Genomic DNA, 57,509 nt, shown 5'->3' with positions numbered 1-57,509 from the left:
GAGCCCTCAAAACGCTCCCGTACCCTCAAGGCAAACAAGGCCATCAATCTGGAAGACTCCTTCTCGGACTCTGACAAACCTGACTACGAGCAGCTGCTGGCACGCCTGAAAGACGTGAATTCAGGTGTCAGCCGCAAGTTTGTCTGGCTGATTGTCTGTGCTTCGTTTGTTGCCTGCATGGCAGTGGGCGCCTTCGTGGTGCGTTCAGCCACCCTCGACAGCATCGAAACCGAGATGGTCAACAACATGCGCGCCGAAACAACGGCACAGAGTGACAGCAGCATGGGGTCGCCGTTTGACCTGCCGGAAGAGTCTCAAGCCATCAACAACGAGGCGGAAGAGGCCACCATCGAAGACAAGATGCAGGCCATCCGTGAGGCCAGCCTGACCACCTACGTCATGCTGTCGCTCATCTACATCGCCATCCAGGGGATCAGCATCTGGCTTGCCAGCAAATACCACTTTGCGGGCACCCATTCCAAAACAGCCTGGCGTCTGACACACGAATACGCGACCGCCGAAGAGATGCTGGACGCGATGGACCAGCAACGCACCGCCATTGCCAGCCATGCCGATGACAAGCTCCGCCGCTTGCAGACCCTGTTGTCGAGCCGTGACCATACCAACTCGGGTGTGCTGGGGGCGCTGGAAGGGGAGAAATCCGCCCATCGCAATTTCCTGGCCTTTATCGAGTACAAGGCAGGCACCGTGCCGCCCAAGCCGGCCCCTCAGGCGGCCCCCCAGGTCGCACCGACAGTGCAAGCCGAGCCGGCACCCGCCGTACAACCGGCTGTTGCGCAGGCAAAGGCGGCTCTCCCGCCCACCACTGACGCCCCCGGCCAGACCGACGCTGCCGTCAAGGCCGCCGATTTCCATGATGTCACTGGCCTGCCCGAAGAGAGTCTGGCAGCAGCCAGCCGCGCACTGGGGGTGGACGAAGCGCAGTTGCGTGATATCCGTGAACAGCAGATGGCCCTCAAGACCCTGGGCCTCTTTCCCACCAAGCAGAGTGCCTAATCGTGAAGATCACCCAGGTATTGCTACTGGCGTTGGCACTGCCTTGTGCAGCGTTGGCGGCCGAGCGTAACGACATACAGAGCTGCTATGAGCGCAATGGCCTGACCGACATCAAGCCTGCGGGCACCGGCCGCGAACTGGTGGTCATCATCGACCAGACCATTCCGATGCCTGACGATCTGCAGCGCAGCAGTTGGGGGCAGATCGAGCGGTTCGTGCAGGCTGGTGATCGCGTCAAGCTCTATACCTTCTCCGCCTTCTTGCCTGGCGAATACCTTCGCCTGGCCTACGCGGGGCAACTGGATATGCCGCTGGAAGGGGAGATCCGGGACGATGTCAGCATGCGCAAATTGCGCGGCCTGGACACCTGCCTGACGACGCAGACCAAGGTCTTTCGTAACGGCTTTGGCAAACAGTTCGTGAAAGCACTTCGTGATGCCCGCCAGGACATCCCCAAGAGCGAGATCATGAACTCGCTGCGCAAGGTGGGTGAAGATATGAAGGCCGAGCAAGGCGTCAATGACCGCGTCGTGTTCCTCATTTCGGACATGCTGGAGCACTCCGATTACACCAGCTTCTATGCCACCAACAAGATCAAGCAGCTCAATGTCGGTGACGAGCTCAAGCAGGCCAATAGCAAGGGGCTGTTTGCCGATCTGCAAGGCGCTCGCGTCTACGTCACGGGCGCCGGGCTGGTAACCGACGCGGTGAAACACGCCTATCGTTCCGGCAAGACCATGGATGCACTCGGTGACTTCTGGTCACAGTACTTCGAGCACTCCCATGCCACCCTGGTGAACTTCGGCGCCCCCAGCCTGAGCACGGATTTGCAATAACCGTCACCTTCACAGGCAGAGCACGCGCTTCTGCCCATCACACAAGGGCGACCAACTGGTCGCCCTTGTTATTTTGCCAACGCTGCCCCCCTTCGAGATATCGGCAAACCCGCCCCTTGGCATCAGGTTTGATCAGGCGAGCAAGAGGTGGGTCCCCATCTTTGCCGACTCTCGTAAAAGATCCCCAAGGGACGTCGTCATCTCCCCCCTTCTCCATGGGCCGAGCACGATAAGCTCCGTCGTTTGGGACCGTCATTTGGTTTTTATTTGGGACAGCCATCTTTGTGTACGGATTGTTCCATTGGAGGAACCATATCACCCACTCTGTTTCACTGATGCAAAAATCACCTGCTCAAGCAACACCCACGGTGTCGCAGCGTTGTGAAAAAACGGCCTGATAACAAAGGGCCGATAGCCCCTATTCCCCAACCCGCCTTATCAGGACAGCCACCTTTTGGAGAAAGCCTTCATCCAGCGCCCAGCACAACTCGTCATCCAGCATTTGCGATGGCATTTGTGAAACTCGGGGGATTAAAGAGAATGTCTTGGCATTGATGACGCCAATTCAGATGCGATCACACAGGCGGGGTGCTGGCGCGATACCGGACGTTGCTATGACACAAGTATTCATCACTCAAAGGGATGGTTGATGACACCGTCGCTGGTCACAGTGCCAGGCAAACTGCTGACAATGCTCTTTGTCACCCACCACTCTGATGCCCTGGCGCCGAAACAGCGTCACTTGCTTGAGCCAGCGTACCTCGTCCACCCCCAGCCGCGTCAGGATGGGGGCAAGAGAAGCCGGGATATGGCCCCGTTTGTCCACTCGGATGGCGCGACCTGTCCAGTCCACCAGCATCAGGTAATCCGCAAAGGTATATGGCAGGCTATCGGGTCGCGCTTCGTGCGCGAATGGCAACAGCAACGGCGGCAATGGGGCGGCGGACTGCTCGCCATCGAGACGCTGCTTGAGGCTGGTGTAATCGCTCTGTTCAGGCCGATCGGACAATCCCGCTCGTATAGGGTTCAGGTCAAAGTAAGTCATGCAGGCCAGCAGGGCTGATTCGGTGAGCAGGGCCTGGCTCTTGAAGCGCCCTTCCCAAAAATGGCCCTTGCAACCATCTTCCCGATTGGCCTGCCGAGCCAGGTTTTCGTTGAGCAACCGCACAAACCAGCTGATGGAATGTAACCGCTCCCGCCACTGCCCTATCAGTTGTTGCACCACAGCGAGTTCGGGCTCAATCAGAGATTCCCCCTGATACCAGCGTCGTACCAGCAGCGGCCACTGGAACAGCGCCGCCCAACGCTCGGCCACCTCTCGCTCACTCCAATTGGCAGCGGTATCCGGCTCGACCTTGAGCACCAGATGATAGTGATTGCTCATCACCGCATAGGCACACACACCGATGGCAAACAGTCGCGACAATTGGCCCAACTTGTCCACTACCCACTGACGCCGATGCTCGTAACTTTGGCCGGAGTGGGCATCTTCCCCGCACAGAAACGCCCGCCGCACAGAAACGCCCGCCGCACACAGCGACTGACCACATGATAGTAAGGCGTATCCTGCAAACTGATTTGACGTGAACGGGCAATGGTCATGGCTCACCCCTGGGCAGTGACACCTCAAGCCAAGTACAGGGCTACGCCGCTGTCAAAAAGGTGGGTGTCCCAGATTTCCCGTGTCCCAGATTTCCCGCCATCTCCTCACCCGGGAAGTGCCTCTCTCCCAGGTCGTGACCCTGGGGGATGCCTTCCTGGCAGGCCAGGTGCGCGGCCGGATCCTGGTCAATGTCCAGGGGTGATGACTGACGCGATATGAGCCGGCTCGCCTGACCAGGTCAGGCGAGCCTCTTTGTGTCCCCCTATTCAGGTCATGGAACTGAGCCGAGATGCAAACCCCATCAGCAGAACGCCTGCCCCTGGGCAGACGTTCGTGAAGGTCAAAACATCAGAAGGCCGCTTCATCAGTGCATAAGGCGCTCAGCTAACCGATCACCGAACAGCATGATGACGAGCCCGGTCAGCATAACCAACATTCCACCCAGCTTTATCAAAGATACCGGACGCTGGATGGTGCCAAGCAGACCAAAATGGTCGATGACCTGGGATGAGAGCAACTGTCCGACGATGGCCAACCCAAGCAGGGCTGACAACCCGATTTTCGGTGCGAGCACGATGTAGCTGAACAGCGCGCAAGCACCGATCAGGCCGCCGGCCAGACTCCACAGAGGCTGTGATGGAATGGCCGCAAGCGAGGTGAATAATCCGCCACGCAGCAGCGAGAAGACCCCGAGGCTGAATGCACCGGCCGCAAAGGAGAACAATGCGGCGGTGACCGAATCGCCCCCGAGTCCTCGTGCCAGCTGGCTATTCAGAGTTGTCTGCAGCGTGATCCCGAGACCTGCGGCAAAAGCGATGACGTAATACAGCGTGCTCATGGGTTGTATACCTGTCAGTGTGCCTGTGCCAGCGGCAGGAAGGCGTCAGCAAAAATGTCAGGCTCATACCCGGCGGCGGCAAACAGATGCTCACGGGACTCATCAATGGCGGCGCGAAGGCGCGTGCTGTCTACGCCCAGCACCTTGCCATGCTGCTTGACGATGCGCCCGCCAATAATGACGGTATCAATGTTGCTGCGCTCTGTCGCATGCACCACGGTGCCAAAGGCATTGCCGGACGGGTAGAGGTTGATATCGCCAACATTGATCAGAATGAGATCCGCCTGTTTTCCTGGCGTCAGGCTCCCTACCTTGTCCAGCAGCCCTGCACAGGCAGCACCATCGACAGTCGCCGATTTGAGAAGTTGGGCAGCCGGCAGCGTGGTCAGCGAGTGGTCGGAGCCGCAGCAGTGCTGCTGATGTATGCCCATCACCCGTTGCAGGTAAAATGCCACGCGCATTTCCATAAACATATCAGTGCTGTAAGAGGTTTCATTGTCGACACTGAGGCCAGGGTTGATGCCATGACGCTGCGCCGCCTGGATGGCAAACATACCGTCCTCGATGCCATAGTGCGCATCGGAGCGCGGGCAGACATTCACCCGGACACCGGCTTCTCGAAGGATCTTCCATCCCTCATCTGGCAGTGACGTACAGTGATTGAAAATATTGTCCGGGCCGAGCAGACCGCGCCGATGCAGTGACTCCAGCTCAGACGCCATAAAAGAACCAAAGAATTCCGTGACGATCGGCAGTCCCAGCCTGCGAGCCTCGGCCCACAATGCAGGCTCCAGCTGGGCCATGACAGCAAGGGAAACCAGGCTCTCTGGGTTGTCCTTGAAATATTTCTCTTGCAGGCGTTGCCAGTTACCCGGCCAATGAGCCTTGTCCCATTCCCCCGATACCGGTGCGCCGGAGGCGTGTATGGCACGGATCCCTGCATCCAGCAGGGCCTCGACGGCGGCGTCCGAATGGGCTGCGGTGCGGCTGTTATGAGAATTGTCAATGACGGTGGTGATGCCTGCATCAATGCAGCCCAGTGCCGTCAGCAGGTTGCCGATATACATATCGGCAGGGCGATAGTACTTGGCGAAAGAGAAGTGCGTGGCGTTGCTGTAGTCTTCCAGACAAGTGGCATTCGGATTGATGCGGCGCAGTTGTCCCTCCCAGGAGTGGCGATGAGAATCCACCATCCCCGGCATGGCGATCATGTTCGTAGCATTGATGATACGGGCACCATTCGCCTCCAGATTCTCGCCTATGGCCGTAATGGTTGATCCACTGATCAGAATGTCTCCACGTTCAATGTTACCCACGCTCTCATCCATGCTGAGGATCGTGGCCCCCTTGATCAAGATTGAATCTGGTATTACATCTTGATTATTAACAATATTTCTAACGTATCCGGTCATTTCAAGAGCCTCTTTTCTAGCCAATGGCAAAAAGATACGGCACTCTATTACCCTAAAAAAGATGACCAAACTGTTTTCATAATTCATGATTTTCGAATAATCATGGGAACTATCGGTAGAGTTATCGTCTCAAGGGAGAAGGGCTGTGGATCGTATTCAGGCTATGCAGATCTTTATGCGGGTTGCTGAGACCGGAAGCTTCGTGCAGGCAGCAGAGACCCTCTCACTGCCTTCCTCGACAGTCAGCAGTACGATTAAAAACCTCGAAAAATACCTGCAGGTGCGCCTGCTGAACAGAACAACGAGGCGGGTGAACCTCACCCCTGAAGGCCTGCAGTATCTTGGCCAATGCAGGGAAATACTCTCATTGATTGAACATGCCGAGTCCAGCCTGACGGAGGCTATCAAGCGGCCACAGGGGCGTTTGCGGGTTGATATGCCGAGCGGGATAGCACATTCCATCGTCATGCCGAATCTCAGAGACTTTCACCAACGTTATCCAGATATCTACCTGATGATAGGTGTGAGTGACCGGCAGGTTGATCTTGTTCAGGAAGGTGTGGACTGCGTGATCAGAACAGGAGAGCTGAATAACTCCACCCTTGTTGCTCGTCCCCTTGGCCGGTTTCGGTGGGTAACCTGCGCCTCGCCTGAATACCTTCACGAAAACGGTGTTCCCCAGTCCCCTGAAGAACTGTCTGTGCACCAGGCAGTCCACTACTTTTCGGGCCTCGCCAGGCATGCAAACGAAATGCGCTTTGTCCGCGGTAAAGAGACTCTATCGGTTACTGTGAGCGGCACCGCAGCCGTCAATGACACGGGGCTTTATATCAAGATGTGCCTCGATGGCTTTGGCCTCATCCAGCTTGCCGAGAATGTTGTACTGGAGCACCTGCAGGCAGGAAGGCTCATCGAGGTGCTAGCAGATTGGCAACCGCCATCGGTGCCAGTCACATTGCTTTATCCCCATCAGCGTTTTCTGTCTCCTGCCGTGCGTGCATTTGCTGACTGGATTGCCGAACTTGTCCACAAGACCAGCCCGGGAAGATGAATACCATCTCCATACATACGATTACCTTAAATAAAAAGGCGACCATCTGGTCGCCTTTTTTATTTCTATCGCTTTACAGTCAGGGAACTCACCGTGCCGGTCGCTTGGATCCATTTCCTTTGGCCGCAAGCTTGCCGCCCTGAGTGGCAGGTTTGGCACCCGGCTTGGCAGAGCCGGCGCGAGTGGGCGCCTTGCCTTTGTCAGCGGGTTTCCCCTGCCCTGCCGATTTACCCTGACTTGCCCCCTGCGCGACGGACTTGCCGTTGCCCGCCCCTTTCTGGAGCTGGGAGCCCACCGGCTTGCCATTGCCAGCCTTGCCGCCATTTCTGCTGGTTGCCGGGGCATTCCCTGCACCGGCCTCGCTACGGGCGGCCTTGTTGCCAGCCCCGTTGCTGCGCTGATGGGTGATGGCACTGTGGCGGGTCAGGGCAGGTTTGAGGCCTTTGCTGCGGCTGCGCTCGGCCTTGGCTTCGCCACGGCCTTCCGGCGGCACCAGGCAGTCGGGGCCGTTGCCGATCAGGTGACCCTTGCCCATCTCCAGCAGGGCTTCGCGGATCATCGGCCAACCGGCCGGATCGTGATAGCGCAGCAGCGCCTTGTGCAGGCGACGGCGACGCTCCCCTTTCACCACGAACACGTCCCCGCCCTGGCGGCTCACCTTGTTGAGCGGGTTTTTCTCGGTGTAATACATGGTGGTGGCGTTGGCGAGCGGCGACGGGTAGAAGTTCTGCACCTGATCGAGCTTGAAGCGGTTTGCTTTAATCCAGAGCGCCATGTTCACCATGTCTTCATCCGTGGTGCCCGGGTGGGCGGAGATGAAATAGGGGATCAGGTACTGCTGCTTGCCCGCCTCTTTGGAGTACTTGTCGAACAGCTCCTTGAAGCTGTAGTAGCTGCCCATGCCCGGCTTCATCATCTTGGAGAGCGGGCCCTCTTCGGTGTGTTCCGGCGCGATCTTGAGGTAGCCGCCGACGTGGTACTTGGCCAGCTCCTTGATGTAGCGCGGATCTTCCACCGCGATGTCGTAACGCACCCCGGAGGCGATCAGGATCTTCTTGATGCCCTTGAGGTCGCGCGCCTTGCGATAGAGGTTGATGGTCGGGCTGTGGTCGGTGTCCATGTGCGGGCAGATGGTCGGCCACACGCAGGAGGCGCGCCGACAGGTCTGCTCGGCCTTGGGGCTCTTGCAGCGTAAGCGGTACATGTTGGCGGTAGGGCCGCCCAGATCCGAGATGACGCCGGTAAAGCCCGGCACCTTGTCGCGGATCTCTTCGATTTCTTTCAGAATCGACTCTTCCGAGCGGCTCTGGATGATGCGCCCCTCGTGCTCGGTGATGGAGCAGAAGGAGCAGCCGCCGAAGCAGCCGCGCATGATGTTAACCGAAGTCTTGATCATGTCGTAGGCCGGGATCTTCTCGTTGCCATAGGCCGGGTGCGGCACCCGCTGGTAAGGCAGGCCGAACACCCCATCCATCTCGTCGGTTTCGAGCGGGAAGGCGGGCGGGTTGACCCAGATGATGCGATCGCCGTGGGCCTGCGACAGCGCGCGGGCGCAGCCCGGGTTGGTCTCGTGGTGCAGGATGCGGGACGCATGGGCGTAGAGCACCTTGTCCTCCTTCACCCGCTCGAACGCCGGCAGCTTGACGTAGGTCTTCTCCCATGGCTTTTGCTTAGGGGGCTGCACCAGGATGGGCTTGGCCTCCTGCTCCACCGGCGCGATACCCTCGTCATCAGAGCAAGGCGCCCCTTCCATATAGGGGTTGGGGATGGGATCGATGCGGCCAATCTGGTCGAGCTTGCTCGAATCCACCCCGCGCCAGCCCGGCAGCGGCTCCTTGCGGATGACGGCGGTGCCGCGAATGTCCTGCATGGTGTCGATGGTCTCGCCGCCTGCGATGCGGTGAGCCACCTCCACCAGCGGCCGCTCGGCGTTGCCGTAGATGAGGATGTCGGCCTTGGCGTCGATCAGGATGGAGCGGCGGATGGTCTCGGACCAGTAGTCGTAATGGGCAATGCGGCGCAGGGATGCCTCGATGCCGCCGATGACCACCGGCACCTCTTTATAGGCCTCTTTGCAGCGCTGGGTATAGACCAGGGTGGCGCGATCCGGCCGCTTGCCGCCCACATCCCCCGGGGTGTAGGCGTCGTCGTGGCGCAGTTTCTTGTCGGCGGTGTAGCGGTTGATCATGGAGTCCATGTTGCCCGCCGTCACCCCGTAGAAGAGGTTGGGCTTGCCCAGGCGCATGAAGTCATCCTTCGATGACCAGTCCGGCTGGGCGATGATGCCGACCCGAAAACCCTGGGATTCGAGCATGCGGCCGATGACCGCCATGCCGAAGCTCGGGTGATCCACGTAGGCATCCCCGGTCACCAGCACGATGTCGCAGCTGTCCCAGCCGAGCTTGTCCATCTCCGCGCGGGACATGGGCAGGAAGGGCGCCGTGCCGTAGCACTCGGCCCAGTAACGGGGATAGGAGAAGAGGTTGGTAACCGGCTGCATTTTGACCACCTGGAACAATTCGGGTCGCGCATTATACCGGCAGAGCAAGGCGGGGGCGACGGCTTTTTGCCCCTACAGAACGCGAGGGGAAGGGGCGCCTTCGAGCAGGCGCGACAGGTCGGCGTGACAGACTCCGATCTCATCAACAAGCAGGGCGCCCATTGGCGCCCTGCTTGCTGTCATCCGGGTCGGCACGCTAGGCCGCCGGTTTGTCACGCCCCTCGGGGGCCCCCGGCACCGTGGAGGGACTGGCCGGGATTGCCGTGGCCAGTACCTCGTCCACCAGTCGGTCCCGCGCCCCCGTCATCCCCGCGCGTCTGGCGATCAGGTGATAGATGGCGGGCACCACCAGCAGGGTCACCAGGGTCGCCAAGGACAAGCCGAAGAAGACCACGGTCCCCACGGCCATCCGGCTCTCGTACCCCGCCCCCATGGAGAGCATCAGGGGCACGGCGCCGATGATGGCGGTGAGCGAGGTCATCAAGATGGGGCGCAAGCGGCGCACCGACCCCTTGATGATCGCCTCCTCGAACCCTTCACCCCGCTGGCGCAGCTGGTTGATGAACTCGACGATGAGGATGCCGTTCTTGGTCACCATGCCGATGAGCATGATCATGCCTATCTGGCTGTAGATGCTGAGCTCCTGCCCCGTGAGCCAGAGGCCGAGCAGGCCGCCGAAGATGCCGAGCGGCACCGTCATCATCACCACCGCCGGGGTCAGCAGGCTCTCGAACTGGGCTACCAGCACCAGATAGACCACCAGCAGGGCCAGGCCGAACACCAGTGCCATCTCCCCCTGGTTGTCGCGATAGTCCTTGGACTCGCCGGCGTAATCCACCGACATGCCGGTGGGCAGGTGATCCGCGGCCCAGCCATCCAGGAAGTCGAGCGCTTCCCCCAGGGTGTGGCCGGGGGCCACGTCCGCGGTGAGGGTGACCGCCTTCTGGCGCTGGTAGTGGTTGAGGCGCTGGGGACTCGCCACCTGGGTGACGGTCGCCAGGGTGGAGAGGCTCACCATCTCGCCGCTCGCGGCCTTCAAATAGATGCGGCTGATGTCGGAGATGCCGTTGAACTGGGTCTGGTTGGCGCGCAGGTAGACATCATACTCTTCGCCCCTGTCCACATAGGTGGTCTGGCTGACGCCGCCGAGCAGGGCCTGCAGGGAGCTTGCGATGGTGGAGACCGGAATGCCGAGCTGGGTGGCTCGCTCCCGCTCTATGGTCACCTGCAGCTCCGGGGTCTTCTCGGCATAGTCGAGATCCGGGCTCTGCATCAGCCCGCTTTGGGCCGCCGCCTCCTTGAGCGCCAGCCCCTGCTGGTTGAGCTCGCCGTAATCGGAGCCTTGCAGCACGAACTGCACCGCCGCGGTGGAGCCACCTCTGAACCCCGGCTGGAAGGTGCGGATCATCACGTCGGGGATGCCGGCGAGGCGACCGCTCAGGGAGCGGCCAAACTCGGTGGCCGTTTCGTCCCGCACCGCCCAGTCACTGAGCTGGATGATGGCCATGCCGGTCTGATCGCCGCCGCGCCCGAAGGCCGGGGTGCTGAAGCTCATGGCCTGCACCACCCCCTTGCCGAGCAGCGGCAGGATGGCGGCCTCCACCTGCTGCATGTTGCGCTTCATCCGCTCGATGCTGGTGCCCTCCGCCCCTTTCACGAACACATAGAGCACGCCCCTGTCCTCGGTCGGGGTGAGGCTCGCGGGCAGCTTGCCAAAGAGGGCGCCAATGCCGCCAAGGCAGAGCAGCAACACCAGGGGCATCCAGACGGCGCGGCGCAGCACGGCCCCCAGCACGCGGCGATAACGCTCCTCCACCCAGCCAAGTCCCTTGTCCAGGGTGGCGGTCAGGGCGTTGGGCTTGTCCACGGCACGCATCAGCCAGGAGCCCATGGCCGGGGTCAGGGTGAGCGCCACCAGGGAGGAGAAGAGCACGGCCAAGGAGAGCAGGATGGCGAACTCGGTGAAGAGGCGCCCCACCATGCCATCCATGAAGGCGATGGGGACGAACACCATCACCAGCACGGCGGTGGTGGCGATGACGGCAAAGCCCACCTCCCGGGTGCCGTGCCAGGCCGCCATCAAGGGGGACTCGCCCCGTTGCAGGTGGTGGTGGATGTTCTCTACCACCACGATGGCATCATCCACCACCAGGCCGATGGCGAGGATGAGGGCCAGCAAGGTAATGAGGTTGATGGAAAAGCCCAGATACCAGGCACCGATGAAGGCCGAGATGAGGGAGACGGGCACCGTGATGGCGGGGATGAGCGTGGTGCGCCCCTGCCCGAGGAAGAGATAGAGCACGGCCACCACCAGCAGGGCGCAGATGGCGAGTGTCTCGTATACCTCGTCGATGGCCTGCTTGATGAAGATGGTGGAGTCGTAGTCGACCTCAAGGGTGGCCCCCTCCGGCAGGAAGCGCTGCATCTCCACGAGCTTCTTCTCGATGCCCTGGGCCACCGCCAGGGGGTTGGCGGTGGACTGAGCGACGATGCCAATCCCCAGGCTCTCGCGGCCGTTGCGCTGATAGGCGCTGTCTTCGTTCTTGGCCCCCACCTCCACATCCGCAATGTCCGCCAGATAGATGCTCTGACCATTGGTGGCGGTTTTCACCGGCAGGGTGCGAAAATCTTCCGCACTGTGATAGAGCCGTGCAATCTGCACCGCCATGGTCATGGTGTTGTTGCGGATCTCGCCGCCCGGCAGCTCGATGTTCTCCCGCTTGAGGGCATCCTGCACGTCGGCCACCGTGATGCCGCGGGCCGCCATGTCGGCGGGGCGCAGCCGCACGTACATCACCTGGCTCAGGTCCCCGGAGAGGGAGACCTCGCTCACCCCGTCCACCAGGCTCAAGGGGTCCACCAGCATGCGATTGGCGTAATCCGTCATGGCGGTACGATCCATCTGGGTGCTGCTGAAGTTGAGCCAGATGGCCACATCCCCGTTGCCGTTGTCCTTGGTCACCATGGGCTCGTCCGCCCCGTCTGGCAGCTTGGGTCTGGCCCGGGAGATGGCGTCACGCACGTCGGAGGTGCCCTCCAGCATGTTCCAGCCGAGCTTGAACTCCACCGTGATGGAGGAGCGCCCCTTGCGGGTCACCGAGTTGATGTTCTTGATGCCGCTGATGCCGGAGAGCTGATCCTCGATGGGCTTGGTAACCTGGCTCTCCATCACCTCGGGGGCCGCCCCCTCATAGGTGGTGGTGATGGAGACGGACGGGGTCTGCACATCCGGCATCTCCCGCACGGTGAGTTTGCTGAAGGCCACCAGACCGAACACGGTGAGCAGGGCGCTGATGACCACCGCCACCAGGGGACGGCGTACTGAGATATCGGAGAGCCACATCAGCCTTTCACCTCGCCCAGATCACGTACCTGGGCGCCGTCGCGCAGATTGACCAGCCCCTCCACCGCGATGCGATCGCCTACGTTCAACCCCTTGAGCACCCAGACGGCCTCGCCATGGGTGTCGCCAAGCTCCACCGGCACCCGCTTCACCCGTCCGTCCGCCTCCAGGCGATAGACGAAGCGCTGCTCGCCGGCGTACTCCACCGACTGGGCGGGGATCAGGGTCATCTTCTGGGGTGGCAGAGAGAGATCCACGTTCATCAGCATGCCGGGACGCAGCTGGCCGCCGGTGTTGGGCAGGATGACGCGGGCCTTGATGTTCTGGGTGTCGCTGGAGATCCGGCTGTCGATGGTCTCCAGCACGCCGGAAAAGGATTGGTCCGGCCAGGCCGAGCTGGTTGCCGTCACCGCCATGCCGGGGCGCAGCAGGGAGAGGTAGCGCTCGGGCACTGCCAGATCGAGCCGCAGTTTTGCCAGCTCGTCCAGATGCAAGAGCACGTCGCCGCTGTTGACCAGGGCTCCTTCGCTGAGATCGATGAGGCTGACGGTGCCGTCGAAGGGGGCGGCCAGGGTGCGCAGGGAGAGCTCGTAACGGGCCGCATCGACCCGGGCCTGGGCCTGGGCAACAGTCGCCTCCTGCCCCTCCAGCTCCGAGGTGGTGACGGCGCCTCGCGCCACCAGCTTGCGCATGTCCCGCAGCTTGCGAGCCTCGTCGCGCACGCTGGCGCTCTGCTCGGCCAGCTCCGCCTGCTGCTTGCCCGCATCCAGGGCGATCAGGGTCTGCCCCTGTTTGACCTGCTGGCCGGAGCTCACCGCGATGGTGGCAATGCGGCCGGTCACCTCGGGACTGATGGCCACGGAGCGATTGGCCGCAAGCTTGCTCACCAGCTTGATGGAGGGCTCGGCCAGGCTCTGCCTGACGGTTTCGGCCCTGATATTGATCTCTCTTGGTGCAGGCTTGCTGGCAGGTTCAGCCTGCCGCAGATGCCAGGCGCCCGCCGCCAGCAATAGAAGAAGAGGGAAAAGCCACAGCCACACGCGCGTTTTCATCACAAGATCCATGCAGTCAAAGAGAGAGGAAGAAGAGATAGCTTCATCAAGGATGGCACCATGTTACCCCCTGACTATGCCGTGACTATGTATAAATGTGACAAAACGTAACAGTCCGGTGAGAAGATCATCAAAAACGCATCTTGTCGGCACGCGCGTCAGGGTTCTGCCTTACACTGATGCCGACTCTCGCCATCTTCCGGTACGCCCATGTCCATTCCCTCCCCCGCCTTTGCCAGATACCGATTGCAGTGGCTGCTGCTGGGCCTCGGCCTGCTGCTGTTGCTGCTCGCCCTGCAACATGCGTTTCGCCAGGTTACCGAGATAAACAAGCGTGACACCATCAACGCCGCGACTCAGCTCAGCAGCCAGCACCAGCGGATGGAGACCTTCCTTGAGGCCATGCGCGGCCAGGCGGAGGAGCGCCTGCGCAGCAATCCCCAGTCCGTGCTCTCTCGCCAGCTCTATCAGGCGCTGCAATCCGACGGGGAGCACGGCATCAACCTGGATCGCATCCCCGTCGATCTGCCCCCCGCCCTCATCGGCAACCTGACCGGGCAGGGCCCGCTGCCCCATGACGGCAGCGAGCGGCAAGCCAGAATACATCTCGCCCTCAGCCTCTCCCCCCTGCTCGCCACGGCCAGCAAGCTGCTGGACAGGGACGTGGCCTGGATCTACTTCACCGGTACGGACAATTTCATCTACCTCTATCCCTGGGTGCCATCCAGCCAGTTTCGCTTCGATCCCGTGATTTACAGCAAGGCCTACTGGCAGGAGGCGATGGCTAGGTATCCCCACCTGGAGCACGCCATGCTCTCGCGCCCCTACCAGGATTTTGCCGGACGGGGGCAGATGATCACCCTCTCCCAGCCCATTACCCAGGGAGGCCAGATCATTGGCCTGCTCAGCATCGACATCCAGACCGTCACGCTGGCGCAAACCCTGCACCGCCTCGCCCCCCGGATTGGTACCCTGTTCCTGCTCAACGCCCATCAGCAGATCCTCGCCAGCAGCCAGTCCGGTACCGCGCCGCCCCCGGTCAGGACGACGCAGTCAGCGGAATATGAGTGGCAACAGGGCGCCCTGCAGCTCGTCTACCCCATCCCGGAGACACCGCTCTCCCTCATCCATCGCATCCCGCTGCTGCCTCTGCTGCAGACGCTGTTGTGGCAATCGGCGACGGCGCTCATCACCATTCTCTGTCTGGTGGTGGCGACCGTCTCCAGCCTGCGTGCCCAGCGCCTCAACCGGCGCCTCAACTACCTGTCGCGCCACGATGCCCTGACCGGGGCCTTCAACCGCCACTACTTCGATGCCTTCGAACACCGCCAGGCCCTGGCAGGCCGCCAACGCATCGGCGCCATCATGTTTGACTGCGATCACTTCAAACAGGTCAACGACCGTTTCGGCCACGGGGTGGGCGATCAGGTCCTCATCCGTCTGGTGCAGCTCTGCCAGTCCCTGCTGACACGGGAGTGCCACCTGATCCGCTGGGGCGGCGAGGAGTTCCTGCTGCTCGTCGCCGATGAAGCGATCCCTCTGGCCCCCTTGGCCGAGCGGCTTCGCCTGTGCATAGCAGAGCATCCCTGGAGCGCGATTGCGGCCGAGCTGAAGGTGACCGTCAGTCTGGGCCACTGTCGCCAGTCACCGGCCATCTCCTTGCAGGAGGTGATCCGCCGCGCCGATATCGCCCTCTATCAGGCCAAGGCCAACGGCCGCAATCGCAGCGAAGCGTGGCGGGATGACGGGCAGGAGAAGCCGGAGTAAGCTGGACTCCCACTTCATGTCAGGAGACGCAACTGTGTCACGAAAACCCCGTCTGGGATTGGCCCTGGGCAGCGGCGCGGCCCGAGGATGGGCCCACATCGGCATCATCCGTGCCCTGGAGCGACTCGGCGTCAAGCCGGATCTGGTGGCTGGCTGCTCCATCGGCAGCTTTGTCGGCGCCGCCTATGCCGCTGGTGAACTGGACAAGCTGGAGAGCTGGGTGCGCGGCTTCAGCCGCCTGCAGGTCATGGGGCTGCTCGATCCTGCCCTCTCCGGCGGCCTGTTTCGCGGTGACAAGGTATTTGGCATCGCCGCCGGCCATCTGGGGGATCCCGCCATCGAAAGCCTGCCGCTGCCCTTTGCCTGCGTCGCCACCGAACTCGATACCGGTCGCGAGATCTGGTTGCAGGAAGGACCGCTTCGCCAGTGTGTGCGCGCCTCCTGCGGTATGCCCGGCCTGCTCACCCCGACCCGGGTGGAGGATCGCTGGCTGGTGGACGGGGCCGTGGTCAACCCGGTCCCCATCTCCCTGGCCCGCGCCATGGGAGCCGAGGTGGTGATCGCCGTCAACCTCAACACCGACATGCACCAGCCCTGGACCGACGAACCGGACGAGCCCGTGCAGGGGGGGCTTCTCAGCCAGTGGTTGAACCGGGGCGAGCGCGAACCCAGTACCCCCGGCATGTGGGGGGTGATGACGGGCTCCATCAACATCATGCAGGAGCGCATCACCCGTGCCCGGATGGCCGGGGATCCCCCCGAGATCCAGCTCTGCCCGCGCCTTGGCAACCTCTCCATCATGGATTTCCACCGCGCGAGCGACGCCATCAACGAGGGGGAAGCCTGTGTCGAGCGCAACCTGGAGCAGCTCAAGGAGGAGCTGTCACGACTCTGCCTGATATGAAGGCATATCGGGGTAAAAGACAAAAAGAGCGCCAATAGGCGCTTTTTTGTTTCGGGCGACGCGGCTCAGAACAGCCCCAGCCCCTTGAGCATCACCACCAGGATCAGCAGCGGCGACACATAGCGGATGATGAAAAACAGGGGGCTGAGAATGGGCAGCGCCAGCTTGCCTCCATTGGTCAGCGCCGTCGTCATCCGCTCGAATCCCCATACCCAGCCCACAAAGAGGCAGAGGAAGATGCCGCCAAGGGGCATCAGCACGTTGGAAGAGACGAAGTCGAACAGATCGAAGAAGGTTTTCCCGACAACCTGCACATCCGCCAGCGTGCTGCTCGAGAGCGCACAGGTCGAGCCGACCGCCCCCAGCACCAGCAGGTTGATCAGGGTCGCCCTTGTGCGGCTCATGTGAAAGCGCTCGGAGAGCACCGAGACCGGCACCTCCAGGATGGAGAGCATGGCCCCGGTGGCTGCGATGGCGGAGAGCACGAAGAAGAGCACCATGAAGAGGTGTCCAAACGGGATGCTGGCAAACACCGCGGGTATGGTGATGAACAGCAGGGAGGGGCCTGCGCTCGGCTCGAAGCCAAAGGCAAACACCGCCGGGAAGATGGCGATCCCCGCCAGCATGGAGACGAAGAGATCCGCGCACATCACCCGTACCGTGGTGAGAGGGATGTGCTGATCGTCCCGAAAGTAGCTGCCATAGGTCATCATGCAGCCCATCCCGATGGAGAGCTTGAAGAACGCCAGCCCCATGGCCGTCAGCACGACGCCTGCGGTCACCTTGGAGAAATCCGGCGAGAACAGGAAATGCAGTCCTTCGCTTGCTCCGGGCAGAGTCAGGCTGCGCACGCCTATCACCAGCAGCAGGATGAAGAGCAGTGGCATCAACCGCTTGGTGACCGCTTCGATCCCCCTGGAGACCCCCATCAGCAAGATCCCCCCCATCAGGGCCAGCACCAGCCACTGCCAGAGCAGACTCTGCAAGGGATCCGTGATGAGCGAATTGAAGGCAGCCCCCGTGACGGCGGGATCGGTGGAGAGGATCTCGCCGCTGGCCGCCTTGAAGATGTAGGCAAACACCCAGGCCGCCACCTCGGAGTAGAACGACATGATGAGGAAGGCCGCGCTCACCCCCATGGCGGCGATCAGCCACCAGGGTTGCCCCTTCGGAGCCAGCTTGATGAGCCCGCTGACCGTATCCGTCCTGGCCTCGCGCCCCAGCATGATCTCGGAGATCATCACCGGCAATCCCACCAGCAGGGTGGCGATGACATAGACCAGCAGAAAACCGGCGCCACCGTTCTCACCGGTCAGATAGGGAAACTTCCAGATATTCCCGAGCCCGACGGCAGACCCCAGGGTCGCGGCCAGCACGCCAAAGGTGCTGGTAAACCCATCTCTGGCTTTGGTAATGGATTGGCTCATCGTTGTCTCGCTGTGTGGATCACCGCCTGAATTAAAAGGGTCGGAGTGTTCCGTGGATTAATCCAGCCCGACAAGATGATTTAGTGAAAATCGCCGTTGACCGCACACAACGCATTATTTAATTAAATAATCATCCATTTTGATAAATAAAAAATGCCGCCTCGAGGGCGGCATTTTTATCAAGGTTGAACCGAATCAAGCCTTGGCAATATCGTCCGGACCGATCTGGCCGATTTCGGCGACTTTCTTGTCAGCCAGCAGCCAGAGGGTGAACTTGTGCAGATCGGGGTGGTGGGCCAGGGCAACCAGGAAGGCGCCTCCGACTTCACGGTAACCCAGTTCATAGTTCTTCAGGGTGGTTGGGGGGACGCCCAGCAGATCGGCAAACTTGGGACGGCTCAGGCCTACCGCTTCGCGGATCTGACGGATCTTCTTGCCAACAGTTACGATATTTGAATTCATGTGTTCCATACTCCGTTCGGCGGATTGACTCCACCTTTATTTTTCGCGACGACTCGTAGTCAAGTGTATCAGTTTTGAACGGACTCGTTATGGTCGAGCCTCTATCTATAATCAGCGTCTTTCGACGACAACCCTTCACAAACCTCGGGGATGGTAATCGCTGCGTCGCCTCAGGTAAACAGTCTCGAAAAGAAACCTTTCTTGTTGCCCGGCCATCCCTCGTATAATTCGCCGGTTATTTCCAAGAGAGTCATCAACATGGCATTTCCCGGCATCATTTCCCGTCTTCATTCCGACCCGGACTCCCTCCCCCGTCAGCTCGCCCAGGGTCTGCAGACCCGGGCCGAAGCGTTCTGGTTGCCCATGGCCATGCAGGGGGACGCCACCACTGTGCTGGCGGCCCTCCCGGACAGCTGCAGCCTCTATCTTGAAGGCCAGGCGACGCTTCCCCTGCGCAGCCACGACGGCGTCGTGGCAGAAAACGGCACCCTGGCACTGGGCAATGGTCACACGATGACGCTGGCCAGGGAGAAAGGCGATGGCGGCATCGTGCCGGAAGAAAGCCTCGCCGAGATGGCCCAATGGCTGGAAGCAGGTCATCGGCACTTCATCTGCTCCACCGCCGTCCAGCCCGTGGCGCGGGCCATCCTCAACATCTGGCCTCTCGATCCCTACCTCGCCCGTCACTTCTTGCTCAGTTTCACACCCTTGCTGTGCGAAGCAACTGAGGCAGACTATCTTGCTGTCCTCTCGGTCAGGGCGGGTGACGCCACCCCGCGGCACGCTTGGGCTGAGGCTTATATGAAGCTTGAGAAGAAACTGCATCGCGCCTACTTGGATCACTAATAAATCCCAAGAAACAGCCAGTTATCCCTACGACACAATTTGCCCCATCCCTTATCTGTGAGCTTGATCATGTTTTGAAATGGGCATAAAGTGCGCCACGTCATCGGAATGACGTCGGCTGTTCGTGGCGGAGTATGCATTGTCGACAGTGCAACCCGCGCACTTGTGCACCCAGATACGTGCCTCCTGGATGGATCTAGGATCCCTGTTCGCACCAACGTCGTTGGTCGACAGAGCCAGCAGCTTACATAAATTACAAAGTGCGAAGCACGTGAACAACGTGCCATCTCAACGAGGATTATTTTATGATGAAAATGGCTCCTTCCCTGATCGCCATCGCTATGGCCACCATGGGTGCAACTGCAGCTCACGCCGCTGACGACATCTACTTCGGCGCCGGTGTTGGTGCAACTCACTTCAACGGTCTGAACAAGATCGAAGGCGTGAACGTTGGCGAAGAAGATGCGGCTGCTGCCAATGCCTTCGTTGGTTACAACTTCAACGAATACTTCGGTTCCGAGCTGGGCTACCAGTACACCGGCCGTGGCAACACCGACGGCAACCGTTACGAGAGCCAGGGTGCCACCCTGTCCGGTATCGCTCGTCTGCCGCTGGGCAACGATTTCTCCCTGTTCGGTGAAGCTGGCGCCTACTGGGGCCACACCGACGGTCTGGGCACCAGCGATACCAAAGTATCCCCGCTGGCCGGTGCCGGTGTGACCTACAAGGTCAACGACGCGCTGGATCTGCAAGCTCGCTACCGCTACATGTGGGACGTGGCTGACCTGCACGCCGACAACGTACGCTACAAGTCCAACCAGAGCGTTGCGACCCTGGAAGCCGTTTACCACCCGTTCCGTACTTCCTACGTAGCGCCTGCTCCGGCCCCGGTTGTTGAAGAAGCACCGGCCCCGGCTCCGCAAATCGTTGAGAAGAACTTCGCCCTGAACTCCGACGTGCTGTTCGCCTTTGGCAAAGACAGCCTGAAGGCCGAAGGCGTGCAAGCCCTGAACGCTCTGTACCAGCAAATCGTTGAGTTCCAGCCGAAAGACGGCAACGCCGTTGTTGTTGGTTACACCGACCGTATCGGTTCCGACGCTTACAACCAGAAGCTGTCTGAAGCTCGTGCCCGCACCGTTGCCAACTTCCTGGTCAGCAAGGGTATGGCTGCCAGCAAGGTTGCCATCGAAGGTCGCGGCGAAGCCAACCCGGTCACCGGCACCAAGTGTGACGGCGTCAAGGCCAAGGCTCAGCTGATCTCCTGCCTGGCTCCGGACCGTCGCGTAGAAGTTCGCGTATCCGGCGTACAAGAAGTTCAAAAGTAATCTGACTTCGCTCAGGTAACGTAAAAAAGGGGATGCCACGGCATCCCCTTTTGCTGTCTCTCTCCTCCCCCCAGCGACACTCTCTGTCTCACCTTTTCTCCCCTTTGCCCCCGTATTGCGGCCCCGCGACACCGGTGTCGGCGCTGCATATCTGTGCAGAAACTTGATCACGCTGATTCAAAAGAATACAGTAGCAACGCTTGTAAGACATTGGATGAACTATTAAAAGTGCTCAGTGCCCGGTTAGTTGTCCATGGAGAAACAGCTTCATGAGAATCCAGGTTTCCATCCATTTTTTATTCAAGCCGTCCGTGATCCGCTCACGGTGTCGCACATGAAGTGTCATCTGCGACCGGTATAACAAAGAGTGCGCAGTACGCCCATAGCACGGCAACTCAACGAGGATAAAACGATGAAAATGAAAATGGCACCAACCCTGATTGCTCTGGCCATTGCAGCCATGGGAACCACCACCGCTCAGGCGGCCGACGACTGGTACACGGGTATGGGTGCAGGTTGGGCCTATGGCCACGACCTGGATACCTTCGGCCAGGATGCTGACAAGGACGCCACCGCGCTCTCCCTGTTCGGCGGTTACAACTTCACCGAGAACTTTGCCGCCGAGCTCGGCTATCTCTATGCCGGCAAGGCCGGCGTCGATGGCGTCGACTTCAAGACCCAGGGTGCCACCCTGTCCGGTATCGCACGCCTGCCCATGAATGACATCTTCTCCGTCTTCGCCGAAGGGGGTGCCTACTTCAACCACGTCAACGGCAATGGCCAGAGCGACAACGGCACCTCGCCGCTGGCGGGTCTGGGTCTGACTGCCAAGCTCTCCGACCTTATCGACCTGCAGGCCCGCTACCGCTACATGTGGGATCTGGGTGACGATCAGAAAACCTGGAAAACCGACATGAGCGTCGCCACCCTGGAACTGGTGATGCACCCGAACCGCACCACCTATGTGGCACCGGCCCCGGCACCGGCTCCCGAGCCGGTTCCCGAGCCCGTCATGGTCGACAAGAACTTCTCCCTGAGCTCGGACGTGCTGTTTGCCTTCGGCAAATCCACCCTGAAGCCGGAAGGGGCTGCTGCGCTCAACACCCTGTATCAGCAGATCGTCGACGTCCAGCCGAAAGATGGCAGCGCCGTGGTGGTCGGTTACACCGACCGCATCGGCTCCGATGCCTACAACCTGAAGCTGTCTGAAGCCCGTGCCCGCACCGTGGCCGACTTCCTGGTTGGCAAGGGTCTGCCGGCTGGCAAGGTATCCATCGAAGGTCGTGGTGAAGCCAACCCGGTCACCGGTACCCAGTGTGACGGCATCAAGGCCAAGGCTCAGCTGATCGCCTGCCTGGCACCGGATCGCCGCGTCGAAGTCCGCGTCACCGGCGTACAGGAAGTGCAGCAATAAGAGGTTGACCACCTGTTGCAAAAAGGGGCCATTCCGGCCCCTTTTTTAATGCCCGGACGGCACCGCCAGCGCGGGCAGCCCACCTGCCTGCACCACCGATTCTCCATACAGATGCGTCACTTAAATGGTTAAAGCGCTCACATCGCCTATACATAATGTTGGCTATACATAGCAAAGGGCTGGGAGCCCTATAACACCCAACATCGACGAGGATACGCGATGAACATAAGACTGAAACCTGTGTGGATTGCATTGGCATTGGCGACGAGTGCCGCCCAGGCGGCACCTGTTCACGACTGGTATGTGGGGGCTGGGGGTGGCTGGGCCTTTGCCCATGACATCGATGATTTCAGCAAGGACGTCGGCAAGGACGCAACCGCCATCAACGCCTTTATCGGCTACAACTACAACGAGAATCTGGGGGCAGAGCTCGGCTACCTCTCCACCGGTGACTGGGATATCGCCGGCCAGGACTTCAACAGCAAGGGGGCCACCCTGTCGGTCATTGGCCGTTTGCCCCTGGGGGACATCTTCTCTGTCTTTGCCGAAGGGGGCGGTTATCTCTATCACGTCGACTCCGTCAACGGGGGAGATGACAATCTTGCTCCCCTGGCGGGTCTGGGCCTGACCGCCAGACTGAGCGACTGGGTAGACATCCAGACCCGCTACCGCTACATGGTGCGAGTCGGGGACGATCCTGACAACGACAAGGTGGGCAGCGGTACCAAACGCTGGGTCAGCGACATCAGTACCGCCACCATCGAGCTGGTGCTTCACCCCAATCGCACCGTCGCCGCAGTGCCGGTGGCCGCGCCTCTGGTCGTGGCACCGCCGCCCCCGGCTCCCGAGCCGGTGGATCAGACCTTCAACCTGAGTTCGGATGTGCTGTTTGCCTTTGGCAAGGCGGAGCTCAAACCGGAGGGGATGCAGGCACTCGACGCCCTCTACCAGCAGATCGTCGACGTCAAACCCAAGGATGGCAACGCCATGGTGATGGGCTACACCGACCGCATCGGCTCGGATGCCAACAACCAGGCACTGTCGGAGGCCCGTGCAAGCACGGTCGCCAACTTCCTGATTGGCAAGGGGCTGCCCGCAGACAAGGTGAGCATCCAGGGCAATGGCGAGAGCAACCCGGTCACCGGCACCCAGTGTGATGCCATCAAGGCCAGGGCTGCCCTCATCGACTGCCTGGCCCCGGATCGCCGGGTCGAAATCCGGGTCACCGGTGTCAGCAATCCCGCCGAGCCCGCCCCCGCCGAGCAACCGGCACAATAACCTCCTCTTCCTTCACAGCCGTGCACAAAAAAGGGATGCCGAGGCATCCCTTCTGCATGTCTGTCCCCTTGGGATCAGAAGGAAGTACGACGATAGCGGCGGTACTCGGGGCGCCAGAAGTTCGCCTCGATGGCCTGATCGATCACATCATCGGGGGTCTGCACCGCCTTGCCCTGCAACATGGCGGTCTTGGCCACCATCTTGGCGATGTAGCGGGAGACCTGATGGATGTCCGCCAGATCCGGCAGCAAGGAGCCCTCTTCCCCCTTCACCAGGGGTGAACAATCCGCCAGGGCGCGGCTGGCCGACATCAGCATGGCATCGGTCACCCGGTTGGCACCGGAGGCGATCACCCCAAGGCCGATCCCCGGGAAGATGAAGGAGTTGTTGCACTGGGCGATGACGTAGCGCTTGCCCTTGTACTCCACCGGTGCGAACGGGCTGCCGGTGGCGACCAGCACCTGGCCGTCGGTCCAGCGAATGAGATCCGCCGGGGTGGCTTCCACCCGGGAAGTGGGGTTGGAGAGCGGGAAGATGATGGGACGGGCACAGTGCTTGTGCATGGTCTTGACCACCTCTTCGGTAAACAGACCCGGCTGGCCGGAGACCCCGATCAGGATGTCCGGGCGACCGTGTTCCATCACCTCCAGCAGGGAGATGTTGTCCCCCACCGGCCACTCCTTGATCCGTTCGACCGGCTGGGAGAGCTTGCGCTGGAAGTCGAGCTGGTTGGGGATCTTGTCGGTGATGAGACCGAATCGGTCCACCATGAAGACCCGGCCCCGCGCCTCGGCGTCGGTCAGCCCTTCGGCCTTCATCTGCGCCACGATCTGCTCGGCGATGCCGCACCCGGCACTGCCCGCCCCGAGGAAGGCGACCCGCTTCTCGGAGAGCTTGGCACCGGAGGCCTTGCAGGCGGCGATGAGGCTGCCCAGGGTCACCGCGGCGGTCCCCTGAATGTCATCGTTGAAGCAGCACAGCTCATCCTTGTAGCGGTTGAGCAGCGGGGTGGCATTGCCCTGGGCGAAATCCTCGAACTGCAGCAGGATGTCCGGCCAGCGGCGCTTGACCGCCTGAATGAAGGCATCGACGAACTCGTCGTACTCTTCGCCGGAGATGCGCGGATGGCGCCACCCCATGTAGAAGGGGTCGTTCAGCAACTGCTGGTTGTTGGTGCCCACATCCAGCACCACCGGCAGGCAGTAGGCCGGGGAGATGCCGCCACAGGCGGTGTAGAGGGAGAGCTTGCCGATGGGAATGCCCATGCCGCCGATGCCCTGATCCCCGAGGCCCAGGATGCGTTCGCCATCGGTGACCACGATCACCTTGACGTTCTGCTTGGTGGCGTTTTGCAGCATGTCATCGATCCTGTCCTTGTCCGGATAGGAGATGAAGAGGCCGCGAGCACGACGATAGATGTTGGAGAACTCCTCGCACGCCTTGCCGACCGTCGGGGTGTAGATGACCGGCAGCATTTCGGTGAGGTGGTTGTTCAGCAGGCGGTAGAAGAGCGTTTCGTTGGTATCCTGGATGTTGCGCAAATAGATGTGCTTGTCCATGTCGTTGCCAAACGCCATGAACTGGCGATAGGCACGCTCTGCCTGCTCTTCGATGGTTTCGATGTTCTGGGGCAGCAGACCTTCCAGGTTGAAGCTGCTGCGTTCTTCGCTGGTGAAGGCGCTGCCCTTGTTGAGCAGCGGCGTCTCCAGCAGGGCTGGACCTGCGTAGGGAATGTAGAGGGGACGTTTCTGATTATTATCTTCAAACATGGATCGGTACCTTGACTGTGTGGCCCGTCGATCCTATGGGCTTGAGCCAACAATTTCAAAGGGTTTGCACCTCCCTTGCGAAAGGTTTGCGACCCAGTCGACGAAAGGCCCCCGGAGTCTGACCCGTCAGGCGGCGAAAACGGTTGGCAAAGTTGGCGCCGTCGCTGTATCCGACCCGGGCCGCCAGCTCGGCCAGCGGCCAGTTGGTGTAGAGCAGCAACTGGCGCGCCTTGTTCATGCGAAGCCCGGTGAGCCAGGCCATGGGGCCCATGCCGAACACCTGCTGGCAGAGCCGGTGCAGATGGGGCACCGAGCAGGCCATCTGGTCGGCCAGCAGGGCCACGCTCCAGGGCTCGTCCAGACGTGCCTCCACCCGCCGAAACAGCGCCTGCAGCCGCAGCTCCGGCGTGCCGCGCACCTCCCCCTGCAGGGTTCGCTCCAAGAGCGCCAGCAGCAGGCTCAGCAGCTGGGGCTGGAGTGGCGAACGAATTCCCTCCCCCTGCATCAGGCTGAGCAGATGGTAGAGCTGCTCCCCCTCCTCCCCCTGCCAGATGCGATGGCCAAGCCGGTGCAGATGCTGCCAGCGCGGCACGTCGTCCAGCAGGATCCAACTGGTATGCCAGTCTTCCCCCACCAGCCTGAGGCCCCCCGGCACGGCGGCCGGGAGAAAGACCAGGGCTCCCGCCGGGATGGGCTGCTCCCCGCCATCGGTGAGCAGGGCGCCCCCCTCGTCATGGCTCACCATCAGGATGTGAAACTCCGGTCGGTTGCGGCGGATAAGGTAGTGCTCCCGTATCGTCGAGAGGCCGGTCAGGAAGACGCCCGCCTCCCCAAGCAGGGGCAGCCCTTCGCGTCCCAGCATCCGCTCTTCGCAGGCCGGGGCGATTTCCAGACACTCGCTGATAAATGGCATAGCACCTCAACAGGATAGTTTTGCACAAGAAAGCCGAGAGAGGCTCACAGTGAAGCCTCCCGATATCACCCCTATCATACCCACGACAAACCCTGATTTTTACCAACCCGGTTAACATAAATGAATTATTGGCAAGCGATTTTAAAACAAACCACCGATCGCGAGTTCATGACGCGACTGTGGCGACTGGCCCTGCCGGTTTCGCTGCAATCCATGATGTTCTCCCTGCTCGGCCTCATCGACATCATGATGGTGAGCCAGCTCGGCACCACGGCTGTGGCGGCGGTCGGCTTGGGCAACCGGGTCTTCTTCTTCAATCTGCTGGTGATAGCGGGGCTCTCGGGCGGGGTCTCGGTGTTGGCGGCACAATATTTCGGCCGTGGCGAGATGGCCGGGGTGCGCCGCTCCCTGGCCCTGGCCCTGGTGGGCGCCCTGGCGGTGAGCCTGCCCTTTGCCCTCGTCTATGTGCTCTCACCGGGCAGCGTGCTCGGCTTTGCCAGCCAGGAGCCCGCGCTGCGCGAGCTGGCCGACGAGTTCCTGATGATCACCGGCGCCACCATCCTCTGCACCGCCGTGGTGGTGCCCCTGGAGTCGGCCCTGCGCTCGGTGGGCAATGCCGCGGCACCGACCCGCATCGGTATCATCGCCATCATCGCCAACGTCATCCTCAACTATGCCCTCATCTTCGGCCATTTCGGCGCCGAGGCCATGGGAGTAGCCGGCTCCGCCTGGGGCACCACCCTTTCGCGCCTGCTGCAGACCGCGCTGCTGCTTGCCTATGTGTGGCGTGCCGAGCCCCGTCTCATCCCGCGCAAGCAAGACTGGCTCGCCGCCTTCAGGCGCAAGGAGGTGGTGCGCTTCACCCTGATCGCCCTGCCGCTGTTGCTGCACGACGGGCTCTGGGCCTTCGGCATGCTGCTCTACGGCTTCCTCTACGCGCACCTTGGCACCGACGCCCTGGCCATCATGACCACCCTCGGCACGCTGGAGAGCATCCTCATCTCCCTCTTCTTCGGGCTGGCGGTGGCCTGCTCCACCCTGCTCGGTCACCGGCTCGGGGCAGAAGAGTATGACGAGGCCTGGCAGCACTCCCAGCTCTTCCTGCTGCTTGCCCCCGTCGGCGCCCTGCTGGTGGGGACCGCCGTCTGGCTGATGCAGGGCAGCCTGCTGCAATGGGTCGGCAACCTGCCGGGCGAGCTGATGACTGAGGCCGGCCAGGTGCTCGCCATCATGTGTCTGGGCATGCTGCTCAAGGTGTTCAACATGGTGGGGATCGTCGGGGTGCTGCGCTCGGGGGGGGACGTCAACTACAGCATCTTCATCGACATCGTCGGCATGTGGTGCATCGGCCTGCCGCTGGCCTGGGTGGCGGTCAGCCTGCTGGGCTGGCCCCTCTCCTGGGTGGTGGCGGTGGTCCTGCTGGAGGAGCTCTCCAAGGTGCTGCTGGTGCAGCGCCGCATTCGCCAGCGCCGCTGGCTGCGCAATCTGGTGCTGGGATAAGGGAAGAGCGCAAAGCGGGAAAATGCGGGGTCATATCAATGACAGAAAATCCCGCTTTGCAGTATGCTGGCCCCCTCTTCAATCAGAGGCGGGGTACGCCGGCCATGCCGACCCTTGTGCCCCTGCCCAGTAGTCGTTTAAGGAGACGAGCATGCAACCACAAAAAGAGCGGATCACCGAGACTGCCCTGCTGGAGATGGCCAACAAGATCATTCGTGAACACGAGGACTTCATCCACGGCATGCGCGCCGACTCGGTGGAGCAGAAGGGGGACATTCTGGTGTTCAAGGGGGAGTTCTTCCTGGCAGAGGACGGCACCCCGACCGGCAAGACCATGGCGGTGTTCAACATGTTCAAGCTGCTGGCCCAGCAGCTCTCCGGCAAATACACCCTGGCCTGACGCCAGCCCCGTCATCACCGGATGCCGCCCTCAGGCGGCATCCGTTTTTGTGCGCCCAGCATCGCCCGCGGGTTTGCCGGCCTCGGCCACCACGCAGTTGCGACCCGCCATCTTGGCCATGTAGAGGCACTCGTCCGCCCGGTTGAGCAGATCCTCCACCCCCTCGCCACGCTGGGCCAGGGTCAGACCGATGCTCACCGTCACCTCCAGCAGCTCGTCGGAGGTGGGGCTTTTCACCAACCTCGCCTCCACCGCGACCCGCAGCCGCTCCGCCACCCGCTTGGCTTGTGCCAGATCCGTGCAACCGGGCAACAGGATGGCAAACTCCTCCCCGCCGTAACGCCCGAGCACCATGCCGGGCTCCAGTTGTTCCGACAGGGTGGCCGCCACCTCCTTGAGCACCGCATCCCCCGCCAGATGGCCGAAGGTGTCGTTGATGCGCTTGAAGCGGTCCAGATCCAGCAGCAGCACCGCGAAGGGAGCCTGTTTGCGGATCATGGCGGCCCTCGCCTTCTCGAGCTGCTTCATCAGCAGGCGGCGGTTCATCATGCCGGTCAGCTCGTCCGTGGTGGATTCCCGATAGAGTTGCAGCAGCATGTTGAGCTGGCCGCACTGCACCCAGGCGCTGGCGATGGCAAAGAGCCCCAGCAGCCAGACCTGATTGAGGGTCTGCACGCTCCAAAGAGGCTGGCCCACCAGCAACCAGTTGCCCGCCAGCATGGTGGCCAGAATGCCCCCCGCCAGTTGCAGGCTGAGGGAGAGGGGAATGGGGAAGATGGCGAACAGGCTGATGAGCAGATAGGGGAAGGCCATGTAGCCCGCCTGCATCTCCTGATCCGCGCCGAAGCTGTGCAGGCAGATGAGGGAGAAGAGCATCATCACCGCCATCAGGTAGCCCAGCGCCAGCTTCATGCGCTCGCGCTTGAAGTGGATGAGATAGGAGAGGGGGATGAGGGGCGAGAGGGCCAGCAGGCAGAAGATCCTGACCTGGAACAGCGCCTCGAACTGGATGGCTGGCAGGGTCAGCCAGTCCACCAGGGCCCAGCTCGGGAGCCCCGCCATCAGCAGACAAGTGAGCAGCCGCAGCCGCACCGTCATGAAGCCCATCCGGGTCAGGGTAAAATCTTCGGAGTGGGCGCGGGCACTCCAGAACTCCGACAGCTTCAGCATCCAGAGTCTCCATCTTCGAACCGAGGGCTCATTCTACACCGTCCCCATCCTGATGCATCAGCCTCCCTCCCCTTTGTGAGGGATCGGTCTCACACAAACCGGCGGATCTTAATCGCCACAGGAAAACGTTTCAACCCATCAGGAAATAAACGAGTTTGCGCTCAATTAGCGCTGGAAAGCGCGATGCCAATCACTAAAATAGCGCCCAATTTTCTCCCATCCCCCCACACATTCGAGGTATTTATGGAACAGGCTGCCGCCCCAAGCGCCATCCGAGAGGCCCATCCCCCCAGGCGAGCCCACAGCGAACTGGTCTACGGCATCGAGGATGTCCCCCCCCTGCCCCAGACCCTGTTCGCCGCCCTGCAGCATATGCTCGCCATGTTTGTCGCCATCATCACACCGCCCCTCATCATCGCCAATGCCCTCGGCCTCCCCGCCGACGACACCCGCTACATCGTCTCCATGTCCCTGGTCATGTCCGGCATCGCCTCCTTCATCCAGACCCGCCGTTTCGGCCCCCTCGGTTCCGGCCTGCTCTCGGTGCAGGGCACCAGCTTCAACTTCCTCGGTCCCATCATCGCCTCCGGCCTCGCCCTCAAGCAGGCGGCCATGCCCACCGACGATCTGCTGGGCACCCTGTTCGGCACCATGCTGGCAGCGGCCCTCACCATCGTCGTCATGAGCCGCTTCCTGCACCTGGTCAAACGGATCATCACCCCGCTGGTGACCGGCATCGTGGTATTGCTCATCGGCCTGACCCTCATCAAGGTAGGGCTCATCAGCATGGGGGGCGGCTACGGCGCCCTGGCGGACGGCAGCTTCGCCAGTCACACCAACCTCTTTCTCTCCCTGCTGGTGCTCGGCCTCATCGTGCTGATGCAGCGCAGTCGCAACCCCTGGCTGCGCCTCTCCGCCATCATGATCGCCATGCTGGCGGGCTATGCGGTGGCACTGCTGCTGGGCAAGGTGGCTGCTCCCACCTTCGACAGCCCGCTGCTGATGGTGCCTGTTCCGCTGCACTACGGGCTCGGCTTTGACTGGCAGCTGTTCGTGCCGCTCGCCATCATCTTCGTGGTGACGGCGCTGGAAGCCATCGGCGACATGACCGCCACCTCCGACATCTCCGGCGAGCCGCTGGAAGGGCCGGTCTACATGGCGCGGATCAAGGGGGGCGTGCTGGCCGACGGCGCCAACTCCATGCTGGCGGCGGTCTTCTCCACCTTCCCCATGTCCACCTTCGCCCAGAACAACGGCGTCATCCAGCTGACCGGGGTGGCCAGCCGCCATGTCGGCCTCTTCATCGCCGCCATGCTGGCCCTGCTCGGCCTGTTCCCGGCGGTGGCGAGCCTGGTGCAACAAATACCTGAACCCGTGCTCGGCGGCGCCACCATCGTCATGTTCGGCACCATCGCCGCCGCCGGGGTGCGCATCATCTCCCGGGAGGAGCTGGACCGCCGCGCCCTGATGATCCTGGCGGTGTCGCTCGCCATGGGTCTCGGAGTGGCCCAGGTGCCCGAGGTGCTGCAACACCTGCCGGAGCTGGCCAGGAGCGTGCTCTCCTACGGCGTCGCCACCGGCGGCCTCACCGCCATCGTGCTAAATCTGCTGCTGCCCAGGCGCGCCGCCGCACAGGCCTGACACTCCGCCATCCTTGCACCAAAGCCCCGCCATGCGGGGCTTTACCTTGTTTGCCCCCGCGCGTACTGTGCTTGGCAGCCTCTGCCAAAGGATGCCTCTCATGCCTTATACCCTGCTGCCCCCGCCGCCCGCCCACCAGACACCCGACCAGATCCTGGCCGAGGAGCAACGCTGGCTGCGGGAGTGCGCCGGTGACGGCGAGCCCAGGGCCCTCCTCTGGCAGGGCCCCCAATGCCTCATCGTCACCCGCAAGGATACCCGTTTGCCCCGCTACCAGGCCGCCTGCGAGCAGCTTGCCGCCGAGGGCTGGCCGGTGTTCGTGCGCGACAGCGGCGGCACCGCCGTGCCCCACGGCGCCGGCATCCTCAACCTCTCCCTCATGCTGCCCCGCACCACCACGGATCTGGCCCACTACTACCGGCTGCTGGGGGCGCCCCTGCTCGCCCTGCTGGAGGAACACGGTCTTGCGGGCAGCTACGACTTCGTGCCCGGCTCGTTTTGCGACGGCCAGTACAACCTGGTGATCGGGGGGCGCAAGGTGACCGGCACCGCCCAGCGCTGGCTGGCGCCGGGCCGGGATCACGACGGCGCCGTGCTGGCCCAGGCCATGCTGCTGGTGGCGGGGGATGTGGACGAGGGCACCCGGATGGCGAGCCGCTTCTACGAACTGGCCGGGGGCGAGCTGCGCTTTGCTCCGGGCACCTCCACCACCCTGGCCCACGCCATTGGCTGGCAGGGGGATGAGGCGGCCCTGGTGAGCCGGGTGAGCAGGGCGCTGGCGCAGCGGCTCACCGGAGATATTCCCTCCCCCTGACCCCCTGGGGGCAACAAGCGCCGCCAGTCATTGCGTAAAATGCAAAAAAGCCACGATGAGCGTCGTGGCTTTTGCGTATTTCGCACAGATATTGTCAGAGGAGCCGGGATCAAGCCCCGGGTTTTGCCATCCCAGCCCGGATCCCGGTTGACACCATGGACAGGAGCCCGGTGACAGGACTTCCCGCAGGCCCGCTTCTCATCAGGCCGTCTGCGGCTCGGGCTCGGACTCCGTATCCCGGTCCCGGCTGAAGTAGGCGCGGGTCTCGGCAATCACCACGTGGCGCAGGCCGATGAGGCCGATGAGGTTGGGCACCGCCATCAGGCCGTTGACGATGTCCGCCAAGAGCCAGATCAGGTCCAGATGGAGGAAGGCACCGCTCGCCACCAGCACCAGATAGATGAGGCGGTAGGGTTTGATCGCCTTCACCCCGAACAGGTACTCGGTGCAGCGCTCGCCGTAGTAGTTCCAGCCAAGGATGGTGGTAAAGGCGAAGAACAGGAGGCCGATGCTCACCAGATACTGGCCCACATGGGCATCCAGCCCCTGGGCAAAGGCCAGACTGGTCATGGCCGCACCGCTTGCATCGCCGCTCCACACCCCGGTCACCACCAGCGTCAGACCGGTCATGGTGCAGATGATGATGGTGTCGATGAAGGTACCGGTCATGGAGACCAGCCCCTGCTCCACGCAGGAATCGGTCTTGGCCGCCGCCGCCGCGATGGGGGCCGAACCCAGCCCCGACTCGTTGGAGAAGACCCCGCGCGCCACCCCGGACTGGATCGCCAGCATAATGCCGGCGCCGACGAAACCGCCGGTGGCCGCATGGCCGGTGAAGGCGCTCCCGATCACCAGCATGACCGCATCGGGCAGGGCGCCTGCATTGTTCACCAGCACCCCGGCACAGGCGACGATGTAGAAGATGGCCATGAAGGGCACCACCTTGCTCGACACACTGGAGATGGACTGGATACCCCCCAGGGTCACCAGCGCCACGATCAGGGTCAGCACCACGGCGGTCACTTCACGGGGTACCGAGAAGGAGAGGCTCATGGCATCACTGATGGCGTTGACCTGGGGGAAGGTACCGATGCCGAAGAAGGCGACGCCGATGCCGAACAGGGCAAACAGCTTGGCGAGCGGCCTGGAGCCGAGCCCCTTCTCCAGATAGTACATGGGGCCACCTGCCATCTGGCCGTTGGCGTCCTGCTGGCGATATTTCACCGCCAGCAGGCACTCGGCGTACTTGGTGGCCATGCCGAACAGGGCGGCCATCCACATCCAGAACAGGGCGCCCGGGCCGCCGAGCTTGATGGCGGTGGCGACCCCGACGATGTTGCCGGTGCCGATGGTGGCGGAGAGGGCGGTGCACAGGGCACCAAAGCTGGAGACATCCCCTTGCTTGCCCTGCCCCTGATCGCGGCCAAAGACCAGCTTGAGGGCCAGCGGCAAACGCACGATCTGAAGCAGACCCAATCGCCAGGTGAGATAGATACCGGTCCCGACCAGCAGGATCAGCAGGGGGGGACCCCAGATAAAGCTATCGATGGCGGCGAGCGCCGATTGAATTGATGACATGCATCCTCCTTAAAAAACAACGATTAAGGAGGAGAAGGATGATCTTCCCATAGGTGTCGCGATCGGCCAGAGGCGATCGGATGCGGGCCAAGCCCAGGTACAACCATCCCATCCCCTCTGTCCTTTTGCCTGAGAGTTTCCGGCGCCAGATTGCGATGCAATCACGGTGCCTTGCTCCTTCGGCGCCCGATTCAACGGGTCTCTCCAGAGTATCGTCCAGTAGCAGTCCACACCGGTTGCCCGGTACCTGAAAGATTCACTTCTTCGGTGGATGGTTGTCCATCGCTCTCCTGCTACCTTCATCCGAACTAGTTTGGATCAGGAAGCGGGCATGGTAATCCAAAAAATGTGAGCTGTCTCGCACTCCCTGGCCCCGGCGCCCCCTTTTTACCTGGCCGCAACCCCCGGGTCTGATGTTATTAGTTCGTTAACTATCAACAGCTTATCAAGCTCCCTTCGGAGGTGCTCCCCATCACGGCCCTGATCGCTCCCCGTATCAAGAGCCTGTTTCGTCTCGACCAGAAAAACTTGCCGACATATCCAATCAAAATGCTTGCACACAAACTCAATAAGCCGATAATCCCGCGCATAACTAAGCACTTTGCAAGGGAGTTATGCAATGTGCCTGGTGGGTCCCTCCGGACCGCTCGCCTGAGCCGGCCGTCGCCGGTTCAATCGCATATGGCTTGGGCATATCACGCCCCCTAAGGACTATCAAAAGAGAATGAACGAGACCCTGGTCGCACAAGATTACCGTCAGTTGGTTGAACAATTCGGCTCCCCCCTGCTGCTGCTCGACAAGGCAGCCGTCCGCAAACAGTATCGGGCCCTGGCGGCCGCCCTGCCCGATGTGCGCTTGCATTATGCACTCAAACCCCTGCCCCACGAGGCGGTGGTCTCTGTCTTGAAGGAAGAGGGGGCCTGTTTCGATCTGGCCACCAATGGCGAAGTGGATCTGGTGCGCAGCCAAGGGGTTCGCCCGGGACGCTGCATCCATACCCATCCCATCAAGCGTGACAGCGACATCCGTTATGCCCTGGAATTCGGCTGCACCGTGTTTGTCTATGACAACCCGCTGGAGCTGGAAAAGTTCCTGCCCTATAAGGATGAAGTGAAACTGCTGCTGCGGGTCAGCTTCCCCAACCCCGAGACCAAGGTCGATCTTTCCAAGAAGTTCGGCTGTACCCCGGAGCAGGCACTGCCGTTGCTGCAACTGGCCCAGGCCAAGGGGATCAAGGTGATGGGGCTGTCGTTCCACGTCGGCTCCCAGGTGCCCCACGCCCGTCGCCACGTGCAGGCCATCGACGCCTGCCGCGAGATCATGGAGCAGGCCTGGGAGCTAGGGCTCAAGCCCTGGGTGCTGGATATCGGCGGCGGCTTCCCGGTGGACTATGACGGCGGCGAGTTCGACATCGACGGTTTCTGCGCCCCGATCCGCGAGGCCCTGGCCAAGCTGCCCGCCACGGTGCAGAAGATTGCCGAGCCGGGCCGCTTCATCAGCGCGCCGGCCATGACCTCGGTCTCCAGCGTGATGGGCAAGGCCCACCGCGGCGACAAGATCTGGTACTACCTGGATGACGGTCTCTACGGCAGCTACAACGGCCAGCTCTACGACCACGTCACCTACCCGGTGAGCACGCCCTATGCCCACGGCGAACTGCACAATGCGGTGCTCTCCGGCCCCACCTGCGACAGCGTGGACGTCATCCGCGACAGCATCATGCTGCCGGATCTCGAGATCGGCGAGCTGGTGGTGGGTCGGGTGATGGGGGCCTACACCTGGGCCTCCGCGTCCACCTTCAACTTCTTCCCCAAGGCGAGCATCCTGATCCTGGACAGCGCCCAGAAGCAGAAGCTGGTTGCCGTGGCCTGAGACTAGGACCCGCGCACAAAAAAGAGGGGACGCCGCGGCGTCCCCTCTTTCATTTCATCATCAGACTAGATGAACTGGCTCGTCAGCAGCCAGCCGGTGTAGGCGACGAAGCAGGCGAGCAGCACGCCCCCCTCCAGCCGGTTGATGCGCCCCTGCCCCTTGCGGCCCAGACACATCATCAGCAGCAACAGGGTCAGCCCCATCATGATGCTCCAGTCGCGGGAAAGCACTTCGGGCGCCACCTCGAGCGGGTGGATGCCGGCGGCGATGCCCACCACGGCCAGGGTGTTGAACAGGTTGGAACCCAGCACGTTGCCAAGGGCCAGATCGTGCTCGTTCTTGCGGATGGCGATGAGGGACGATGCCAGCTCCGGCAGGGAGGTCCCCACCGCGACTATGGTCAGGCCAATCACCAGATCGCTGATGCCAAAGCCCTGGGCGATGGTCACCGCCCCCCACACCAGCAGACGGGAAGCCCCGATCAGCAGCACCAGGCCGACGATGAGCCAGAGGATGGCGCTCTTGAGAGACATGCCCTCGGAGACGATGTCCTCCTCGGTATCCGTATCCAGCGCATCCCCCTTGCCGTTCATGCCGGCCCAGATGGACCAGCCCATCAGCACTGCGAACACAGCCCCCAGAATGGCGGCATCCATCCGGCCCAGATTGCCGTCGATGAGCAGGGCGCCGGAGAGCAGGGTGATGCCGAGCAGGATGGGGATCTCCTTGCGCACCACCTGGGAGGCGACGGCGATGGGGCTGATCAGGGCGGTCAGACCCAGGATCAGGGCAATATTGGTGATGTTGGAGCCATAGGCATTGCCGAGCGCGAGCCCGGGATTGCCCTGGGAGGCCGCCAGCGCGGAGACCACCATCTCGGGGGCCGAGGTACCAAAACCGATGATCACCATGCCGATCAGCAGCGGCGGCATACCGGCGTAACGGGCGGTGGCGGCGGCGCCGTCCACGAACTTGTCGGCACTCCAGACCAGCAACGCCAGTCCGGCAATCAGGGCAACAAAAGCCAGGGTCATATTGTTCTATCTCATCCACGGCAAACACGAGAGCCAGGCAAGTTGCCTGGCTCCATCCAAACGCGGCCTCAGTGTAACGGGGCCGCTTGCTATTTCAAGGTGTAATCAAACGCCGATTAATCTTTCACAGCGCCGCCAGCAGGCTCTGGGCATCCGACACCTCGAACTTGCCCGGCGCCTCCACGAAGAGCCGCTCCACCACACCATCGTTGGCGATGAGGGCAAAACGCTGGGCCCGCACGCCGCCGAAGGCCCCGGTCTCCTTGGCAAGACCCAGTGCCCGGGTCCAGCTGCCGTCACCGTCCGCCAGCATGGTGATGGCAGAGGCGTTCTGGGCCTCTTGCCACGCCTTCATCACGAAGGCGTCGTTGACCGACAGACAGCACAGTTCCACCCCCTTGGCCCTGAACTGATCGGCCAGCACCACGTAGCCCGGCAGGTGGGCGTTGGAGCAGGTGGGGGTGAAGGCGCCGGGCACCGCAAAGAGCACCACCCGCTTGTCGGCAAACAGGGCCCGGGTATCCTTCACCTGCTTGCCCTCGGCGGTGATAAAGGTAAATTCCCCTGCGGGCAGGGATTGACCGACCGTGATCATGATGACGCATCCTTCTGTGGTTCAAAGAGGCCCAGTCTACCCCATTCCACCAGAAGGCGAAGGGGTCCATCGAGCAGCAACAAAGCGATCGGGGAGCGAACGCCTGTCGCCCCTATTTCTGGCCTGATGGCAGGCGCCTTGCCTGCCAGATGGCTATGGCGAGCAGGGAGTCGGGCGTGAACTCGCCCGCCCGATCGGCTATCTCGCCCAGGCTCATCCAGTGCACCTCGCTCACCTCTTCGGCCTGCAGTTGCAGCGGCCCCTGATAGTGACAGCTGAACAGGCCGCCCCAGACCCGGTAGAGGCTGCCGCTCGCCTCCCCTTCGGCATAGAAGGTGCCGTAATCCTGCAGGGGCACGTCGCGGATCCCCAGCTCCTCGGCCAGCTCACGCCGGGCGGAAAGGGCCATGGCCTCCCCCGTGGTCACCACGCCACCGGCGCAGGCATCCAGCATGCCGGGGCAAAAATCCTTGCTCGGGGTGCGCCGCTGCACCAGGATGCGCTCAGCCTCATCCAGCACCAGGATGTAGCTGGCACGATGGCGCAGGTTTTCCTGACGCACCCTGGCGCGCTCGGCCACCCCGATCACCCTGTCCTGCTCGTCTACTATGTCCACCCACTCCACGTGCGGCACCTTTGTCATGTCTGCAATGGCCGCAGTATATCGGGCCCCGGACCCGGACTCTCACTACTTTTTCAACGCAGGGGCTGCACGCCAGTCGATCACAAGACAGATTCATACAAATCTTTATCAAGTGTCACATCAGTGTCACGGTCCGTCGGCATAGTGTGCCCTGTCCAAACAACAGGGTCTCTTGCCATGAAGGTGTTCAAGCAGTGGTCTCCCCGTCGAATTGCTCGCTATATCAAGAGCTTCCATCATGGAAGTTTCATGGTTGAAGCACTGGGGCGGTTTGAGTTTCAAGGGGGGATCATCGATGTGAAGCCGTTGAGCTGTCATCAGGCGCTGAGCCTGGCCCGGCAGATCAACCTGGCCGTGCGCGATCTGCGCACCACCACCCTGTTGCCGGGCTGACATACTCCTTTCTGTCTGTCGTCGACTTCCATGTACACATTTGCCCGCCGCTCATTCGAGCGTGCGGGCTGTTTTTCTGAAGGTTGTGCCCTGCCTCAGTGCTGCAGGATCTGGGAGAGGAAGAGCTTGGTCCGATCGGACCGGGGGTTGTCAAAGAACTGATCCGGCACGTTCTCTTCGATGATTTGCCCCCGGTCCATGAAGATCACCCTGTCCGCCACCTGCTTGGCAAACCCCATCTCGTGGGTGACGCAGAGCATGGTCATCCCCTCGTGGGCCAGCTCCACCATCACATCCAGCACCTCCCGCACCATCTCGGGATCCAGCGCAGACGTCGGCTCGTCAAACAGCATGACCTGGGGATTCATGCAGAGACTGCGGGCGATGGCGACCCGCTGCTGCTGGCCACCGGAGAGCTGCCCCGGATACTTGAGCGCCTGTTCGGGGATCCGCACCCGGCGCAGGAAGTTCATGGCGATCTCCTCGGCCTCCTTGCGCGGCAACTGCTTTACCCAGATGGGCGCCAGGCAACAGTTCTCCAGCACGGTCAGATGGGGGAAGAGGTTGAAGTGCTGGAACACCATGCCCACCTCCCGGCGCACCGTCTCGATGTTCTTGAGATCCGAGGTCAGGGCCGTGCCCTTGACCAGGATGTCTCCGCTCTGGTGCTCTTCCAGCCGGTTGATGCAGCGGATCATGGTGGACTTGCCCGACCCCGATGGTCCGCAGATGACGATCTTCTCCCCTCTGCCCACCTGCAGGTTGATGTTGCGCAGCACGTGAAACTCACCGTACCACTTGTTGACCTCTTTCAGTTCGACAACTGCGTCCGTTTTCATATCAGAACGACTCCTAATGCTTGTGGCCCGTGTTGAGTTTGCGCTCCAGATAGATGGAGTAGCGGGACATGCCAAAACAGAACATCCAGAAGATCATGGCGATAAAGACATAAGCTTCGGTGGAATACCCCAGCCAGGCCGGATCCGCCAGCGCCACCTTGGAGATGGCCAGCAGATCGAACAGCCCGATGATCAGCACCAGGCTGGTGTCCTTGAACAGGGAAATAAAGGTGTTCACCAGGGAAGGAATGGTGATCTTGAGGGCCTGGGGCATGATGATGAGGCCCATCACCTTCCAGTAGGAGAGCCCGAGGGCATCCCCCGCCTCATATTGCCCCTTGGGGATCGCCTGCAGCCCCCCTCTCACCACCTCGGCCACATAGGCCGCCTGGAACAGGATGATGCCGATGAGCGCCCGCAGCAGCTTGTCGAGCTCCACCTCGGTACTCATGAACAGTGGCAGCATGACGGACGCCATGAAGAGCACAGTAATGAGCGGCACCGCCCGCCAGAACTCGATGTAGACGGTACAGAGGCTGGAGATGACCGGCATGTGGGAGCGACGCCCCAGTGCCAGCAGGATGCCGAACGGCAGTGCTACCACTATGCCCACCACCGCCAGCACCAGGGTGAGCATCAGCCCGCCCCAGCGGTTCGTTTCCACCACCTCCAGCCCCGCTCCCCCATGGATGAGGAAGAAGGCGATGACAGGGAACACCAGCAGGGTGAAGAGCGCCAGCCCCCCCTTGCGCGGGGTCTTTGGCCAGATGAGCAGGGCCAGCAGCGCCGCCAGACCGGCGAAGGTCAGGTTGATGCGCCAGTACTGATCAGCCGGGTAGAAGCCATAGAGATACTGTCCCAGCCGGCTCTCGATGAAGATCCAGCAGGCACCGCCCTGGACGCAGGCCTCGCGGCTGCTCCCCTGCCAGGTGGCCGAGAACAGCGCCCAGTCCAGTGCAGACCAGATGAGTGGCAGCAACAGATAGGCCAGCACCAGGGTCAGCAGGCCGTTCCACCAGTTGGGGAAAAGGTTCTGCCTGATCCAGGCGAGCGGCCCCCGACGGTGGTTGGGAGGCGGCAGCGCCTCCTGCAATTCATTCACGAACATGACAGCTCCCTAGCGCTCAACCAGCGTCATTCTGCGGTTGTAGATGTTCATCAGCACCGAGGTGGTGATACTGATGACGAGATAGACCCCCATGGTCATGGCGATGACCTCGATGGCCTGCCCTGTCTGGTTGAGAGTCGTCCCCATGAACACCGAGACCAGATCCGGGTAGCCGATGGCGGTCGCCAGGGAGGAGTTCTTGGTGAGGTTCAGATACTGGCTGGTCAAGGGAGGAATGATGACCCGCATGGCCTGGGGAATGATCACCAGCCGCAGCGTCTTGGTGGGCGAGAGCCCGAGGGCGGAAGCCGCCTCCGTCTGCCCCTTGCTGATGGCCAGGATGCCGGATCGCACTATCTCGGCGATGAAGGCCGCCGTATAGATGGTGAGCGCCAGCAAGAGGGCCGCGAGCTCCGGCAGCACCGTCAGCCCGCCCCGGAAGTTGAACCCCTGCAGCGCAGGCACGCTCCAGCTGAGCGGGCTGCCCGCCAGCAGGAAGGTGATGCCCGGGAGCAGCATGACCAGGGCGGCCACACAGCGCCAGAACGGGAAGATCCTGCCGGTCAGGGCCTGACGGCGGCGAGCCCAGCGGCCCAGCCCCCAGCTCAGCAGCACCGCGAGCACCAGTGCCCAGAGCACGTAGCCGAATCCCTCTTCGAACAGGGGCTTGGGCAGATAGAAACCCCGCACGTTGAGGAAGGCGAGCCCGCCTATATCCACGCTCTGACGCGGGGAAGGCAGGGTACGCAGCACCGAGAAGTACCAGAAGAAGATCTGCAGCAGCAGCGGGATGTTGCGAAACGTCTCTATGTAGACGGCCGCTATCTTGGCCACCAGCCAGTTGCGCGACAGGCGCGCGACCCCGAGTGCGAACCCGAGCAGGGTGGCAAACAGGATGCCGAGCACGGAGACCAGCAGGGTGTTGAGCAGGCCCACCACGAAGGTGCGACCGAAGGTATAGGTCTCGTCGTAGGGGATGAGGCTCTGCAAGATGCCGAAACCGGCCGTATTGCCCAGAAAATCAAAGCCTGTGGTGATACCACGGGTGGCCAGATTGGTCAGGGCATTGTTGACGATGTAGAACAGAAACCCGATAACCGCCGCGATGGCCAGGCACTGGAAGAGCAGCGCCCGCACCTTGGCGTCATACCACCAGCGGCCCTGTTCTTTCCTATGGTTTGATGCATGTAACGCCATGAGGATGACTCCGACAAAGCCAGGGAAAACATGGGGGGCCAGGCCCCCCGGTGACTGTCGACTCAGCGGATGGGTGGCGCGTACATCAGACCGCCCTTGTTCCAGAGGGCATTGATGCCGCGATCAATCTTGAGGGGGGAGCCGGCACCGACGTTGCGATCGAAGGATTCACCGTAGTTGCCGACCTGTTTGACGATGTTGTAGGCCCACTTGTCATCCAGCCCCAGCACAGTCCCTTTGGGCTCTTCCAGCCCCAGCAGGCGACGGATGTCAGGATTGGTGGACTTGAGCATCTCGTCCACGTTGGCACTGGTGACCCCGGCCTCCTCGGCATTGAGCATGGCGTTGAGGCTCCAGCGCACCACCTTGAACCACTGATCGTCACCCTGACGCACGGCTGGGCCCAGCGGCTCCTTGGAGATGACCTCCGGCAGCACCACGGCTTCCTCTGGCTTGGTGAGCTTGATCTTGAGGGCATAGAGCTGGGACTGATCCGAAGTCAGCACGTCACAGCGGCCGGCTTCGAAGCCCTTGACGGTCTGATCCGAGGTATCGAACACCACTGGGGTGTACTTCATGCCGCCATTGGCTCGGAAATAGTCGGCCAGGTTGAGCTCGGTGGTGGTACCGGACTGGATGCAGACGGCGGCACCGTCAAGCTCCTTGGCGCTCTTGACCCCGAGGGACTGCTTGACCAGGAACCCCTGCCCGTCGTAGTAGTTCACCCCGGCGAACGTGAGGCCCAGCGACCCATCCCGGGTCAGGGTCCAGGTGGTGTTGCGCGAGAGCAGATCCACTTCCCCGGACTGCAGGGCGGTAAAGCGCTCCTTGGCGGTGAGGGAGACATACTTGACCTTGCTGGCGTCCCCCAGTACCGCGGCGGCCACGGCGCGGCACACGTCCACGTCGAGCCCGGTCCAGGTTCCCTTGGCATCCGGGTTGGAGAACCCGGGCAGGCCGTCACCGACCCCGCACTGAACGAATCCCTTCTTCTTGACGGCATCCAGCGTACCGTCCGCCCACGCATTGGCTGCCATCAGCGACAGCGCCATCACCATACCTGCCTTGTGTATCTGCTTCATGTCACTCTTCCCTGTGGTTTGATTCGAACAGGCATCAAAATCTAGCGAGATGCCATCGTTTCCCTGCTTTTTGGCAGCTTATCCAGCCGCAGAAAAACCTGTCAATCGGTGCAATCCGGCCCAACCATGGTGCAACAGAACAAAATATCTAAACGGGGGAATATGCACTCTCAGAATCAAAAGTAGACCCTTATTTGCCAAATAGCCTGCTGCTTAAAACCCTTCTTGGCATGAGGATTATTTTTCGAAAATAAATTGGCTGCACCGCATTGGGGCAGCCATTTCTGCTGACAACTGACTCATCAGGTTCGATTTTATGCCAAAAGCACCAGAGTGAGGCAGCATGCCCCCATATGGATAAATGGCGAAAACAGGCAGGGAAAAGCAAATAAACAGGAGCTAAAAGGCGGGGAAATGGCGACCTCATCTCCCGCAGGCTGGGCTTCAGAAAACCAGGAGGTCATCCTCCCCGTGGACCATCCGCAATGTCGGTGATGACGCCGTTTTCGACGGTGACAAACTGCATGAATTCCCGCTTGCCGAAGTTGTAGGTCCAGCGTTCGGCATACTTGACCGTCACTCTCGCCCCGAAGCCGTTCTCCTCGAAGCGGGTGAGATCTTCCTTGAGCATCGGCTGGCCGCAGCGAACCAGCAGCTCTGCCGTGGTGTCTCCCTCGGTCAGCAAGGCGTTCTTGCAACGCAGGGTACCTGCCTGCACAGGCAAGGCCGCCACCAGCAACAACCACAGAACAGGTTTCATTTTGCACTCCATTTGAACAGCATGGCGCCCAGCGAGATGCACACCAGGGCGAAAACCATGACCTGACCCAGAGGGCCTGCCACCTCCTGCCATCCCGCCCCTTCCAGCATCACGGCGCGGGCTGCTTCGATGATCTGGCTGAGGGGCAGCCTGGCCGCAAGCTGCTGCAGCCAGGCGGGCGCGCCTTCCAGCGAGAACCAGACACCGGATAAAAACATCATGGGCAAGCTGATGAGATTGAGCAAACCGCTCGCCAGCTCCTCGTTCTGCAGGCGGGCGGCGATGAGCAGGCCAAGGGAGGCCATGGCCGTTCCTCCCGCCAGGGCGATCACCAGCAGCAGCCACCCCGACCCGATGAGGGGCACATCCAGCAGCCAGTAGGCCGCGCAGAAGACCAGCAGGCTCACCACCAGGGTGATCAGTACCCGTGCAGCAACTGGGCGAAGAGAAACTCCAGCGCGCCGAGCGGCGTGGCTCGCAGCCGTTTCAGCACCCCGTTCTTGCGATAACGCACGATGACAAACCCGACCCCGAACAGGCCGGAGAACATCAGGTTCATGCCGATCACCCCGGGCAGCAGCCAGTCGCCGTAGCGGATGGCGCGCCCGCTCAGGGTCTCTCTTTGCAAGGGCACCTGCACCGCCTGGCGCAGCAGATACTCGGCCATGGCCCCCTGAGGAGCGTCCGGGTTTATCCAGTAACGCCCCCCGGCGGGTGAAAGCAGCAGGTCCAGCTGATGGTGACGGACCTTGAGCTGGCCTCTCGACGCCTCGTCATAGGGGATGATCTTGAGCAGCGGCACGGCGCGCAGCGGGGCATAGGTTGCGGGCAGTTCCCCCACCACCCCAATCTGCACCAGCGGTTTGGGCGGGCCGGAGAAGATGAGGGAGAAGCCGATGACCAGCAGGAGCGGGAAAAGCAGGTTCCACACCAGGGCCGCGCGATCGCGTACGAACTCGAGGGTGCGGGCATAGAAGAGCGCCCCGATGCGCTTGAGGGATCCCTTCATCGTCCACTCCCGTGATTGCATGTCGGCAAGGCGTACCGCAGCACGGAGGCCACGGTCAGACAGAACTCGGTCATCCCTCTCATGCGCCGCTCCGCAGGCTGTGACCGGTCAGGTTCAGGAAGAGATCTTCCAGATTGGGGGAGCGCACCTGCATGCCGGTGAGCGGCACACCAAGATCCAGCAAGGCTGGCAACAGGGTCGCCACGTCGGGGCAACAGAGCTCCACCTGATCGCCGACCGGACGCAGGGGATAGCCGAGCCCAGCCAGGGCCGGGTGCCCCCCAAGACGCACCAGTACGCCGTCGAAGTGTTGCGCCAGCAAGGCAGCCGGCGTATCCAGACTGAGCAGGTGGCCGTGATCGACGATGGCAATCAGATCGCACAGCTGCTGCGCTTCGTCCATGTAGTGGGTGGTGAGCACCACCGTCTTGCCCTGGGCCTTGATCGCCTCTATTCGCTGCCAGAAGTGGTGGCGCGCCTGGGGATCCAGTCCTGTGGTGGGCTCATCCAGAAACAGCAGTTCGGGATCCCCGAGCAGGGCCAGAGCCAGCAGCAGGCGCTGACGCTGGCCCCCCGAGAGCTTGCGACTGTCCCTGTCGATGAACTCGCCCAAGGCGCACAGATCGATGAGCAGCTCCCGTGGCAAGGGATTGGGGTAGAGGCTGGCGAACAGGCGCAGGGTATCGCGCACCGTCAGGAAATCCTGTAGCGCCGTGTGCTGGAACTGGATGCCGATGCGGGAGCGATAATCCGGGCCGCGCGGGGCGCCGTGAAACAGGATCCGGCCGCTGTCCGGGGTGAGGATCCCCTCCAGCAACTCAATGGTCGTGGTCTTGCCCGCCCCGTTCGGGCCGAGCAGGCCGAAACAGCTGCCGGCGGGAATGGCAAAGCTGAGCCCGTCCACCGCCTTGACGCCGGGGAAGTGCTTGACGAGATCGACGACCTCGATGATGGCTGCCATGGCGTGTCTCCCTCACATGGCCGGAATGGACGACGCTCTGACTATATCCAAATCCCCGCCGAAGGCACATGGCCCGTTTGGGCGGCCCAAAAACAAACGGCGACCTCAGGGTCGCCGTTTGCATCACGCCAGCCGGATCACAGGATGTCCAGCAGCTCCACTTCGAATACCAGAGCGGAGTACGGCGGGATGGAGCCGGCACCACGGGCACCGTAGGCCAGATCCTGCGGAATGTAGAGCTTCCACTTGGAGCCAACCGGCATCATCTGCAGCGCTTCCACCCAACCGGCGATCACGCCGGTCACCGGGAACTCGGCCGGTTGGCCGCGAGCAACGGAGCTGTCGAACACGCCACCGTGGGTGAAGGTACCGTGGTAGTGCACGCGCACGGACTGACCGGCAACCGGCACGGCGCCATTGCCTTCGACCATGACTTCATATTGCAGACCGGAGTCGGTGGTCTTCACTTCGGCGCGCTTGGCGTTGTCGGCCAGGAAGGCTTCGCCTTCGGCGGCAGCGGCTTTGGCGGCTGCTTCCTGCTCTTCCTGCATGCGGGCGGTGATGACCTGGAAGGCATCGTTGATATCGTCACGGCTGACCGCGAACTCCAGGCCGTTCAGGGCATCTGCCAGACCTTGTTGCAGGGCCGGGATATCCAGACCGGCGAAGGCTTGCTGAGCCAGTTGGTCGCCCATGTTGCGGCCGATGCCGTAGCTGGCCTTCTGTTCGATAGAGTCGTATTGGGACATTGAGAGGTTGCTCCGGGTCCTGATGGTAAAAGAGACGGGATGATAACAGACTTTTTTGCACCGTGCTGCCAAGACGCCCCTCAATTGCCCGCCGGTGGGAGACGCCTCACATCGGCCCCCTCATCCCCGCCCCTTCTCCCGCAAGGGGAGAAGGGAGCAAAACAGAGCACCATACCGCCGCACGGCCTGTATCAGGCCCTGTCCAGCAGAGCCCGCACCGCCGCGACCTTGGCGCCGTCGGTGATGTTGACCCGGCCATCGTCCGAGGTGCCCATGTTGACGTCACAGAGAGCGGCACCATGGCGCCGCACGGCCTGTATCAGGCCCTGTCCAGCAGTGCCCTCACCGCTGCGACCTTGGCGCCGTCGGTGATGTTGACCCGGCCATCGTCCGAGGTGCCCATGTTGACGTCACAGAGAGAGGCACCATGGCGCCGCACGGTCTGCATCAGGCCCTGTCCAGCAGAGCCCGCACCGCCGCGACCTTGGCGCCGTCGGTGATGTTGACCCGGCCGTCGTCCGAGGTGCCCATGTTGACACCATGGGGTACCATGCCGCCGCGCCAGCCCATGCCGGACATGTGCACTTCATTGACGCCGGTGAATTCGATGATGGTGCGCACGTTGTCGGCGTTGACCCCGGCCCCCGGCATCAGGCTGGCCCGTCCCGCCAGCGCCTGGTGCATGGCCTGCAGGGTTTCGAGCCCCGCCAGCGCGGTCGGCGCATGGCCGGAGCTCAGAATGCGCTCGCAACCCGCTGCGACGATCGTCTCGAGATCCAGCCGCCAGTCGGAGGAGAGATCGATGGCCCGGTGGAAGGTGACGCCGAGCGGCCCCGCCGCCTCGATCAGTTGCCGGAGCTTGCCTTCGGGTACCCGTCCATCTTCATCCAGCAGACCGACCACCACCCCTTGCAGGCCGGCGGCACGGGCGGCGGCGATATCCTGCAGCATGATGTCGAACTCCCCCTCGCCAAAACAGAAATCCCCGGCACGGGGCCGGATCATGGCGTAGACGGGGATGGTGGCGTGGCGCGCCACCTGCTGCATGAAGCCATAGGAGGGAGTGAGACCGCCCAGCCCCAGCGCAGAGCAGAGCTCGATGCGATCGGCGCCGGCCGCCTGGGCGGTGAACAGGGATTCGAGGTTGTCGATACAGATTTCAAGACGGGTCATGATGACTCCTTGTTCGGGGAGATCAGACCCTCTGTCCGATCTCACAGATTGAGCAGGGCTGCACCGCGCACACCGCCGGCACCACCGAAGCGGGCCTCGCGGATCGCCGGCAGGGCGACACCGGGCAGCAGGTGGCCGGGCAGACGTTTGGGCAACTCCTCATAGAGGGCTGGCAGGGCGCTCAGGCCGCCCCCCAGCACCACCACATCGGGATCAATCACCGAGATGGCGGTGGCGAGGCCGGCGGCGATGATCTCGAGCCAGCAGTCGATGGTCGAGAGGGCCGCCGCCTCACGGGCATCGGCACGGGCGACGATCTGGTGGCCGCTCACCCGTTCCCCATGAACATGGTGGTATAGCCGCTCCAGGCCCGTGCCCGACGCATAGGTTTCGAAACAGACCAGGCGCCCGCAGCCACAGCGGGGACGGGGCAAATCCGGGTATTTCATCAGGATGGTGGCGGGCAGCGGGTAGTGACCTATCTCCCCCGCCAGCCAGTTGCGCCCCTGGATGAGCTTGCCCGCCAGGTAGACGGCGCCGCCGATGCCGGTGCCTATGGTGACGCCGAGGGCGCTGCCAGCACCGTCTGCGGCCCCCTGATGCACTTCCGACCAGAGGAAACAGTTGGCGTCATTGTCGACCTTGACCGGTCGGCCCAGCAGCTCGGCCAGATCCGCCCCCAGATGGCGGCCATGGATGGCGGGCAGGTTGGCCGCCACTATGCTCCCGTCGAGGCGATTGAGGATCCCCGGAAACCCGATGCCGACGGCCCCTTTCACCCCGAAGCGCGCATCCGCCGCCTCGACCCGCTCGCGGATCAGCTGCTGCAACCCTTCGTAATCATTGCCGGGAGTGCTCATGCGCTCCTCGTGACAGAGATTCAAGGCGCCGTCATACACAGCGAACGCTATCTTGGTGCCGCCAATGTCAAATCCGTAGTACATGCCACACTCCCTTGCGGTGGACCCGGCCACCTCAGTCTGTCCAGATGGGGCACATTGTATTAATTCGCAAAAAAAATAAAGTGACCGAGGGCGAAAAACGGGAGCCAGCTCAAAGCAAACGGAACATTTGTCGTTGTTGGCAAGGTTGTCCGAGGCTCATCAGGGTGCGCTCCTGACCGTCGAACATGAAGCCGCGGCGCAGGTAGAATCCCTCGCCGATGTGATTGCCATCCAGCAGCCAGAGCCTGACGCACTCGCAACCGGCCCGGCGCATCTGCACCGCCACCGCCTGCCACAGCCGTTTGCCATGACCCTGACGCCAGTGATCGGGATGAAGGTAGAGCGCCCGGATCCGCGCCGTCATCAAGCCTTCCTCCAGGGAGGGCTGCCAGTAGAGCAGGCCGATGACCACGTCGTCCTGGCAGACCAGCATGGGAACGGGGCCGGGCTCGGCGAGCCGATGTCGCCAGATCTGCAGGTGGTCGGTCACCGCCAGCTGGGCCAGCATGTCGGCCCCCAGCACCTCCCCGTAGGCCGCCAGCCAGCTCGCCCGCTGCATCACCGTCATAGCGGCGGCATCGGCGGGACGCGCCAGGCGCAGGCTTACGCCTTGCACTGGGGAACCAGTCCTGATGCTTTCGCCTGCTGGTACAGGGGCTGCACTTCGGCCTGCTGGGCCTGCAGGTTGGCGATCCGGCTCTGGTCGCTGGGGTGGGTGGAGAGCAACTGGGGCGGTGCCTTGCCACCGGAGGCGGCGCTCATGTTCTGCCACAGGGTGACGGCTTCGGCCGGGTTGAACCCGGCGCGGGCCATCAGCTCGAGACCGAGCCGGTCCGCCTCGCTCTCCTGGGTTCTGCCATAAGGCAGGGCTATCCCCACCTGGACCCCGAGGCCCAGGGCGGCCATGGTGGCAGCGCCCCCGAGGCTGTCGCTGCTGCCGATGGCGGCGTCCGCCACCGCCAGCCCGATACCGGTCAGCTGATCCCGGGAGAGGCGCTCGTTGGAGTGCTGGGCCAGCACGTGGGTCAGTTCGTGACCGATGACGGTGGCGAGCTGGTCCTGATTCTTGGCGACTTTCAGCAGGCCGCTGTAAACGCCTATCTTGCCGCCGGGCAGGGCGAAGGCGTTGATCTCCTTGGAGTCGAACACCACCACCTCCCAGCTGGTGATGCCATAGCTGGCAGGCACCTGGGCGGTCACCGCCTTGGCCACGCAGCCCACATAGGCATTCATCCTGGCATCCGTGCTCACCTTCTCCTGCTGCTTCATCTGGGTGAAGGAGTCGGCGCCCAGCTGGTTCATCTGCTGGGGGGAGAAGAGCAGCATCTGGTTGCGACCGGTCGGTGACTGGGCGCAGCCGGCCAGCAGGGCGCTGCACAAGGCCGTCAGGGCCAGTCTGGAGAGGGAAGATGCGCGCATGAGAGGGTCCTTTGCCGTGAAGTTGCCCTATTCTCGGAAATGCCGCCGCCCGGCGCAAGCCGGGCGCTGCGCCCTGCGACCAAAAAGATCCTGGGGCGCACCAATGAAAACGAGCCCGCATGGGGCTCGTTTTTCTGCAAGGGCATGTTCTGTTACATGATGCCCAGCTTCTTCAGGTCGGCCTGAACCACCTTGGCCGGGACCGGCACATAGCCGTCCTTGGCAACGATGGTCTGGCCCGCCTTGGAGAGCATCATCTTCACAAACTCCTGCTCCATCGGGGAGAGCGGCTTGTTCGGATGCTTGTTCACATAGACGTACAGGAAGCGCGACAGCGGGTACTTGCCGGTGATGGCGTTGTCGGAGTTCGCCTCGATGAAGGTCTTGCCATCCTTGGAGAGCGGAACGGCACGTACGCCGGAGGTGACGTAGCCGATACCGGAGTAGCCGATGCCGTTCAGGGAGGAGGAGACGGACTGTACCACGGAGGCGGAGCCCGGCTGCTCGTTCACGCCGCTCTTGAAGTCACCGTTGCACAGGGCGTGTTCCTTGAAGTAACCGTAGGTACCGGACACGGAGTTGCGACCGAACAGTTGCAGATCCTTGCCGGACCAGCTGCCGTCCAGACCCAGATCAGACCACTTGGTGGCCGCCTTGGCTTCGCCGCACTTGAGGGTGCTGGAGAAGATGGCGTCGATCTGCGACATGGTCAGCCCCTTGATGGGGTTGTCCTTGTTGACGAACACGGCCAGGGCATCGACGGCGACGCGGATGGCGGTCGGCTTGTAGCCGTAGCGCTTCTCGAATGCCTCCTCTTCACCGGCCTTCATGGCGCGGCTCATGGGGCCAAACTGGGCGACGCCCTCGGTCAGGGCAGTCGGTGCGGTGGAAGAACCGGCGGCCTGGATCTGCACGTTGACGTTGGGATACATGCGCTTAAATTCTTCGGCCCACAGGGTCATCATGTTGGCCAGGGTGTCCGAGCCGACAGAGGACAGGTTGCCCGAGATGCCGCTGGTCGGTGTGTATTCCGGCAGGTCTTTATCCACACCGGCAGCCAGAGCGCTGACAGAAAACAGGGTTGCTGCGGTGAATCCGATGACACCAGCCAGTTTGTTGAGTTTCATCCAATCTCTCCAAGTCCAAGGTTGCAGAAGGCAATCGTCAGGTTGACGTCTAAACGTGGTTGACACCCGATCGCAATGATCCGTGGGCCAGCACCACTCCTTCTCCAGTGTTACAGAAGGTCCGTTCTTTAAGACGGCGCCAGTATCTGGCCTGGCAGTGACAAATTTATGGAATTTATATGACACTTTGATGACATGGGCCGAGAGTGGCCCGGATGAAAAAAGGGCTGCGATGCAGCCCTTCTCTCGTTGCTAACACATTGACACAAAATATTATTTCACCAGCACCATGCGGGCGGGAATGAGAAAGCTGAAGCGGCTGCCCGCACCGACCCGGCTCTCGATATCGAGATGGGCATCGTGATGACTCAGGGCATGCTTGACGATGGCAAGGCCGAGCCCGGACCCTCCGGTGTGGCGCGAGCGGGCCTTGTCGACCCGATAGAACCGCTCGGTGAGCCGCGCCAGATGCTCGGGGGGGATCCCCTCCCCCTCATCCTGGACCGCAAACAGCGCCATGCTCCCCTGCTTGCGCCACTCCACGGTGATCTTGCGCCCCGCCGGGGTGTAGTGGATGGCGTTGTAGACCAGGTTGGAGACGGCGCTGCGCAGTTGATCCTGATCCCCGCGCACCAGCAGATTGGGCTGAACCATGAAGACGATCTCGTGGGCCCGCTCGCCGGAGAGCGCCCGCGCCTCCTGCTCCAGCAGCCCCAGCATGGCGGGCATGTCCACCAGATGGGAGAGATCCACGGTGGGCGCCGCCTCGATGCGAGACAGGGTGAGCAGCTGGTTGACCAGATTGTCCATGCGGATCGTCTGCTCCATCATCACCTTGTGCGCCTTGGCCCACATGGCGGGGGGCGGCGGCTCCTCGGTCATCTCCAGATACCCCTTGAGCACGGTGAGGGGGGTGCGCAGCTCGTGAGAGACGTTGGAGACGAAGTGCTTGCGCGTCTTCTCCAGGCTGCGCAGCCGGGTCACGTCCCGCACCACCAGCATGGCCTGGTCCTCCGCATAGGGCATGATGCGAAATTCGAGGAACTTCTCCTCGTTGATGGGGGAGTGCATCTCGAACGGCTCGTCATACTGCCCCTTGCCCAGATAGGCGACGAAGGCGGGGTGACGGATCAGGTTGCCGATGTGCTGGCCGGCATCCTCGGGCCAGCGAAAGCCGAGCAGTTGCTCCGCCAGCCGGTTGCACCAGAGGATGCTGCCGTCGGTGCGAAACACCACGGCCGCATCGGGCAGCGCCTCCGCCCCTTCCCGAAAACGGCGGATGAGGCCCGCCAGCTCCCGGCGCCGGGCCCGGTGACGCTGCTGCAACTTGTAGATGCCGTTGAAGATGTGCTCCCAGCTGCCGCTGCCGTGGGGCGGCACCAGGCTGCGATCGTGCCACAGCCAGTCCGACAGCCGCTTCTGGAAGCGGTAGTGCCAGACCAGGTGCACCACAGTGGCCACCAGCAGGCAGAGAACGAGATGATCGATTAACCAACCTACCAAGACGAAGGGGCTGTAGAAGAACGCCATTCGCCACAACTGTCGCCGCCAGGCGTAAGGTTGCAACATTAAGATCTCCTAGAGACAGCAAAGAGCCGGGTCCAATGCCCGCCGGCAGGCGCTGGCGGCACTGGCCCTGACCTAGAGACGGGTCGAGAAGCGGTAGCCGGCCCCGCGCACCGTCTGGATCAATCTGTCGTGCCCCGTCTCTTCGATGGCCTTGCGCAGGCGGCGAATGTGCACGTCCACCGTCCTGTCCTCGACATACACGTTGGTACCCCAGACGTTGTTGAGCAACTGCTCGCGGCTGTAGACCCGCTCGGGGTGGGTCATGAAGAAGTGCAGCAGCTTGAATTCGGTCGGCCCCATGTCGAGGGCCTTCTCCTCGGCACTGACCCGGTGGGAAACGGGATCCAGCTTTAGCCCCTGCACCTCGATCACCTCGTCCACCGAGGTGGGAGAGACACGGCGCATCACGGCGTGCAGGCGGGCGGTGAGCTCCTTGGGGGAGAAGGGCTTGGTGATGTAGTCGTCGGCACCGGCCTCGAGCCCGCGCACCTTGTCCTCTTCCTCGCCCCGGGCGGTCAGCATCACCACCGGGATCTGGCGAGTCATCTCATCCTGCTTGAGCTGCTTGAGGAACTGGATACCACTGCCACCTGGCATCATCCAGTCCAGCACGATGAGTTCGGGGTAGGGTTCGCGCACCTTTGCCAGTCCATCGGCGTAATCTTCTGCTTCTACTGTTTCATATCCCTTCTGCTCAAGCACGAAGCAGAGCATTTCGCGGATCGGTGCCTCGTCCTCGACCACCAGAATTCGCTTAGCCATATCCCTTCTCTCTCCTCTGTGAAGATGGGTGCGCCAATTATTAGAACTTTCTGTGACACTTTTATGACTTTATGACGGGCGGGATGATAAACGTTTTCAGATTCAGTTGGCAGCAGCGAGTTGCAGCAGGTCCCAGCGATTGCCACTGATGTCCTCGAACACCACCACGGTGCCGTAGGGTTCGAGGCGCGGCTGTTCACAAAAATGAACGCCATAGGCCTGCATCCGCTCGTAATCGCCCCAGAAGTCGTCGGTCTCGAGAAACAGGAAGACCCGACCGCCCCCCTGGCGACCGATGGCGGCGCGCTGCTCCTCGTTGGCCGCGCGGGCCAGCAGCAGGGCGGAACCGGGAGCCCCCTTGGGTGCGACCCGCACCCAGCGTTTGCCCGGTTTGCCCGGCTCGTCGAGGGGGGAGTCTTCCAATAGCTCGAAGCCCATTCCCCGGGTGAAGAAGGCGATAGCCTCGTCGTAATCCGCCACCAGCAGCGTCAGGGCGCCAATGTGTTGTGCCATGGCATCTCTCCTCGGATGGATGATGGGGCGCATGATAGCCCCGCCCGGCCATGGGCTCCAGCGCCGGTTCAGTCGGGCGCCACCTCCACCCGGTTGCGACCATTCTGCTTGGCCTGATAGAGCGCCTCGTCGGCCCGCTTGAGCGCCTGCTCCAGGCTATCCTTGCGCCGCTCGGCCACCCCGAAGGAGGCGGTGATCCCAAGCCCCAGCGGCCAGTGCCTGTACCCCTCCAGCGCCCCTCTCAGCCGCTCCGCCAGGGCGGCGGCCCGTCCCTCGTCGTAATGGAGACAGACCAGCACGAACTCCTCCCCGCCCCAGCGCACCAGTCGGCACAGGCTGTCGCAATGGCGCAGCAGCTCGCTCACCATGTGCTTGAGCACCTCGTCCCCCACCGGGTGGCCGTGACCGTCGTTGACCCCCTTGAAGTGATCGATGTCGATATAGATGAAGGAGAGCGGCATCTCGCCGAGCTCCCCGAGCAGCTTTTCGCCGCCGAGCCGGTTGAGGGCCCCGGTCAGGGGATCGTAGCGGGCCTCCTCCTCGGTACGCCGGTTCTGCTCGCACAGGCTCGCACTCAGGGCTTCAGCCGCGAGGCGCGCCTCCCTGGCCTTGCGCAGCCGATCGCCAAACATCAGGTTCTGGACCAGGAAGAGCAGCACGCCGTAGACAAGCCACCCCAGCAGCAGATAGCGATAGAAGTCCCCCGGCTTGCACCAGCGGCCATAGAACTCCAGCCGCTCGAGCCGCAACCGGTACTCCCCCGGCAGCATCTTGTCATCGGAGGCGATCTCGATGGCGTAGACATGGTGCAGATCCGGCCCCTGCTGGACCAGCGGAATGTCGTACTGCTGCACCCACCAGGAGCTGGGGGCGAAGACGTTCAGGGGGACATCCTGCTCGCGGCCAAAATCCCTGGCGGTGAAGAGCACTTCGTTGAACTTGTGGGAACTCTCGTCTTCCCGCGTCGAGTAGACGGGATCGTAGTTGCGCAGATAAAGGCGCCAGGCCTGTTCCCCTTGCCCTTCTACATCCAGCCTCACCCGCACCCCGGTGAAGCCGGAGAGATCCAGCCCCCGCTCGGGGTCGGTCAGGGTCAGAACCAGCTCGCAGAAAGGATAGGCATATTGGCTTCGCAGGGTGCACTGGATGGCGGGTCTGTCGCCCCCCTGACTCAGGGTGGCGACGGAGGAGCCCTTGTGGGCCCTGTCATCCTGGGCACGCACGGACAAACCGGCCTGGCTCAGGATGTCGAGCCGCCGCTCGGGTCCGAATTCGAATAACACCATGGCCAGCAGGCTCGCCGCCAGCAGGCACCAGAACAACAGCGTCGTCATGCGGGAATAGGAAGGGATCATCGGCATCACACCTGAAAAAGGGCTTTTACCCTACACCTTGAAGCGCCGGACCGCGCTGATCCAGATCCAAGGTTATTACACGCGCCGCACCGGGCGCAGACGGGTGCCGACTAACCGGCACGGGCCCCATAGGGCGCAAGCGGCATCGGCCAGCAGCCGGGAGAGAGGCGGGGGGCCTCGTCGGTCGTAAGATGGGTCATTGCGCACTCCCTGCGATGGAAACATAACGAAAAAACGTCCTTGCCACCGCAGTCTACACAAGCGCTGGACGGCGCGACACCCTTCACCTCTCCTCCCGCAGCGCCCGATAGAGGGTGGTGCGACTGATGCCAAGACGGCGCGCCGCCTCGCTCACGTTGCCGCCGCACTCTGCCAGGGTCTGCTGCACCCGCTGCCGACTCTGCTCGCGCAGGGTACTCCCTCCCAAAGGTGAGCTCGTTCCCCCCGCCACGGCGGGCAGATGCAGATGGGCAGGTTCAATCCAGCCCTGCCCCTCTGCCAGCACACAGGCCACCTCCAGCGCCTGTTTGAGCTGGCGTACGTTGCCGGGCAGAGGGTGGGCCAGCAACCGCTGCTCCGCCTCCCGGCTCAGTTGTAGCGCCGGGTCCATCTGGGCGAGCAGGTTCAGGATCAGCCCCTGACGCTCGGGCACCGACCAGGCCCGCAGGGGTGCCAGTTGCTGGCGCCAGCCGCAGATGCGGTAGTAGAGATCTTCGCGAAAGGTGCCGGCCGCCACCATGGCCGCCAGATCCCGATGGCTGGCGCTGACCAGCCAGAAATCCACCGCCTCGGGTCTGTGGCTGCCCACCGGGGTGACGACGCGCTCCTGCAACACCCGCAGCAGCCGGGTCTGGGCCTGGAGCGGCAGCTCGCCAATTTCATCCAGCATCAGGATGCCGCCGTGGGCGGCGCGCAGATAGCCCTGGCTGCCCTGGCTGCGGGCACCGCTGAAGGCCCCCCTCACGTAGCCGAACAGCTCGGCCTCCACCAGCTCCGCCGGCAGGGCGCCGCAGTTGACGCACACCAGAGGCCGCTCCCGACGGCTCGAACTGGCGTGCAGGGTGCGCACCAGGTGCTCCTTGCCGCTGCCGGTCTCCCCCTCGATGAGCAATGAGATGCCCCGCTCCAGCATCTTGAGCGGCACCTGCTGCGCCTGCGATCCCCCCTCCTCAACCGCGCTCGGCAGGGGGAGCCTGGCGGCGCGCTCCTCCGGCACCAGCCGCAGGCCGCGGCGCTCGCGCAGCAACTGCTGACCGTCGAAGGGGTGCTGGCCGAGCCAGAGCCGACCGGCCCGGTTGGCCCCGAGCAGCTCGCCCCCCTCCCCCAGCAGCAGGCGGGCAGACCAGAGACTCTGGGGATCGAGATCCACCAGCCAGCCCGGCTGGCGGGCCAGCAGGGCGTTTTCCAGGGTCATGGCCAGGAGGCGCACGGTGCCCAGCATGTCGCCGCCGTGGTGGGCCGCATCGGTGGAGATGTCGAGCACGCCGAGCAGTTGCCCGTCCGGCCCGAGCAGGGGGCAGGCGCTGCAACTGAGAAAGCTGTGCTGGGCGAAGAAGTGCTGCGCCCCCAGCACCTGCACCTCGCTCTGCTCGGCCAGCGCGGTGCCGATGGCGTTGGTGCCCTTGCTCGCCTCCCCCCAGCGGGCGCCGCTGCGCAAAAAAATGCGCTCGGCATGGCGGGCAAACCGGTCGTCTCCGCTCACCGCGAGGATGGCCCCCTCGCCGTCACACAACAGCAGACGACAGGGTCTGCCCGCCAGCAACTGGCCAAAGAGCGGCAGCACGAAGCGCTGGAAGCAGGCGATGAGCGTCCTGTGCTGCTCCTGGCGAGCCGACAGCTCCCCCTGGGGCAGCAAGTCCAGCTCGGCGCTCTGCTGGCGGCTCAGCCCCTGATGCAGGCAGCGCTCCCAGGAGCGCTGGATTGGGCTGGCACCGGATTGAGGCAACTCGCTCATCACACCTCCTTCTACACACTCGCGAATAGGGCCGCCTTGGGGGAGCGCCTTCATCACGTCTCCTGTTCACAAACGGCACAGTGTCACACCCGATGTTCAGAAACGGCACAGTTCGGGGGCCGCCCTGGGGGGCACTGGTTAACCAAGATACCCCTTGGCACCCCGTTTGATAACGTTTTTGCAACCTTTTTGTGTAGAGCGCCGCCCGCTGGCACGCCCCTTGCGATGACAGGAAGCAACCGGACTGCCCGCCAGGCCGGTCAGGACCACACACACATAAGGATGATGAGATGATTTATACCGCTCCCGGTCAGGCAGGTGCCCTGGTCAGCTTCAAATCCCGTTATGACAACTTCATCGGTGGCGACTGGGTGGCGCCGCGCGCCGGCCGCTATTTCGAGAACATCTCGCCGGTGGATGGCCGGGTGTTCTGCGAGGTGGCCCGCTCCGACGCCGCCGACATCGAGCTCGCCCTGGACGCGGCCCACAAGGCGTTCGCCAGCTGGAGCAAGACCAGCGTCACCGAGCGCAGCAACCTGCTGCTGCGCATCGCCGATCGCATCGAACAGAACATTGAGCGGCTCGCCGTCGCCGAGACCTGGGAGAACGGCAAGGCGGTGCGCGAGACCCTGGCCGCCGACCTGCCCCTGGTGGTGGATCACTTCCGCTACTTCGCCGGCTGCATCCGCGCCCAGGAGGGCTCCGCCGCCGAGCTGGACCAGAACACCGTCAGCTACCACTTCAAGGAGCCCATCGGCGTGGTCGGCCAGATCATCCCGTGGAACTTCCCCCTGCTGATGGCCGCCTGGAAGCTGGCCCCGGTACTGGCGGCCGGCTGCTGCAGCGTGCTCAAGCCCGCCGAGCAGACCCCGGTCACCATCATGCTGATGATGGATCTCATCAAGGACATCCTGCCCCCTGGCGTAGTCAACGTGGTCAACGGCTTCGGCGCCGAGGCGGGCCAGGCGCTCGCCACCAGCAACCGGATCCAGAAGCTGGCGTTTACCGGCTCCACCGAGGTGGGCGCCCATATCCTGCGCTGCGCCGCCGACAAGCTGATCCCCTCCACCGTGGAGCTCGGTGGCAAGTCCCCCAACATCTACTTCGCCGACGTGATGCAGCACGAGAGCAGCTACATCGACAAGGCGGTGGAAGGGATGCTGATGACCTTCTTCAACCAGGGGGAGGTGTGTACCTGCCCCTCCCGCGCCCTGGTGCAGGCCAGCATCTATGACGACTTCATGGACCGGGTGCTGGCCCGCGCCCGCACCATAGTGCAGGGCAACCCCCTCGACACCACGACCCAGGTGGGGGCCCAGGCGTCCCGCGAGCAGTTCGACAAGATCCTGAGCTATATGGAGATCGGCCGCGGCGAAGGGGCCAAGATGCTGCTGGGCGGCGGCCCGGCCAAGGTGGGCGGGCTGGAGGGGGGCTTCTACATCCAGCCCACCATCTTCTCGGGCCAGAACAAGATGCGGGTGTTCCAGGAGGAGATCTTCGGGCCGGCGCTCGGGGTCACCACCTTCAAGGACGAGGCGGATGCCCTGGCCATTGCCAACGACACCCAGTACGGGCTGGGGGCGGGCCTGT

The 57,509-nt window shown here is 62.5% G+C and carries 50 protein-coding genes, 2 pseudogenes and 1 riboswitch (2 of these 53 only partly in view); of the genes and pseudogenes, 17 read left to right on the top strand and 35 right to left on the bottom strand.

What is annotated here, in order from left to right:
- Together AB7E19_RS01955 and AB7E19_RS01950 are read left to right on the top strand one after the other, a co-directional pair.
- Positions 1-1,017, top strand: partial view of a hypothetical protein gene (locus tag AB7E19_RS01955; RefSeq protein WP_322131454.1) — the 3' portion only. 579 nt of this gene lie to the left of the window's left edge; the window shows 1,017 of its 1,596 coding nt (coding positions 580-1,596); its start codon lies off the left edge, out of view; its stop codon occupies positions 1,015-1,017.
- A gap of 2 nt (positions 1,018-1,019) precedes the next feature.
- Positions 1,020-1,853 carry a hypothetical protein gene (locus tag AB7E19_RS01950; RefSeq protein ID WP_322131455.1) on the top strand — a complete coding sequence of 278 codons (834 nt, stop codon included), beginning with the start codon at positions 1,020-1,022 and terminating at the stop codon, positions 1,851-1,853.
- A gap of 634 nt (positions 1,854-2,487) precedes the next feature.
- On the opposite strand, the gene AB7E19_RS01945 is transcribed toward AB7E19_RS01950, so the two are convergent.
- Positions 2,488-3,297 carry a transposase gene (locus AB7E19_RS01945; RefSeq protein WP_427934552.1) on the bottom strand — a complete coding sequence of 270 codons (810 nt, stop codon included), beginning with the start codon at positions 3,295-3,297 and terminating at the stop codon, positions 2,488-2,490.
- 238 nt (positions 3,298-3,535) lie between these two features.
- On the opposite strand from AB7E19_RS01945, the gene AB7E19_RS01940 reads away from it, so the two are divergent.
- Entirely contained in the window at positions 3,536-3,658 is a 123-nt protein-coding gene (locus AB7E19_RS01940) for a hypothetical protein (RefSeq protein ID WP_319911681.1), read from the top strand.
- 162 nt (positions 3,659-3,820) lie between these two features.
- Here the strand turns inward: AB7E19_RS01940 and AB7E19_RS01935 are convergent, their stop codons facing one another.
- Positions 3,821-4,294: a DMT family transporter gene (locus AB7E19_RS01935; protein WP_042014762.1), complete on the bottom strand. Its 474-nt coding sequence runs from the start codon at positions 4,292-4,294 to the stop codon at positions 3,821-3,823.
- A 14-nt stretch (positions 4,295-4,308) separates the two neighbouring features.
- Entirely contained in the window at positions 4,309-5,793 is a 1,485-nt protein-coding gene (locus tag AB7E19_RS01930; protein ID WP_204509394.1) for an amidohydrolase family protein, read from the bottom strand.
- 58 nt (positions 5,794-5,851) lie between these two features.
- Here AB7E19_RS01930 and AB7E19_RS01925 point away from each other — a divergent pair, with 58 nt between their 5' ends.
- Complete coding sequence (locus AB7E19_RS01925) at positions 5,852-6,757, top strand: LysR family transcriptional regulator (protein WP_161469721.1); 906 nt, start codon at positions 5,852-5,854, stop codon at positions 6,755-6,757.
- A gap of 88 nt (positions 6,758-6,845) precedes the next feature.
- Here the strand turns inward: AB7E19_RS01925 and AB7E19_RS01920 are convergent, their stop codons facing one another.
- The 3 genes from AB7E19_RS01920 to AB7E19_RS01910 form a co-directional block, all read right to left on the bottom strand.
- On the bottom strand, positions 6,846-9,257 hold the full coding sequence (locus AB7E19_RS01920; RefSeq protein WP_322131367.1) for a YgiQ family radical SAM protein: 2,412 nt from the start codon (positions 9,255-9,257) through the stop codon (positions 6,846-6,848).
- 196 nt (positions 9,258-9,453) lie between these two features.
- A complete protein-coding gene (locus tag AB7E19_RS01915; protein WP_322131366.1) occupies positions 9,454-12,600 on the bottom strand; it encodes an efflux RND transporter permease subunit in 3,147 nt (1,048 codons plus the stop codon).
- Positions 12,600-13,652 (bottom strand): efflux RND transporter periplasmic adaptor subunit, encoded by a 1,053-nt coding sequence (locus AB7E19_RS01910; RefSeq protein WP_322131365.1) that lies wholly within the window; start codon positions 13,650-13,652, stop codon positions 12,600-12,602. The genes AB7E19_RS01915 and AB7E19_RS01910 overlap by 1 nt, the downstream gene beginning before the upstream one ends.
- Before the next feature lie 210 nt (positions 13,653-13,862).
- Here AB7E19_RS01910 and AB7E19_RS01905 point away from each other — a divergent pair, with 210 nt between their 5' ends.
- Positions 13,863-15,419 (top strand): sensor domain-containing diguanylate cyclase, encoded by a 1,557-nt coding sequence (locus AB7E19_RS01905; protein WP_042882461.1) that lies wholly within the window; start codon positions 13,863-13,865, stop codon positions 15,417-15,419.
- 34 nt (positions 15,420-15,453) lie between these two features.
- A complete protein-coding gene (gene rssA, locus AB7E19_RS01900; RefSeq protein WP_029313973.1) occupies positions 15,454-16,323 on the top strand; it encodes a patatin-like phospholipase RssA in 870 nt (289 codons plus the stop codon).
- A 65-nt stretch (positions 16,324-16,388) separates the two neighbouring features.
- On the opposite strand, the gene AB7E19_RS01895 is transcribed toward rssA, so the two are convergent.
- On the bottom strand, positions 16,389-17,750 hold the full coding sequence (locus AB7E19_RS01895; RefSeq protein WP_322131364.1) for a sodium-dependent transporter: 1,362 nt from the start codon (positions 17,748-17,750) through the stop codon (positions 16,389-16,391).
- A gap of 195 nt (positions 17,751-17,945) precedes the next feature.
- Positions 17,946-18,212 carry a helix-turn-helix domain-containing protein gene (locus AB7E19_RS01890; protein WP_010673503.1) on the bottom strand — a complete coding sequence of 89 codons (267 nt, stop codon included), beginning with the start codon at positions 18,210-18,212 and terminating at the stop codon, positions 17,946-17,948.
- A 258-nt stretch (positions 18,213-18,470) separates the two neighbouring features.
- Between AB7E19_RS01890 and AB7E19_RS01885 the strand changes: the two genes are divergently transcribed.
- The 4 genes from AB7E19_RS01885 to AB7E19_RS01870 all read left to right on the top strand — a co-directional run bounded on the left by AB7E19_RS01885 (position 18,471) and on the right by AB7E19_RS01870 (position 23,075).
- Positions 18,471-19,058 (top strand): hypothetical protein, encoded by a 588-nt coding sequence (locus tag AB7E19_RS01885; protein WP_103244459.1) that lies wholly within the window; start codon positions 18,471-18,473, stop codon positions 19,056-19,058.
- Positions 19,059-19,363: 305 nt separating this feature from the next.
- Positions 19,364-20,383 carry a porin OmpA gene (gene ompA / locus AB7E19_RS01880; protein WP_010673501.1) on the top strand — a complete coding sequence of 340 codons (1,020 nt, stop codon included), beginning with the start codon at positions 19,364-19,366 and terminating at the stop codon, positions 20,381-20,383.
- Between the two features lie 412 nt (positions 20,384-20,795).
- A complete protein-coding gene (gene ompA, locus AB7E19_RS01875) occupies positions 20,796-21,797 on the top strand; it encodes a porin OmpA (RefSeq protein ID WP_039039303.1) in 1,002 nt (333 codons plus the stop codon).
- Between the two features lie 219 nt (positions 21,798-22,016).
- Entirely contained in the window at positions 22,017-23,075 is a 1,059-nt protein-coding gene (locus tag AB7E19_RS01870) for an OmpA family protein (RefSeq protein WP_322131363.1), read from the top strand.
- A 74-nt stretch (positions 23,076-23,149) separates the two neighbouring features.
- Here AB7E19_RS01870 and AB7E19_RS01865 read toward each other — a convergent pair whose 3' ends face one another.
- Positions 23,150-24,844, bottom strand: a complete 1,695-nt coding sequence (locus tag AB7E19_RS01865; protein ID WP_039039301.1) for an NAD-dependent malic enzyme — start codon at positions 24,842-24,844, stop codon at positions 23,150-23,152.
- A 55-nt stretch (positions 24,845-24,899) separates the two neighbouring features.
- Entirely contained in the window at positions 24,900-25,757 is an 858-nt protein-coding gene (locus AB7E19_RS01860) for an AraC family transcriptional regulator (protein ID WP_322131362.1), read from the bottom strand.
- Between the two features lie 120 nt (positions 25,758-25,877).
- Between AB7E19_RS01860 and AB7E19_RS01855 the strand changes: the two genes are divergently transcribed.
- Together AB7E19_RS01855 and AB7E19_RS01850 are read left to right on the top strand one after the other, a co-directional pair.
- The gene (locus AB7E19_RS01855; RefSeq protein WP_041213343.1) at positions 25,878-27,257 is read left to right on the top strand and encodes an MATE family efflux transporter; all 1,380 of its coding nucleotides are present in this window, start codon (positions 25,878-25,880) and stop codon (positions 27,255-27,257) included.
- Positions 27,258-27,408: 151 nt separating this feature from the next.
- Positions 27,409-27,657, top strand: coding sequence for a YciN family protein (locus AB7E19_RS01850; RefSeq protein WP_010673495.1), 249 nt, complete (start codon positions 27,409-27,411; stop codon positions 27,655-27,657).
- A gap of 30 nt (positions 27,658-27,687) precedes the next feature.
- Here the strand turns inward: AB7E19_RS01850 and AB7E19_RS01845 are convergent, their stop codons facing one another.
- Positions 27,688-28,827 carry a GGDEF domain-containing protein gene (locus AB7E19_RS01845; RefSeq protein ID WP_010673494.1) on the bottom strand — a complete coding sequence of 380 codons (1,140 nt, stop codon included), beginning with the start codon at positions 28,825-28,827 and terminating at the stop codon, positions 27,688-27,690.
- A 243-nt stretch (positions 28,828-29,070) separates the two neighbouring features.
- On the opposite strand from AB7E19_RS01845, the gene AB7E19_RS01840 reads away from it, so the two are divergent.
- Positions 29,071-30,468: a nucleobase:cation symporter-2 family protein gene (locus tag AB7E19_RS01840; RefSeq protein ID WP_322131361.1), complete on the top strand. Its 1,398-nt coding sequence runs from the start codon at positions 29,071-29,073 to the stop codon at positions 30,466-30,468.
- 100 nt (positions 30,469-30,568) lie between these two features.
- Entirely contained in the window at positions 30,569-31,282 is a 714-nt protein-coding gene (locus AB7E19_RS01835) for a lipoyl protein ligase domain-containing protein (protein ID WP_041213346.1), read from the top strand.
- Between the two features lie 201 nt (positions 31,283-31,483).
- Here the strand turns inward: AB7E19_RS01835 and AB7E19_RS01830 are convergent, their stop codons facing one another.
- The gene (locus tag AB7E19_RS01830; RefSeq protein WP_045523510.1) at positions 31,484-32,860 is read right to left on the bottom strand and encodes an alanine/glycine:cation symporter family protein; all 1,377 of its coding nucleotides are present in this window, start codon (positions 32,858-32,860) and stop codon (positions 31,484-31,486) included.
- A gap of 107 nt (positions 32,861-32,967) precedes the next feature.
- Positions 32,968-33,078, bottom strand: a riboswitch (glycine riboswitch).
- Between the two features lie 506 nt (positions 33,079-33,584).
- Here AB7E19_RS01830 and AB7E19_RS01825 point away from each other — a divergent pair.
- Positions 33,585-34,733, top strand: coding sequence for a type III PLP-dependent enzyme (locus AB7E19_RS01825; protein ID WP_010673490.1), 1,149 nt, complete (start codon positions 33,585-33,587; stop codon positions 34,731-34,733).
- Between the two features lie 65 nt (positions 34,734-34,798).
- Here the strand turns inward: AB7E19_RS01825 and AB7E19_RS01820 are convergent, their stop codons facing one another.
- The 3 genes from AB7E19_RS01820 to yfcD all read right to left on the bottom strand — a co-directional run bounded on the left by AB7E19_RS01820 (position 34,799) and on the right by yfcD (position 37,005).
- A complete protein-coding gene (locus AB7E19_RS01820; RefSeq protein ID WP_151028559.1) occupies positions 34,799-35,767 on the bottom strand; it encodes a calcium/sodium antiporter in 969 nt (322 codons plus the stop codon).
- Between the two features lie 124 nt (positions 35,768-35,891).
- The gene (locus tag AB7E19_RS01815; protein ID WP_286700664.1) at positions 35,892-36,362 is read right to left on the bottom strand and encodes a peroxiredoxin; all 471 of its coding nucleotides are present in this window, start codon (positions 36,360-36,362) and stop codon (positions 35,892-35,894) included.
- Between the two features lie 112 nt (positions 36,363-36,474).
- A complete protein-coding gene (gene yfcD, locus AB7E19_RS01810; protein WP_322131360.1) occupies positions 36,475-37,005 on the bottom strand; it encodes an NUDIX hydrolase YfcD in 531 nt (176 codons plus the stop codon).
- A gap of 177 nt (positions 37,006-37,182) precedes the next feature.
- Here yfcD and AB7E19_RS01805 point away from each other — a divergent pair, with 177 nt between their 5' ends.
- Positions 37,183-37,398 (top strand): DUF1107 family protein, encoded by a 216-nt coding sequence (locus tag AB7E19_RS01805; protein WP_010673486.1) that lies wholly within the window; start codon positions 37,183-37,185, stop codon positions 37,396-37,398.
- 95 nt (positions 37,399-37,493) lie between these two features.
- Here AB7E19_RS01805 and AB7E19_RS01800 read toward each other — a convergent pair whose 3' ends face one another.
- The 20 genes and pseudogenes from AB7E19_RS01800 to AB7E19_RS01705 all read right to left on the bottom strand — a co-directional run bounded on the left by AB7E19_RS01800 (position 37,494) and on the right by AB7E19_RS01705 (position 55,919).
- Positions 37,494-38,237 carry an amino acid ABC transporter ATP-binding protein gene (locus AB7E19_RS01800; protein ID WP_319921396.1) on the bottom strand — a complete coding sequence of 248 codons (744 nt, stop codon included), beginning with the start codon at positions 38,235-38,237 and terminating at the stop codon, positions 37,494-37,496.
- Positions 38,238-38,250: 13 nt separating this feature from the next.
- A complete protein-coding gene (locus AB7E19_RS01795) occupies positions 38,251-39,345 on the bottom strand; it encodes an amino acid ABC transporter permease (protein WP_069651709.1) in 1,095 nt (364 codons plus the stop codon).
- 9 nt (positions 39,346-39,354) lie between these two features.
- Positions 39,355-40,542: an amino acid ABC transporter permease gene (locus tag AB7E19_RS01790; RefSeq protein WP_048208147.1), complete on the bottom strand. Its 1,188-nt coding sequence runs from the start codon at positions 40,540-40,542 to the stop codon at positions 39,355-39,357.
- 62 nt (positions 40,543-40,604) lie between these two features.
- Entirely contained in the window at positions 40,605-41,624 is a 1,020-nt protein-coding gene (locus AB7E19_RS01785; RefSeq protein WP_010673482.1) for an amino acid ABC transporter substrate-binding protein, read from the bottom strand.
- Positions 41,625-42,084: 460 nt separating this feature from the next.
- The gene (locus AB7E19_RS01780) at positions 42,085-42,396 is read right to left on the bottom strand and encodes a DUF2845 domain-containing protein (RefSeq protein WP_029313965.1); all 312 of its coding nucleotides are present in this window, start codon (positions 42,394-42,396) and stop codon (positions 42,085-42,087) included.
- Positions 42,381-43,393, bottom strand: a pseudogene (locus AB7E19_RS01775) (ABC transporter permease). The gene AB7E19_RS01780 and the pseudogene AB7E19_RS01775 overlap by 16 nt, the downstream one beginning before the upstream one ends.
- A 79-nt stretch (positions 43,394-43,472) precedes the next feature.
- A complete protein-coding gene (locus AB7E19_RS01770) occupies positions 43,473-44,354 on the bottom strand; it encodes an ABC transporter ATP-binding protein (RefSeq protein ID WP_045523520.1) in 882 nt (293 codons plus the stop codon).
- A gap of 137 nt (positions 44,355-44,491) precedes the next feature.
- Positions 44,492-45,103 (bottom strand): FKBP-type peptidyl-prolyl cis-trans isomerase, encoded by a 612-nt coding sequence (locus AB7E19_RS01765; protein WP_010673478.1) that lies wholly within the window; start codon positions 45,101-45,103, stop codon positions 44,492-44,494.
- A 191-nt stretch (positions 45,104-45,294) separates the two neighbouring features.
- Positions 45,295-45,387: pseudogene (locus tag AB7E19_RS01760) on the bottom strand (copper homeostasis protein CutC); the annotation flags it as partial.
- 35 nt (positions 45,388-45,422) lie between these two features.
- The gene (locus tag AB7E19_RS01755) at positions 45,423-45,551 is read right to left on the bottom strand and encodes a hypothetical protein (protein WP_373875460.1); all 129 of its coding nucleotides are present in this window, start codon (positions 45,549-45,551) and stop codon (positions 45,423-45,425) included.
- Positions 45,551-46,276, bottom strand: coding sequence for a copper homeostasis protein CutC (locus tag AB7E19_RS01750; protein ID WP_319895861.1), 726 nt, complete (start codon positions 46,274-46,276; stop codon positions 45,551-45,553). The genes AB7E19_RS01755 and AB7E19_RS01750 overlap by 1 nt, the downstream gene beginning before the upstream one ends.
- Before the next feature lie 41 nt (positions 46,277-46,317).
- Positions 46,318-47,220 (bottom strand): ROK family protein, encoded by a 903-nt coding sequence (locus tag AB7E19_RS01745; RefSeq protein WP_045523530.1) that lies wholly within the window; start codon positions 47,218-47,220, stop codon positions 46,318-46,320.
- Positions 47,221-47,329: 109 nt separating this feature from the next.
- Positions 47,330-47,836 (bottom strand): GNAT family N-acetyltransferase, encoded by a 507-nt coding sequence (locus AB7E19_RS01740; RefSeq protein WP_039039287.1) that lies wholly within the window; start codon positions 47,834-47,836, stop codon positions 47,330-47,332.
- On the bottom strand, positions 47,824-48,639 hold the full coding sequence (locus AB7E19_RS01735) for a M48 family metallopeptidase (RefSeq protein WP_010673474.1): 816 nt from the start codon (positions 48,637-48,639) through the stop codon (positions 47,824-47,826). The genes AB7E19_RS01740 and AB7E19_RS01735 overlap by 13 nt, the downstream gene beginning before the upstream one ends.
- A gap of 152 nt (positions 48,640-48,791) precedes the next feature.
- A complete protein-coding gene (locus AB7E19_RS01730; RefSeq protein WP_010673473.1) occupies positions 48,792-49,766 on the bottom strand; it encodes a PstS family phosphate ABC transporter substrate-binding protein in 975 nt (324 codons plus the stop codon).
- A gap of 273 nt (positions 49,767-50,039) precedes the next feature.
- On the bottom strand, positions 50,040-51,335 hold the full coding sequence (gene phoR, locus AB7E19_RS01725; protein WP_010673472.1) for a phosphate regulon sensor histidine kinase PhoR: 1,296 nt from the start codon (positions 51,333-51,335) through the stop codon (positions 50,040-50,042).
- Between the two features lie 72 nt (positions 51,336-51,407).
- The gene (gene phoB / locus AB7E19_RS01720; RefSeq protein ID WP_010673471.1) at positions 51,408-52,097 is read right to left on the bottom strand and encodes a phosphate regulon transcriptional regulator PhoB; all 690 of its coding nucleotides are present in this window, start codon (positions 52,095-52,097) and stop codon (positions 51,408-51,410) included.
- Positions 52,098-52,199: 102 nt separating this feature from the next.
- Entirely contained in the window at positions 52,200-52,610 is a 411-nt protein-coding gene (locus AB7E19_RS01715) for a VOC family protein (protein WP_319862538.1), read from the bottom strand.
- Between the two features lie 68 nt (positions 52,611-52,678).
- On the bottom strand, positions 52,679-53,965 hold the full coding sequence (locus tag AB7E19_RS01710; protein ID WP_045523534.1) for a GGDEF domain-containing protein: 1,287 nt from the start codon (positions 53,963-53,965) through the stop codon (positions 52,679-52,681).
- Between the two features lie 283 nt (positions 53,966-54,248).
- A complete protein-coding gene (locus tag AB7E19_RS01705) occupies positions 54,249-55,919 on the bottom strand; it encodes a sigma-54-dependent Fis family transcriptional regulator (protein WP_427934551.1) in 1,671 nt (556 codons plus the stop codon).
- A gap of 290 nt (positions 55,920-56,209) precedes the next feature.
- On the opposite strand from AB7E19_RS01705, the gene exaC reads away from it, so the two are divergent.
- Positions 56,210-57,509, top strand: partial view of an acetaldehyde dehydrogenase ExaC gene (gene exaC, locus AB7E19_RS01700; protein ID WP_427934550.1) — the 5' portion only. Its footprint extends 218 nt past the window's final position; the window shows 1,300 of its 1,518 coding nt (coding positions 1-1,300); the start codon lies at positions 56,210-56,212; the stop codon falls past the right edge of the window.

Origin of the sequence: Aeromonas sp., from assembly GCF_050252055.1 — a bacterium.
GTDB classification, from domain to species: Bacteria; Pseudomonadota; Gammaproteobacteria; order Enterobacterales; family Aeromonadaceae; genus Aeromonas; species Aeromonas caviae.
This window is presented reverse-complemented; position numbering and strand designations above follow the sequence as displayed.

Coding starts and splice junctions, on each gene's coding strand:
- AB7E19_RS01935 (WP_042014762.1), bottom strand. CDS start 4,294: ATGAGCACGCTGTATTACGTCATCGCTTTTGCCGCAGGTCTCGGGATC.
- AB7E19_RS01930 (WP_204509394.1), bottom strand. CDS start 5,793: ATGAATTATGAAAACAGTTTGGTCATCTTTTTTAGGGTAATAGAGTGC.
- AB7E19_RS01920 (WP_322131367.1), bottom strand. CDS start 9,257: ATGCAGCCGGTTACCAACCTCTTCTCCTATCCCCGTTACTGGGCCGAG.
- AB7E19_RS01915 (WP_322131366.1), bottom strand. CDS start 12,600: ATGTGGCTCTCCGATATCTCAGTACGCCGTCCCCTGGTGGCGGTGGTC.
- AB7E19_RS01910 (WP_322131365.1), bottom strand. CDS start 13,652: ATGAAAACGCGCGTGTGGCTGTGGCTTTTCCCTCTTCTTCTATTGCTG.
- AB7E19_RS01905 (WP_042882461.1), top strand. CDS start 13,863: ATGTCCATTCCCTCCCCCGCCTTTGCCAGATACCGATTGCAGTGGCTG.
- AB7E19_RS01895 (WP_322131364.1), bottom strand. CDS start 17,750: ATGAGCCAATCCATTACCAAAGCCAGAGATGGGTTTACCAGCACCTTT.
- AB7E19_RS01890 (WP_010673503.1), bottom strand. CDS start 18,212: ATGAATTCAAATATCGTAACTGTTGGCAAGAAGATCCGTCAGATCCGC.
- AB7E19_RS01885 (WP_103244459.1), top strand. CDS start 18,471: ATGGCATTTCCCGGCATCATTTCCCGTCTTCATTCCGACCCGGACTCC.
- ompA (WP_010673501.1), top strand. CDS start 19,364: ATGATGAAAATGGCTCCTTCCCTGATCGCCATCGCTATGGCCACCATG.
- ompA (WP_039039303.1), top strand. CDS start 20,796: ATGAAAATGAAAATGGCACCAACCCTGATTGCTCTGGCCATTGCAGCC.
- AB7E19_RS01870 (WP_322131363.1), top strand. CDS start 22,017: ATGAACATAAGACTGAAACCTGTGTGGATTGCATTGGCATTGGCGACG.
- AB7E19_RS01865 (WP_039039301.1), bottom strand. CDS start 24,844: ATGTTTGAAGATAATAATCAGAAACGTCCCCTCTACATTCCCTACGCA.
- AB7E19_RS01860 (WP_322131362.1), bottom strand. CDS start 25,757: ATGCCATTTATCAGCGAGTGTCTGGAAATCGCCCCGGCCTGCGAAGAG.
- AB7E19_RS01855 (WP_041213343.1), top strand. CDS start 25,878: ATGAATTATTGGCAAGCGATTTTAAAACAAACCACCGATCGCGAGTTC.
- AB7E19_RS01850 (WP_010673495.1), top strand. CDS start 27,409: ATGCAACCACAAAAAGAGCGGATCACCGAGACTGCCCTGCTGGAGATG.
- AB7E19_RS01845 (WP_010673494.1), bottom strand. CDS start 28,827: ATGCTGAAGCTGTCGGAGTTCTGGAGTGCCCGCGCCCACTCCGAAGAT.
- AB7E19_RS01840 (WP_322131361.1), top strand. CDS start 29,071: ATGGAACAGGCTGCCGCCCCAAGCGCCATCCGAGAGGCCCATCCCCCC.
- AB7E19_RS01835 (WP_041213346.1), top strand. CDS start 30,569: ATGCCTTATACCCTGCTGCCCCCGCCGCCCGCCCACCAGACACCCGAC.
- AB7E19_RS01830 (WP_045523510.1), bottom strand. CDS start 32,860: ATGTCATCAATTCAATCGGCGCTCGCCGCCATCGATAGCTTTATCTGG.
- AB7E19_RS01825 (WP_010673490.1), top strand. CDS start 33,585: ATGAACGAGACCCTGGTCGCACAAGATTACCGTCAGTTGGTTGAACAA.
- AB7E19_RS01820 (WP_151028559.1), bottom strand. CDS start 35,767: ATGACCCTGGCTTTTGTTGCCCTGATTGCCGGACTGGCGTTGCTGGTC.
- AB7E19_RS01815 (WP_286700664.1), bottom strand. CDS start 36,362: ATGATCACGGTCGGTCAATCCCTGCCCGCAGGGGAATTTACCTTTATC.
- yfcD (WP_322131360.1), bottom strand. CDS start 37,005: ATGACAAAGGTGCCGCACGTGGAGTGGGTGGACATAGTAGACGAGCAG.
- AB7E19_RS01805 (WP_010673486.1), top strand. CDS start 37,183: ATGAAGGTGTTCAAGCAGTGGTCTCCCCGTCGAATTGCTCGCTATATC.
- AB7E19_RS01800 (WP_319921396.1), bottom strand. CDS start 38,237: ATGAAAACGGACGCAGTTGTCGAACTGAAAGAGGTCAACAAGTGGTAC.
- AB7E19_RS01795 (WP_069651709.1), bottom strand. CDS start 39,345: ATGTTCGTGAATGAATTGCAGGAGGCGCTGCCGCCTCCCAACCACCGT.
- AB7E19_RS01790 (WP_048208147.1), bottom strand. CDS start 40,542: ATGGCGTTACATGCATCAAACCATAGGAAAGAACAGGGCCGCTGGTGG.
- AB7E19_RS01785 (WP_010673482.1), bottom strand. CDS start 41,624: ATGAAGCAGATACACAAGGCAGGTATGGTGATGGCGCTGTCGCTGATG.
- AB7E19_RS01780 (WP_029313965.1), bottom strand. CDS start 42,396: ATGGAGTGCAAAATGAAACCTGTTCTGTGGTTGTTGCTGGTGGCGGCC.
- AB7E19_RS01770 (WP_045523520.1), bottom strand. CDS start 44,354: ATGGCAGCCATCATCGAGGTCGTCGATCTCGTCAAGCACTTCCCCGGC.
- AB7E19_RS01765 (WP_010673478.1), bottom strand. CDS start 45,103: ATGTCCCAATACGACTCTATCGAACAGAAGGCCAGCTACGGCATCGGC.
- AB7E19_RS01755 (WP_373875460.1), bottom strand. CDS start 45,551: ATGCAGACCGTGCGGCGCCATGGTGCCTCTCTCTGTGACGTCAACATG.
- AB7E19_RS01750 (WP_319895861.1), bottom strand. CDS start 46,276: ATGACCCGTCTTGAAATCTGTATCGACAACCTCGAATCCCTGTTCACC.
- AB7E19_RS01745 (WP_045523530.1), bottom strand. CDS start 47,220: ATGTACTACGGATTTGACATTGGCGGCACCAAGATAGCGTTCGCTGTG.
- AB7E19_RS01735 (WP_010673474.1), bottom strand. CDS start 48,639: ATGCGCGCATCTTCCCTCTCCAGACTGGCCCTGACGGCCTTGTGCAGC.
- AB7E19_RS01730 (WP_010673473.1), bottom strand. CDS start 49,766: ATGAAACTCAACAAACTGGCTGGTGTCATCGGATTCACCGCAGCAACC.
- phoR (WP_010673472.1), bottom strand. CDS start 51,335: ATGTTGCAACCTTACGCCTGGCGGCGACAGTTGTGGCGAATGGCGTTC.
- phoB (WP_010673471.1), bottom strand. CDS start 52,097: ATGGCTAAGCGAATTCTGGTGGTCGAGGACGAGGCACCGATCCGCGAA.
- AB7E19_RS01715 (WP_319862538.1), bottom strand. CDS start 52,610: ATGGCACAACACATTGGCGCCCTGACGCTGCTGGTGGCGGATTACGAC.
- AB7E19_RS01710 (WP_045523534.1), bottom strand. CDS start 53,965: ATGATCCCTTCCTATTCCCGCATGACGACGCTGTTGTTCTGGTGCCTG.
- AB7E19_RS01705 (WP_427934551.1), bottom strand. CDS start 55,919: ATGAGCGAGTTGCCTCAATCCGGTGCCAGCCCAATCCAGCGCTCCTGG.